We start from the raw sequence: 42,211 nt of genomic DNA on the forward strand, positions 1-42,211 counted from the left end.
CGGACCTCCAGCTTGCCGCCGCGGTGCAGCGCGAAAGCGGGATCCAGGTCGAGCGATTGCAAGGAAACAGGTGTGATGGTCACAGCGACCCCAGTGTCGAAAGGACGAATTCCTTCGGTAGACGCCGTCAAGAGAACGAGAGCCCAGGCTTCGGTAGCCGCCGGAGGCCGTCGTCGTTGACGGTCGTCTCTTGAGGGGGTTACGGGGGTCACCCGTTCCCTGATTGTGCCACACGAAATGACAAGCGCCCCTTCCCGATCGGGTCATATATCGGTCCACACCAAGGTGTTCCCCCAGGCCACCGGGCGTGTAATACTCGGCTTTGCCAGTGATCTCTTACATACTTGGGCGCCCCAGTGGACTTGACGTCTTACGCCGAGCTGGCCGTTCAGCTGGTCAACATGGGCAACGAGCTCAAAGATCCCTTCTCCCTGCGCGCCCTGCTGGAGGAGACGGGCCGCACGGAGGCGGCCGCCCGCCTCACCCGCCGTGACATCGACGCGCTGTGCGAGCTGCGCGACGAGCTCGCGGGGGTCTTCGCGTCCGCCGCCGACGGCGACGACGTCGACGCGGTCGAGCGGCTCAACGGGCTGCTGGTCCGCCATCCGGTGCATCCGCAGATCTCCGGGCACGACGGGCAGCCCTGGCACCTGCACCTGACCGAGGGCGGCCGGGTGGCCGACGCCCTCGCGGTCGGGTCCGTCATGGGCCTGGCCAGCGTCGTGACCCGGCTAGGCGTGGACCGGCTCGGCATCTGCCAGGCGTCGCCGTGCCGCAACGCCTACCTCGACACCTCCTCCAACCGGTCGCGCCGCTACTGCTCGGAGCGGTGCGCCAGCCGGGCCAACGTGGCCGCCTATCGGGCGCGCAAGCGGGGCGCCTGAACCCCGCTTCTGACCCCCGCTTCTGAAATTGGCGCCCGGCCCCTGCACCGGCCCCCCGCGAGGGGCGGCCCTCCGGGGGCGCGGTCAGGCGGCCGGTGCGGGAAAGCGCAGCGCGGGCCGTGGCCAGTAACGCAGCACGACCCTGCCGACGACGTCCTCCTCGGGCACGGCGCCGAAGTCCCAGCTGTCGCGTCGCCCGGGGGCCGACTGGTTGTCGCTCTCCAGCCACCAGCCGTCGCCAGTGAGCCGGAAGGCCCGCTTGACGATCAGCCCGTGCGGCCGCCTGGCGACCACCACGTCGCCCGGGCGGACGGGGACGCCGAGCCGTACCAGCAGTAGGTCTCCCGGCCGCAACACGGGCAGCATCGAGTCGCCGGAGACACACACGGCGGTGAGCACATCCCCCTCCGCACAGTGATTTCGAGACGAGTAAGGTCGGTCGTGGAACAGTGCTGTCACCAGCATTCCTAAGGAAGGATTCCGATGCTCGCACGACTGCTGCGTCCCCGGCACGAGGTGTCCGCCCACTGCGACCTGCCGTGCGGGGTCTACGACCCGGCGCAGGCCCGCATCGAAGCCGAGTCGGTGAAGGCGATTATCAAGAAGTACGCCGACAACGACGACCCGGTCTTCAGGACCCGCGCGCTGATCATCAAGGAACAGCGGGCCGAGCTGGTCAAGCACCACCTGTGGGTGCTGTGGACCGACTACTTCAAGCCCCCGCACCTGGAGCAGTACCCGCAGCTCCACCAGCTCTTCTGGGACGCCACGAAGCTCGCCGGCGCCGCCGGTGCCAAGGGCACCGTCGACCCCGGACTGGCCGACGACCTCCTCGCGAAGATCGACGAGATCGCGAAGATCTTCTGGGAGACCAAGGCCGCCTGAGCCTCGGATCTCGGGCCCCGCACGGCCTCCACGGTCGCGCGGGGCCAGATCATCCCAAGACCTATACAAACTCCATAGTCGGTAGTACGGAATTTACGTGCAGTTACCTCCAAGGAACGCCACAATCAGCGCGTCCAGCCGGGGCAGCACCGCGCGAGTGGCGGTAAGTTGCAGTCAGCGGCACTCAGCCGGCTGAAAGGGCGAGGAGGAACGTGACCGAGGAAACCGAGACGCCTGCGGTGGATCTTGCCGGGATTCGCGATGCTGTGAGTGTCCGGCTGCCCGCCGTGAGCGCCTATTTGTCCGTGCTGCGCACGGCAACCGCCGGGCTCGCCGCACGGCTCGACTTCACCCTCGACCAGATCGAGGACCTGCGCATCGCCGTCGACGAGGCGTGCGCCATGTTGCTGCGGCACGCCGTGCCTGGAACTGACCTCCTCGCGGAGTTCGAACTCACGGGCCAGGAGATGACCGTTCGTGTCGAGGTCAACACGCTCGGCGTCACCTCACCCAACCGGGAGGACTTCGCCTGGATGGTGCTGACCGCGCTGGCCGACGACGTGGACGCCATCTCCGATCACGCCGACCACCTGGCGATCGTGCTGCGTAAGCGCCGAAGCACGGCGAGGCCGTCGTGATGACGGAAAGGACGAGTGCGATGACCTCCGGCGACTCGGCGGTGCCGGACCGCGTACGCGCGCGCACACTCTTCGCCGAGCTGTCGGAGCTCCCGCCGGACGACCCGAGGCGCCAGCGCATCCGCGACGAGCTGGTCGAGCTGCACCTGCCACTGGTGGAGTACCTGGCCCGCCGCTTCCGCAACCGGGGCGAATGGCTCGACGACCTCACGCAGGTCGCCACGATCGGGCTGATCAAGTCGATCGACCGTTTCGACCTCGGACGCGGCGTGGAGTTCTCCACGTACGCCACCCCGACCATCGTCGGCGAGATCAAGCGGCACTTCCGCGACAAGGGCTGGGCGGTCCGCGTGCCGCGCCGGCTGCAGGAGCTGAAGCTCTCGCTCACCAAGGCGATAAGCGAGCTGTCGCAGCGGGAGAGCCGGGCGCCCACGGTCGCCGAGCTCGCCCTCCACCTGGGCATGAGCGAGGAGGAGGTCCTGGAGGGCCTGGAGTCGGCCAACGCCTACTCCACCGTGTCGCTCGACGCGCCGGACTCCGGCGACGACGACGCTCCCGCCGTTTCCGACTCACTCGGCATCGTGGACGAGTCGCTGGAGGGCGTGGAGTATCGCGAGTCGCTCAAGCCGCTGCTCGAGCGCCTGCCTCCGCGTGAGAAGCGAATCCTGCTGCTGCGTTTCTTCGGCAACATGACGCAGTCACAGATCGCCACCGAGCTGGGAATCTCGCAGATGCACGTGTCCCGGCTGCTCGCCCGGACCCTGGCCCAGCTCCGCGAGGGCCTCACCGCCGAGGACTGATCGTCCGGTACGGACGGCACACGCCGATCTGTGACGGACGACCGCGACGCCGCGCTCCCCCCGGCGGCGCCCGGCCGTCGGCCGGTGAGCACTCCGGCGCCTTCTGCTCAGCGCGCGCCGTCCTCGCCCATGAGGGCGCGGGTGGAGGCCGGCGCGAGCAGCACGACCAGGGCGACCGCCGCCGCGGCGATGAGTGGGATGCCGAACGCGTACTGCGCGGACTGGATGAGGCTGATCGCCACCGGAAGCGCGAATATCTGCGTCACCACGGCCGGGCCCCGGCTCCAGCGCAGCACCTGCCACACGCCCCAGGCCACCCAGAGCAGCAGGGCGCCGCCGAGCACGCCGAACCCGGCCACCGCGATGCTGGTGACCAAGTCGGTCGGTTGGCCGATCACGGTCTCGACGCCGACATAACCGCCCAAGACGAGGGCGAGCAGGCCCTCCGCGGCCAGGACGGCGGCGGCCGCGGTCAGTGTGCCGGGGCGGCCGACGGAACTGCTGATCACATCGCCCAACCCTACCCGCAGACATGTGCGCCTCTCCGAGGAGGCGTCACCCGGCGCGAGCGGTAAACCGTTCGTTAACCTTCAGGCATGCGGGCACTCCTCCTCGTCAATCCCAAGGCGACCTCGACGCACCGGCGTACCCGGGACGTGCTGATCCGGGCGCTCGGTGCCGCCGTCGACCTGTCGGTCGAGGAGACCGCCTATCGCGGACACGCGACCGCGCTCGCGGCGACCGCGCACGCCAAGGGCTTCGACGCGGTCGCGGTCCTCGGCGGGGACGGCACGATCAACGAGACCGTCAACGGCCTGCTGGACGCCCGACCCGCCGGAGGCGCGAGCGAGCGGCCCGCGCTCATCGTGATCCCCGGGGGCAGCGCCAACGTCTTCGCCCGCGCCCTCGGACTGCCCAACAACCCGGTCGAGGCGACCGGCGCCGTCCTGGAGGCGCTACGCGAAGGACGCCGCCGGACCATCGGTTTGGGACAGGCGATTTGGCACGACGAGGTTTCGGGCCCGGACCCGGGGGCAGATGCGCCACCAGACCAGCAAAGGTCCAGATATTTCACATTTTGCGCTGGGTTGGGATACGACGCCGAGGTCATCCGGGCCGTGGAGGGCCTGCGGAGCGCGGGGCACCGCGCGCTGCCCGCTCTCTACGTGAACACGACGGTTCGCCACTTTTTCGTGACGGACCGCCGGCGGCCGGCACTCCGGCTGACGCGTCCCGGCCGGCCGACAGAGGATGGGATCTTCATGGCGATCGTGTCCAACACGTCGCCGTGGACGTACGCCGGGACACGTCCGATCAACCCGACGCCGTGGGCCGGGTTCGAGACGGGGCTCGACATGCTGGGACTTCGGAAGATGAGCCTGCCGGTGGTGCTCTCGTTCGTCCGGCAGATCACCGGCGAACACCGGGGATTGCCACGCGGTAAACACCTTGTTCAGATCCATGACGAGGCCGCTTTCACCCTCCACGCCTCCCGCCCGGTCGCCTTTCAACTCGACGGCGACTACCTGGGAGAACACGAGTGGGTGATCTTCCGTGCTATCCCGGACGCGTTACAAGTGTTCGTCTAGCGTGTCACATGTAGTCATAGTGTGACGCATCCGACAGCCACGACGGGCAAAACCTTGTTCCAAACCTCTTGTGTGGTGTTGGAACGGCTGAAAAGCTGAACGCGACGTCGGAACGTAGGACCTTTACGGAGACCACCGCTTCCGTAAGGAGCCCCGGCGATCGCGCGGACGAGCCCGACCCCCCACCTCAGGATTCGGGTGATTGTTCGCATCAGCTAGTGAAAGAGTTCACAAAGTTGACGGCCAGAGGAGCCGCGGAGGCTCCTCTTGACGAAGGAGTGGAACGCATGGACTGGCGCCACCGCGCTGCCTGCCGTGACGTGGACCCCGAACTGTTCTTCCCGATCGGGAACACTGGTCCGGCGCTCATGCAGATCGAAGAGGCCAAGCAGGTATGCCGGCGATGCACGGTCGTCGAGTCCTGTCTCAAATGGGCCCTCGAGTCGGGCCAGGACGCCGGAGTCTGGGGCGGGCTCAGCGAAGACGAGCGTCGCGCCCTCAAGCGCCGTACGGCTCGCGCCCGCGCCCGCGCCGCCGTCTGACTCCCCCGCCGCCCGCGAACGCCTTCGGTGGGTGCCTGTGACGGCATTCACCGAATCGTGGGCCATCGGAGCCCGGCCGGGACGGCCGCACAACCTCCCGCCCATAGGGCCGTCTGTCCACGAACACATCGCGTCCACTATGGCATCCCCCACACTGGTCCCGCACAGCGGGACCCCCTGTGGAGCCTCCCGCGATGCCTGCGGGGTTCGCGCTCCCGACGGGAGACCGAGGCCCCGGCGGGAGATCAGCCCGACTGCATCGGGATGCTGAGGCTGACCTCGGTGCCCCCGCTGTCCCTCCCGGCCACACCCAGGCGGCCCGACAGTTCGCCGACGACCAGCGTACGGACGATCTGAAGACCGAGGCTTCCCGTGACTTCCAGGTCGAAGTCCTCGGGCAGGCCCTTGCCGTCGTCGGCCACCGTGAACTCCAGCCGGTCGGCGTCCCGGGACACGAAGATCTGGACGTTCCCCGAGGAGTGGGCGAACCCGTGCTCGACGGCGTTCTGCAGCAACTCGGTCAGCACCATGGCGATGGGCGTCGCGACCGCGGCGGGCAGCACGCCGAAGCTGCCGAGCCGCTTGATCGCCACCTGCGCGACCGCCACCTCCGCCGTCATCGCGATGACCCGGTCGGCGATGTCGTCGAACTCGACCATCTCCTCCGGCATCTGGGCGAGGATCTCGTGGACGATCGCGATCGAGCCGACCCGCCGTACGGCCTCGTTCAGCGCTTCCTGGCCCTCCGGGTTGTTCAGCCGGCGCGCCTGGAGCCGCAGCAGTGCGGCCACCGTCTGCAGGTTGTTCTTGACCCGGTGATGGATCTCGCGGATCGTGGCGTCCTTGGTGAGCAGTTCCCGCTCGCGCCGCCGCAGCTCGGTCACGTCGCGGATCAGCACCAGCGCGCCGATGCGGCCGCCACCGACGATCAGCGGGATCGCCCGTAGCTGCACGACCGTGCCGCCGTTCTCCACCTCGGTCTCCCGGGGTTCACGCCCGCTCGCGACGATCATCAGATCCTCGTTGATCGGCTCGTCCGAGTAGCACAGGGTGGCGGTCGTCTTCCCAAGGTCCGCGCCCACGAGGTCGGCGTGCAGACCGAGCCTGCGGTAGGCCGACAGCGCGTTGGGCGAGGCGTAGGTGACCCGGCCGGCCTTGTCCAGGCGGAGCAGGCCGTCGCCCACCCGGGGCGACCTGACCAGGATCGGCTCCTCCTCCGCGAAGGGGAACCTGCCCTCGGCCACCATCTGCGCCAGGTCGGACGCGCTCTGCAGGTAGGTCAGCTCCAGGCGGGACGGAGTGCGCGCCGACGACAGGTTGGTCGAGCGCTGGATGATCCCGATGATCGAGCCCTCCCGGCCCCGCCGCACCGGAATCGTCTCCTCGCGCACCGGAACGCCGCTGGACCAGTCGGGGTCGCCCTCCCGGCAGATGCGGTGCTCGGCCCAGGCCACGTCGATCAGCGGCCGCTCACCGGTGGCGATGGACATGCCCACGACGTCGTCGTGGTAGACGGTGGGGCCGGTCGTGGGCCGCATCTGGGCCACCGCCACCCACCTCGTGCCGCCCTGGCCGGGAACCCACAGTATGAGGTCGGCGAACGACAGATCCGCGAGCAGCTGCCAGTCCGAGACCAGCGAGTGGATCCAGTCGACGTCGGCGGAGTCGAGTGCGGTGTGGCGCGACACCAGGTCGCTGAGAGTCGGCACGAGTGCATGATGCGCCGCCGTCCGGGTCGAAAGCGAATCGACCACCGTCACCTGGCAGGATGCACCTCATGACAGGGCCGTTGGACAGACTGCGCGCGGCCGCCGCGGAGCGGGAGTCGGCGGGCCTGCGCCGCGCCCTCCGCCCGCGCACGCCCGACCACGGCGGCCTGCTCGACCTGGCCTCCAACGACTACCTGGGACTCTCGCGGGACGAGCGGCTCGTCGAGGCGGCCGTACGGGCCGCCCGGGAGTGGGGGGCGGGCTCGACGGGCTCGCGTCTGGTCACCGGCTCCACCCGGCTCCACGCCGAGCTGGAGGACCGGCTCGCGGCGTTCACCGGAGCGGCCGGGGCCCTGGTGTTCTCCTCGGGCTACCTCGCCAACCTCGCCGCGGTCGCCGCTCTCGGGCGGGGCGGCCTGATCGTCTCGGACGCGGGCAACCACGCCTCGATCGTGGACGCCTGCCGGCTGTCGCGGGCGCGGGTCGTGGTCACGCCGCACGGGGACGTGGAGGCGGTGGACGAGGCCCTCGCCGAGCGTGCCGAGGAGCACGCCCTCGTGGTCACCGACGCCGTCTTCTCCGTCGACGGCGACCTGGCGCCGCTGCGCGCCCTGCACGAGACGGCCGTACGGCACGGCGCGCTGCTGGTGGTGGACGAGGCGCACGCGCTCGGCGTGGTCGGCGACCACGGCAGGGGCGCGGTGCACGCGGCGGGTCTCGCCGGATATACGGACATTGTGAGAACCATCACGTTGTCGAAGTCCCTGGGTTCCCAAGGCGGCGCCGTCCTCGGAGCCCCCGAGGTGATCGGCACGCTCGTGGACACCGGCCGGTCGTTCATCTTCGACACCGGCCTCGCACCGGCCTGCGCCGGTGCCGCCCTGGCCGCTCTGGAGATCCTGGAAACCACCGCCGACCTGCCCGGACGTGCGCGGCTCAGAGCCGGTGAGCTGGCCGCGCTGGCTCGCGAGCTCGGCCTTCCGACGGCCGATCCGGCGGCCGCCGTGGTGCCGGTCGTGCTCGGCTCGCCCGGGCTCGCCTTGTCGGCGGGAGCCCTGTGTGCGGAACTCGGGGTCCGCGTGGGATGCTTCCGGCCACCATCGGTGCCTCGGGGCCGGTCCTGTTTGCGGTTGACCGCGAGGGCGGATTTGGGGTCCGATGATCTCGCGGTGGTCCGGGGTGCGCTCACCGCTGTGGCCGAGTTGACGATGTTGCCTGAGTTGGGCGATGTGGCCGAATTGAGGGTGGACAGGTGACGGAGCACAGCGAGGACTCTCCCCGGGTTCCGAAGTACTACGACGTGAAGCGCAGTCTTCTGGAGCTCACCAAAAGCCTGCCCGCGGGCAGCGCGCTCCCGCCCGAGCGCACCCTGGCGGTGCGCTTCGAGACCTCCCGGACGACGGTCCGGCAGGCGCTGTCGGAGCTCGTGGTCGAGGGAAGGCTGCTGCGCATCCAGGGCAAGGGCACGTTCGTCGCCCAGCCCAAGGTCGCCCAGGTCCTCCAGCTCACCTCCTATACGGGCGACCTGCGCATGGTCGGCCTGGAGCCGGACACCAAGATCCTCGACATCAGCTACATCACGGCCGACGAGGCGCTCGGGCGGCGGCTGGCCATCAACCCCGGCGGCCGGGTCCTGCGGATCCATCGCCTGCGCCTGGCCAACGGCGAGCCGATGTCCATCGACACCACGCACCTGTCCGCCCGCCGGTTCCCACGCCTGCGGCGCGAGATGGAGGTGCACTCCTCTCTGTACGAGACGCTGCACAACGCCTACAACGTGCGGCTGACCGACGCCGAGGAGGTCATAGAGACCGTGCTCGCCACGCCGTACGACGCGCAGGTGCTGGGCGTGGACGTCGGCCTGCCCATGCTGCTGCTGACCCGGCACGCCTTCGACGCCGACGGCAACCCCGTCGAGTACGCCCAGTCGCTCTACCGCGGCGACCGCTACAAGTTCGTCACCCGCCTCCGCCGCCCCTGACCCTCACCCCCCGTGATCATGTAATTTGTCGCAGCGCCCACATGTGACCTGCGAATTCACCATTTGTGATCTTGCAGAACAACGCTGGCCGCACGCCCGACCGGGCCATACACAGTTCGTGATCACGCAATTGCCTGATCAGGAACGATGAACCGGCAGGCAGGCGGGATTTTCGGCCGATCTGTGCAAGATCACGAAAGGTGTCCGCGCAGGCCAGCGGCACCACATGTAACAAATTACAAGATCACGGGGGGTGTCGGGTGGTTGGGTGAGCGGGGGCGTTCTACTCTGCGGGGCGTGAGCATTCTGGTGGTGACCGGGACGGACACCGGAGTCGGCAAGACGGTGGTGACGGCCGCGCTCGCCGTTCTGGCCAGGGAGCGGGGAGCGACGGTCGCGGCCGTGAAGCCGGCGCAGACCGGGGTGGCGGCCGGGGAGCCCGGAGACCTCGACGAGGTGATCCGCCTGTCGGGGGTGACGACGACCTTCGAGATGACGCGGTATCCCGATCCGCTCTCCCCCGCCGCGGCCGCCCGCGTCTCGGGCATGCCACCGCTGTCGCTCGCGTCTGCGGCGGCGCGCGTCGAGGAGCTGGCCGAGTCGCATCGGCTGGTGCTCGTCGAGGGCGCAGGGGGCCTGCTGGTCCGCTACGACGAGGAGGGCGGCACGCTCGCGGACCTGGCGCGGCGGCTGCGCGCCCCCGTCCTCCTGGTGGCGCGCGCCGCGCTCGGCACGCTCAACCACACGGCGCTGACACTGGAGGCCGTGGCGGGCCGGGGCCTCGACCTGGCGGGCGTGGTGATCGGGTCCTGGCCGGCCGATCCGGGGCTCGCCGAGCGGTCGAACGTACCCGACCTGGAGATGCTCGCCGCCCGGCCGCTGTCGGGCGCGCTGCCGGAGGGCGCGGCCGCGCTCGGCCGAGAGGCGTTCGCCCGTGCCGCCCGCGCCGGACTCGCTCCGGCCCTCGGCGGCATGTTTGACCCGGCCGGATTCCGTTCGACCCTTAGGCTGCCCCTGTGACAGGAGTGCCGCCGAGGACCGACGGGAGTGCCGCGTGAAGACCGACATCCTGGAGATCGCCCGCGTACAGGTCCTGGACGAGGGCAGGGGCCTCGACGCGGCCCAGGCGCTCGAATGCCTGACGCTGCCGCACGAGCGGCTGCCCGACCTGCTCGCGCTGGCGCACGAGGTGCGGATGAAGTGGTGCGGTCCCGAGGTCGAGGTGGAGGGCATCGTCTCGCTCAAGACCGGCGGCTGCCCGGAGGACTGCCACTTCTGCTCGCAGTCCGGCCAGTTCACCTCCCCGGTGCGCGCGGCCTGGCTCGACATCCCCTCGCTGGTCCGTGCGGCCGTCGAGACGGCCGCGACCGGGGCGACGGAGTTCTGCATCGTCGCGGCCGTACGCGGCCCCGACCGGCGGCTGATGGACCAGGTCCGCGAGGGCGTGAAGGCGATCCGCGACGCGGTCGACATCAACGTGGCCTGCTCGCTCGGCATGCTCACCCAGGCGCAGGTGGACGAACTGGCCGAGATGGGGGTCCACCGCTACAACCACAACCTGGAGACCGCCCGGTCGCACTTCTCCCACGTGGTCACCACGCACACCTGGGAGGAGCGCTGGGACACCTGCCTCATGATCCGGGAGGCGGGCATGGAGCTGTGCTGCGGCGGCATCGTCGGCATGGGAGAGACCCTGGAGCAGCGGGCCGAGTTCGCCGCCCAGCTGGGCGAGCTGGAGCCCGACGAGGTGCCGCTCAACTTCCTCAATCCCCGTCCGGGCACGCCGTTCGCCGACCAGCCCCTCGTCGGGGGCGCGGAGGCGCTGAAGACGATCGGCACGTTCCGCCTGGCCCTGCCGCGCACGATCCTGCGGTACGCCGGGGGTCGCGAGCTGACCCTTGGCGACCTCGGCACGAGGGACGGCATGCTGGGCGGCGTCAACGCCGTCATCGTCGGCAACTACCTGACGACCCTGGGCCGCGCGCCCGAGCGCGATCTGGAGCTGCTCGCCGACCTCAAGATGCCCATCAAGGCGCTCTCCCAGACCCTCTGACGCCGTCGGCCGGCGATCGGCTGGAATTCCAGTGCGCGGGGGCGGAGTAGCCCCGGCCACACCGGGCATCAGCGGGAGTGACCGAGGTTCTCCTGTGGCTGGAGGGCATTGGCCGTCCCTCTGTTCCGAAGGGAGTGTTGACGAAGCGCTGCCCGTAGCAGGGCGTGACTTTTGAAACACGACCAAAGTGACCGACTGGTAGGTTTCACCCTATGGAGTCCCCCAAACACGCAGGCGACATCGCCGTCTCCGTCTCCCAGGCCTACGGCGTGAACACGATGTTCACGCTGTCCGGTGGGCACGTCTTCCCCCTGTACGACGGGGCCGTCCATCAGAACATGCGCATCCTGGACGTGCGCCACGAGCAGAGCGCGGTGTTCGCGGCCGAGGCGACGGCCCGGCTGACCCGGCAGCCCGGCCTCGCCGTGCTCACGGCCGGCCCCGGTGTCACGAACGGCGTCTCGGGGGTCGCCACCGCCCACTTCAACGGCTCGCCGGTCGTCGTGCTCGGCGGGCGCGCCCCGCGCTCACGCTGGGGCTCCGGGGCCCTTCAGGAGATCGACCATCCGCCGCTGTTCGAGCCCATCACCAAGCTCGCCTTCACCGGGTCGGGCGCGGACTCCATCGGGCAGGACGTCGAGATGGCCTTCCGCACCGCGCTGGCCCCGCATCGCGGCCCGGTGTTCCTGGACCTCTACATGGACGACGTGTTCTCCCCGTCCCCCGAGTACGTCTCGGAGACGCTGACCCCGTCGCCGCTGGAGCCCGACCCCGAGGCGCTCGCCGGCATCGCGCGGCTGCTCGCCGAGGCCGAGCGCCCGTTGCTGGTGCTCGGCTCGGACGTGTGGATGGAGCGCGCCGAGGAGGCCGCACGGGACTTCGCCGAGGAGTGGCGCCTGCCCGTCGTCCCCAACGGCCAGGGGCGGGGCATCCTGCCCGCCGGGCACGAGCTGCTGGTCACCCGCGCCCGGGGCGCCGCCTTCGGGCAGGCCGACCTCGTCATCGTGGTCGGCACCCCGCTCGACTTCCGCCTCGCGTACGGCTGGTTCGGCGGCAAGGAGGGCGCGCCGCTCGCCAGGGTCGTCCACATCGCCGACGCGCCTTCCCAGCTCGCGACGCACACCGGCCTGTCCGGGTCGGCCGCCGGCGACCTGTCGGTCATCTTCTGGGGGCTGTCGGCGGCCTGCGGGAGCGCCGGGGTGAACCCCAAGGCGTACGAGCCGTGGGTGAGCAGGCTGAGCGAGGCCGCGACGGCGGCGACCGCCGGGGACGCGGCCCTGCTGCGCTCCGACGCCGACCCTATCCACCCGATGCGCATCTACGGCGAGCTGAACAAGGTGCTCGCCGACGACGCGGTCGTCATCGGCGACGGCGGCGACTTCGTCTCCTACGCCGGCAAGTACGTCGAGCCGCGCAGGCCCGGCAACTGGCTCGACCCCGGCCCGTACGGCTGTCTCGGCACCGGGCTCGGCTACGCCATCGCGGCGCGTCTGGCGAGGCCGTCGTCGCAGGTCGTGCTGCTGCTCGGCGACGGCGCGGCGGGCTTTTCGCTGATGGACGTCGACACGCTGGTGCGCCACCGCCTGCCCGTCGTCATGATCTGCGGCAACAACGGCATGTGGGGCCTGGAGAAGCACCCCATGCAGATGTTGTACGGCTACGACGTGGCGGCCGAGCTCCAGCCGCAGTGCCGCTACGACCAGGTCGTCACCGCGCTCGGCGGCGGCGGGGAGCTCGTCACGTCGCCGGGCGAGATCGGCCCGGCGCTGCGCCGCGCCTTCGACTCCGGCGTGCCCTATCTGGTGAACATCGCCACCGACCCGGCGATCGCCTACCCGCGCAACACGACCGGAGTGTGACCCCCGGCGGAGCCCCGCGTACGTCCGTCGCGCGGGGCTCCCATCAGGGCGGCCTCAGGACGTCGCGGGAGAGCGGCTCCCGGCCGCGCTGGGCGACGGGCTGGGCGAGGGGGGCGGGCAGTCCTTCTTCACGGTGAACGTGACCGCCGTGCCCTCCTTGACGAGCGTGTTCGCCGCCGGCTTCTGGCCGACGACCGACCCCTTGCACTCCCCCTCGCCCTCGTAGACGGGTTTCGGGGTGAGACCCAGCATGTTGAGCCGCGCCAGTGCGGAGCTCTCGGCCAGGTTCTTGAGGTCGGGCACCTTGACCAGGCCCTTGGTCGGGCTCGGCGAGGGCGTCGGGGAGGCGGTGGGGCTTGGCGACGGGCTGGGAGTCGGGCTCGGCGTGGGGCTCGGCTTCCTCGTCTTGATCTGGCTCGGCCGCGTCACAGGGACCGCCTGAGACGGCCTCGTGGAGGGCCGCGCGTTGATCCGCGTCGGCGACGGGGTCGGCGGGTCGGCGCTGGCCACCGTCAGGGCCGGCGCGGGCGACGTGGGGGTGCCCGACCCGGCCGAGGCCATGTTGATGCCGAGGACGGCCAGGCCGCCGACGACGGCGAATCCCGCCACCCCGGCCGCGACGGGCATTCCCTTGCCCTTCCTGGACCGCTGCGCCGCGCGCCGCGCCGTACGGGAGCCCTGCGGCGAGGAGGCGACGGTCGCCGGCGGCACGGCCGGGGCGTCGTTCCAGGACTCTCGCGTGACGCGGTAGGTGGCGCCGGTGGCCGGAACGGCCTCCGCCCCACCCTGGTAGGGGCCTGCCTGGGTGGCCGGGCCCGTCGGCGGAGGCGTTGACCCCATGCCCGTGGCGGCCGGGGCCCCGGTGACACCCTGCGGGCCGTATCCCCCTCCGGTCAGGCCCTGCGCGCCGAACCCTGCTCCTGTCAGGCCCTCCGCGCCGTAGCCGGGCGCGGGGTCCGGGACCACGCCGCCGGGCATCCCGGAACCAGGGGCCAGCACCGACTGCCGGGCGGCCTGGCTCATCGCGGCGGCGGACGGCCAGCGGCGTGCCGGGTCCTTCGACATCGCCCGTTCCACGATGGCCCGGACGGCGGGCGGCACGTACGGCGGCAGCGGCGGCGGCTCCTCGCGGATGTGCTTGAGCGCGATCGTCACCGGAGAGTCGCCGTCGAAGGGACGCTGCCCGGCCAGGCACTCGTACGCCACCACGCCCAGCGCGTAGATGTCGACGGCGGGCGTGACCGGAGCGCCCTCGGCCTGCTCCGGCGCGCAGTAGGCGGCGGTGCCGAGCACCATTCCGGCGTCGGTGAGGCGGCTGCCCTGGTCGGCGCGGGCGATCCCGAAGTCGGTCAGCACCAGCGTGCCGTCGGACCGCACCAGCAGGTTGCCCGGCTTGACGTCCCGGTGCACGATCCCCCGCTCGTGCACGGCCTGGAGGGCGGAGGCCGCCTGCGCGATGAGCTCCATCGCGGGCTCGGCGCCGATGCGGCCGAGGCGCATCAGCAGGCGGTCGAGAGGCTCGCCGTCGACGAACCGCATGACCAGGTACGCGGTGGAGCCGTCGCCGGGCACCTCGGTGACCCCGTAGTCGTAGACGTCGACGACACCGGGGTGGTTGACGGTCGCCATCGCCCGGGCCTCGCCCTGGAAGCGGACGGCGAATCCGGGGTCGTCGAGACGACCGGGGAGAAGCACCTTGACGGCGACGGTGCGCGCGAGGACGGTGTCCTCGCCGCGCCATACCTCGCCCATGCCCCCGGCGCCAAGCCGGACGTCCAACCGGTAACGCCCAGCCAGGGTCATACCTTGGGCCACCATTTGCGCCCCGTACCCCCTAAGTGAATCGACCCCCGAAGGTGTCCAACAAAGCAGGTTCGTGTCGCGGGCAGATAACGACAAGTTCACGGAACCCTGTACGCGGAGGGATCCAGGCTCGGGGGATCGAAGGTCGAGCCTACCTGTTACCCGCCCGTACTACCGTGCACCGAGCACCGTGCCGTCCAGTCCCTGGGCGTGACCTGGACGACCATCCGGCGGCGGCAGTGCGGGCAGTAACGCGGTGGCTCCATCGTCCTGGCGGCCAGGCAGGCCGCGTGATCACCGTGCGCGGCCGAACGGCCGCAGTGATCGCAGTAGAGGTCCACAGTGCACCACCCTAACCGCTGCCCGCCTCCGCCGCCTGGAAAGCATCATGGAGTCCCCGCTGCCGTCTAAGACGCTTCAGGGCCTCTTCTGGTTGCCTAGCGGCCTTCACCCGTGCCGGGGAATGACGACCCAATAGGCTGACCCGCATGAGTGTTGCTCCAGGCCTGCGCGCCGAAGTCCTCATCATGGTGGAGCGCGGGGACACGGCGATCCGGGTGGGCAGCGGCGACGTGCCGGTGCTGGGCACGCCGCGGCTGCTGTCGTTCGCCGAGGGAGCCACGGTCAAGGCCGTCCAGCATCACCTGGAGCCGGGGCAGACCACGGTGGGGACCAGGGTGCTCATCGAGCACCGTCTGCCCAGCCCGGTGGGGATGCACGTCGAGATCGGCGTCGAGCTCACGGAGGTGGACGGCAGACGGCTCCTCTTCTCCGTCAGGGCCGTCGACAAGACCGGAGCCCTGGTCGCCACAGGCACGATCGAGCGGATCGTGGTCGACCGCGAGCGGTTCCTGTCCCGCCTGTGAACGTCCTGTCCCGTCGGTGAGGTCCGGCCTCGTCGGTGAACGCCGGCCCGCCCTACTCGACGACGGCGATGAGGTCTCCCTCCTGGACGACGTCGCCCTCCTTCACGTGGAGCTTCGAGATGGTCCCGCCGTCCTCGGCGAGGACGGGGATCTCCATCTTCATCGACTCCAGGATCACAAGGGTGTCGCCCTCCTCGACGACCTCACCCTCGCTCACAACGATCTTCCAGACGTTCGCCACCATCTCGGCGCGCACCTCGGCCACCCGAAAACTCCCCTCACATAGTTCAGCAAATCAGGCGTTTCTCATCCGGGAGACCAGCCCGGTGTCGTAGTCCCCGCTCACGAACTCGGGGTGGTCGAGCAGCTCGGCACAGAACGGCAGGTTGTGCTTCGGGCCTTCGATGCGGAACCCGGCGACGGCCTGCCTGCCCCGCTCCAGCGCCTCCTCGCGGGTGGCGCCGACGACGCAGAGCTTGGCCGTCAGCGGATCGTAGAACGGCGTGACGGTGTTGCCCGCCGCGTATCCCGAATCGACGCGCACTCCCTCGCCCTCCGGCTCCTCCCACACACCGATCTTGCCAGGGCCGGGCAGGAACCTGCGGGGGTCCTCGGCGTAAACGCGGAACTCGATCGCGTGGCCGCTCACCCGCGGCTCGACGGAGTAGACCTCGCCGGCCGCGACCCGGATCTGGTGCTCCACGAGGTCGAGGCCGGTGACCAGCTCGGTGACGGGGTGCTCCACCTGGAGCCGGGTGTTCATCTCCAGGAAGACGAAGTCCTGGGCGTCCGCGTCCACCAGGCACTCGACCGTGCCCGCGCCGCGATAGGACACGGCCTCCCCCGCCCGTACGGCCGCCGCGAGCATCCGCTCGCGCAGCTCCGGGGACACGCCGGGGGACGGGCTCTCCTCCACGACCTTCTGGTGGCGCCGCTGGACCGAGCAGTCGCGCTCGCCCAGGGCGACCACGGTGCCGTCGGCGAGGCCGAGGATCTGCACCTCGACGTGCCTGGCCCGCTCGATGTAGCGCTCAAGCAGGATGGCCGGCTCGCCGCCGAAGCGGGCGGCCGCGCGGCAGGCCTGCTCGAACGCCTTGGTCAGCGACTCGTCGTCGCGCGCCACTCCCATGCCGATGCCGCCGCCCCCGCCGGCCGCCTTCACCATCACGGGGAACCCGATCTCCTCGGCGGCCCGCCGGGCCTGCTCGAGGTCGGAGACCGGCTCCCTGGTCCCGGCGGCGACCGGCACGCCCGCGGCCTCCATCAGGTTGCGGGCGTTGATCTTGTCACCCATCTGCTCGATGGCCTTGGGGTCCGGCCCGATCCAGACGAGCCCGGCCTCGATCACCGCACGGGCGAACGCGGCGTTCTCCGCCAGGAACCCGTATCCGGGGTGGACCGCCCGCGCTCCCGTCGCGCGGGCGGCCTGGAGGACCTTGTCGATGTCGAGGTAGCTCTGGGCCGGGTTCGCGGGGCCGAGGAGCACGGCGTCGTCGGCCTCACGCACGAACGGCAGGTCGGCGTCCGCCTCGGAGTAGACCGCGACGGCGCGAAGCCCCATGCCCCGCACAGTACGAATGATCCGGCGGGCGATTTCACCACGGTTGGCGACGAGAACTGAGTCGAACACGCACCCAACTCTAGGGTGATCCCTCGTTCCGCCGCCCCGCCCGTTCCGACTGAACGCAGGGGCCGAATCTGTAGGGTCGCCACAACAACGAGGGGCCCGGCGTGCCGTCGGAGACGTTCGGATACTACGTCTGCTACAAGCGTGTGACGAGCACGAGTCGATCGACGACGCGCGTCATCGCCTCCACCACTCCGGGGTCGTAGGCCGACCCGCCGTCGAGGCGCAACCGCTCCAGGGCCGCCGCCGCGCGGTCCCTGTCGGTCGATCCGCTCACGAGGTCGTCGTAGGCGTTGGCGGCCTTGATGACGCGGCTGGCCATCGGCGGGGACTCGCCGAGCGTGTCGCACTGCCGGCGGACGATCTCCGCGACGCCGTGGAGGACGCCGGTCTTCCTGATCACCTCGGCGCCCAGCTCGGCGATCCGCCGCGCCTGCGCGGGGTCGGCCAGCACGGTCGCGCCGCCGGGGATCGGGTCGCGCAGCGAGAGCTGGCCGATGTCGTGCATGAGCGCGGCGTACTCCAGCTCCAGCAGCTGCGGCTCCGCCATGCCCAGCTCCCGGCCGATGGCGACCGACAACTGGCTGACGCGGCGGGAGTGGCCCGGCTCGACGTACCCGCCGACCTCGGTGACCCGGCTCAGCGCACGCACGGTCTGCAGGTAGGTCGCCCGGATGCCGGCGTACTTGCGGAACGCCACCTGGGTGACGAGCAGCGGCGCGGCGAACGCGGGCAGCGCGGTCATGTCCATGCTGTGCGAGGCGAGCGCGAGCAGAATGCCCGACGCGCCGACGGCGGCGCCGAGCGGCACGGCCATCCTGATCTCGTCCCGTACGGCGACGCCGAACGCGGTCCTGACCTGGCCGGCTCGGTGCATGGCGGCGATCACCACGTCGGCCGCGAGCATGACCGTGACGAGCACGGCCATCACGCCGAGCGCCGGCCACCAGTTCCCGTGCCGGTCGGCCGTGTCCCGGGCGAGCTCCCCCAGCGGGCCGGTGAGCGGCCGGTAGGCGAAGGCGAGCAGGGACCCGGCGAGCAGCCGCCGGGCCAACGCGTCGAGACGCGGGGGCCGGCCGACCGCCAGGTGCGGCAGCCCTCCCGCGATCATGCCGACCGACATCACCGCCACGACCTGCAGGGCCGAATGCTGCGCCGGCCGTCCGCCCACGTCGAGCAGCAGGGCGTATCCGAGGGAGGCGGCGGTGGAGATCGGGGCGACCTCGCGGTTGCCGGGCATCGTGAGCCGGGCCAGCTCTCCGGCGGCGATGAGCACGCCGAACCCGATGGCGACCCGCGGATCGGTCAGGCCCTCCGCCGCGGTGTGGGCGATCCCCGCCACGGTCAGCATCCCCGCGGCGCAGATGAGCAGGAGCTGGCCCGAGTCGAGTCCCACCGGCCTGGCCGTCAGCCGACGCTCCCTCACCGCTCCGACACCACCTGGATGGGTGTCGTCGGGTCGTCGTGGTCCTTCACGGTGGTCTCCACGGCGGAGTCGTCCGGCGGCACGGGCACCGGCTGCGCCAGGTCCCAGCCGTACCGGTCGAGCGCCTTGACGAACGCGCACACCATGTCGGGGGCGAACTGCGTTCCGGCGTTCTTGCGCAGCTCGGCCACCGCGAACTCGATCGACTTGGCCTTGCGGTAGGAGCGGTCGGAGGTCATGGAGTCGAACGCGTCGGCCACCGCGATGATCCGGGCGAACTCGGGGATCTCCGAGCCGGCCAGGCCCATCGGGTAGCCCTTCCCGTCATGTCGTTCGTGGTGGTGCATGATCCCGGCGAACGCCTCGTCGAGGAAGTCGATGCCCCGCACGATCTCCAGCCCCCGCATCGGGTGGAGCTGGATCGCGGCGTACTCCTCCTCGGTCAGGCGCCCGTCCTTCTGCAGCACCTTGGTCGGCACGCCGAGTTTGCCAACGTCGTGGAGCATCCCCGCGTATCGGATCGCGCGCAGCCGCTCGGTTCCCATCCCGATCTCCTCGGCGATCATTGAGGATGCCGCGGAGACCCGCGTGCAGTGCCCGCGCGTGTAGTAGTCCTTCGTCTCCACCGCCTGGCACAGCGCCGCGATCGTCGCGTCGTACGCCCGCTGCTCGGCGTGGTAGTGCCCCAAGGCCCACCGGGCCACGAACAGCGGCAGCAGCACGAGCAGGGCCGAGATCGACTGCACCGTCGACCACAGGGCCGCGATCAGCAGGCCGAAGGTGGCGAATCCGACGTAGGAGCTCAGGAACTGCACCATCGCGCGGAGCGAGACCTGGTCCTTGTGCACCGCGGAGGCCAGTCGCAGGATGACCGCGGTCAGCGCGAAGTTGACGGCCACGAAGACCACCGTCGCCGCGGCGTACGGCACGAGGATGCCAGGGAAGTCGGCCGGCTCGGGCAGGTCGGCCCGTCCTCCCGCGCTCTCGTAGGCCCATCCGGCCGCGTAGCCGCACAGGGCGTACTGCGCGCCGTTGAAAAGCCGTTTCACCATCGGCAGGCCGGGCCGCACGCTCACGACCGCGGCCAGCCCGACCATGGCCGCGCCTTCCGGGCCGACGAGCACCACGGCGGCCAGCGCGGCGGAGAAGCTCACCGACACCGCCACGTGCGGCACGTTGAGCAGCGTCGGCACCGACTCGCAGAGCAGGAAGAGCAGCGCCAGGACGAGAAGCGCCGACCAGTCCTCCGCCACGAGCCCCTGATGCACGAGGAGACCGCGCGCGATCACGAGACCGGCGGTTCCGACGAGCGCGACGAAGTAGACCCTGGCGGGCCACGGAAGTTCCCGCATGGCGGCCACCTTGAATGCGGATCGGACCCGTGAGCCGGCCCTGTCGGACCGGCCCACGGGCAGTGACTACGTCCAGGAGATCCCCGGGGTGCCGGCCGCGAGACCGACCAGAGCCACCACCGGAGTAAGCAGCGCCAGCGCCACTATGAGCCTGACGACGGTCTTCCCAAGCATTGCGCCGCCTCCACGTCGATGTCGCCACTCAGGCTACAGAAGGGCCGACCGCCGGTCCGGGATGTCGCGACCATCGCAGCCAAACCGTAACCAAGCCATCACACCGCGTGCAATTGCACCGGTTTGTCAGCGCCGTTTCGCGGGGCCGGCCCGGGGATTCGTCGTCGGCCCGCCCAGCCGGTCGCCGCCCCGCCTCCACGCCGGCGCGGGACGGACGCGGGACGGACGCGGACCGGCGAGCCGGGCGCACGCGATCAGACCAGCGCCTGACGGGCCCATGCGACGGTGGCCTCGAGGCCGGTCGGCAGGTCGTGCCGGGGACGCCAGCCCAGGGCCTCGTACGCCGGGGCGGGATCGACGGCCATCGCGGGGAGATCGCCCATGCGCGGGGGCTCGAAGCGCGGCTCGTCCGGCGCTCCGGCCGCCGCGGCGATCAGGGCGTGCAGCTCACGGTCGGTGGTCTGGACGCCCGTGCCGAGGTTGACCCGGCGTCCGTCCCCCTGGGGTCCGCAGGCGCGGGCGAAGCCGTCCACCACGTCCTCCACGAAAACGTAGTCGCGCGTCTGGGAGCCGTCGCCGTACACGACCGTGGGCTTCCCCGCCAGCAGGGCGTCGGTGAAGATGGCGACCACCCCGGCCTCGCCCTCGGGCGACTGGCGCGGCCCGTAGACGTTCGACAGCACGAGCGTGGTGTATTCGAGCCCGTGCAGCGCCCGGTAGGTGGCGAGGTACAGCTCACCGCCGAGCTTGGAGGCGGCGTACGGCGAGCGGGGATCGGTGGGGGCGTCGCCCGGGACCGGAATCACGGCCGGCCTGCCGTAGACGGCGACGGAGGAGGCGTAGACGACCTTGCGGGCCCCGGCGCGGCGGGCGGCCTCCAGGACGTTCACCGTGCCCTCGACGTTGATTTGGGCGTCGGTCACCGGGTCGGCCACGCTCCTGCGCACGCTGATCTGCGCGGCGAGGTGACAGACGACCTCCGGCCGCCAGCGTTCGGCGAGCTCCGCGAGCGCGGGGTCACGCACGTCCATGACATGGAGGGGGACGCCGGGGTTGCGCACGTGGCCGGACGACAGGTCGTCCACCACCGCGACCTCGTGACCGTCCGCCAACAGCCGATCGACGAGGGTCGACCCGATGAAGCCCGCCCCGCCCGTGACCAGTGCCCGCATGTCCCCGCCCTTCCCGGCCTGTACCGGAAGATCCTAACGAGCATTGCCCCGGCACTGCCCGATCAGGCCCCCGCGACGCCGGCACGGCCCGCGGGGCAGGACGCGGCGAGGAGGGGCCGTGCCACCCGGCCGTCGCCCCTCGGAAACCGCCGGACTATTCGGCCATCTCGGCGCGTGCCTGCTCGATCCGGGTGAGCACCTTGCTGCGCAGGTCCTGCGGAACGGGGTCGCATCCGCAGTGTTTGGCCACGAGCCGCTTGACGGCCTCCTCGAGGCCGTACTCCTCCAGGCAGGGAGAGCACTCGTCGAGGTGCTTCCTTATCTCGGCGATGCGGTTGCTGTCCAGCTCACCGTCCAGGTAGGTGTACACCCGGTCGAGCACCTCGCTACACGGGGTGTCGTGGTGGTTCCCGCAGCTCATCGCTCCTCCTCGCCAAGCGTCCCGCCGAGACCCGCACCGCGGGAGTCCGACCGCACGAGGCCGCGCTCCCGCGCGTAGTCCTCGAGCTGGTTGCGCAGCTGCCGGCGACCCCGGTGGAGGCGCGACATCACGGTCCCGATGGGCGTGCCCATGATCTCGGCGATCTCCTTGTACGGGAAGCCCTCAACGTCCGCCAGATAGACGGCGATGCGGAAATCCTCGGGGAGCGTGGCGAGTGCGTCCTTCACGTCGCTGTCGGGAAGGTGCTCAAGCGCCTCGATCTCGGCCGACTTCAGGCCGCTGGACGTGTGCGACTCCGCCCGGGCGAGCTGCCAGTCCTCGATCTCCTCGGTGCCCGCCTGCTTGGGCTCCCGTTGCTTCTTCCGGTAGCTGTTGATGAAGGTGTTGGTGAGGATGCGGTAGAGCCAGGCCTTGAGGTTCGTCCCCTCCTGGAACTGGTGGAAGGAGGCGAACGCCTTGGCGAAGGTCTCCTGCAGGAGGTCCTCCGCATCCGCTGCGTTTCGGGTCATCCGGAGTGCGGCCGAGTACAGTTGGTCGAGAAACGGCATGACGTCGCGCTCGAACCGCTCACTGCGCTGCTCCAGAGTCTCCTCCGCTGTCTTGGAGACCGGACCCACCCCCTTAAGGACACCGTACCCAGCCGAGGATACCGGCCCGGCAAGGTCGAGCCCGTCGAGGCCTTCTGGCAGCACCAACGTCTTCATGCCCAACTGCAACAGGGCAGGCGTAGAGTCTGTTCCCGGTGCAGATTGAGGTGACGAACGACCCGGTGCGGGGAAAAAAGCTAGCACCGGCTTGGTAGCCCGGAAACCGAGTTTCGCTGCCACACGCCCATGCGGGGGCAGCCAGAGTCCAGGAGCCGCTCGTGCTGCCTATACCGGCCAACGAACTCAACGGCCCGGGCACACTCGGGCCGTACTGGACCTTTTATCACGCGGTCGTGGCCGAACAGCTGCGCCAGTGGCTGCCCGGCCGCCCCTCTCTGCTGCTGGACCTGTCCGGCGGACGGGGACGGTGGCCGGCCCAGGCGGCGCGCGCCGGTCACCGGGTGATCGAGGTCATGGACTTCCGCAGGTCGGCTGAGCCGTGGCTGCGCGACGCGTCCGACCGCATACAGAAGGTGCGCGCCGACAACCTCGGCTTCCTGCCCGACGGCTGCGTGGACGGCGTGATCGCCGAGGAGCGCGTGTTGTCGGTCGAGATCATGGCCGAGTCCGTCATCGAGGACGTGGCCCGGGTGCTGCGGCCCGGCGGGCGCGCGCTGCTGTGCGTCGACTCGCTGGTCCTCGGGATGGCGATCCTGGCCGAGCAGAACTACTGGGCGCACCTGTGCCAGACGGGCGAGGTCATGCTCATCCCCTGGCCCGACGGCAGCATCACCCGCTGCTTCACCAGCCAGCAGATCCGCGAGCTGATCACCGGCGCCGGCCTTGAGGTGGAGTGGGTGCGCCCGCGCACCGTGCTGTCTCCCTCCACCGTCGACCACGTGCTGAGCGCGGAGAGCAAGTCACTGTCCTGGCTGGTCCGCACCGAGCTCGAGACCGAGGCCGACGGCGACGACACCGTCGGCATCCACCTGGTGGCCAGCGCCCGCAAGCCGATGTGAACGCCCTCCCGGGCGGGTCACCGGCGGCGCTCGGTCCTCGACTGGCATCCCACGCAGCGGGCCGCCTCGGGGCGGGCCTCCAGCCTGCCCTCGGGCACGAGCGTGCCACAGTCGACGCAGCGGCCGTAACCGCCGTCGTCCAGCCGCCGCAGCGCGGCCAGCACCGCCGTACGCTGCCGGGACGCGGCGTCGAGCATGGCCCTGGTCCGGTCGGCGTCGGTGAGGTCGGCTCCCGCGTCGGGGAGGGATCTGTCGCGCCCGGCGGCCGGATCCCCGCGCAGCACGTTGATCGACCGGTCCAGCTCGGCGAGCATGCTTTCCAGGCGCATACGCGCGGTCGCGGCGTCCACGGATCCGCACCTCCGGGAGTGGGGGAATCACCCGTCCAGGAGCCCCCGGTCTCCTGGACGTTCAGCGGCCGGTCACCTTCCGTGCGACCGCTTTCTCGAACGGATGCCCACTTCGCGCGCCGTTTACACCCCTGACCTGCTCGGCAGCCGTCCCCGGTGCGGGCTCACCGGTCCAGGCTCATTGGGGGGTCGCAGGGGGCTCACTGGCGCGGGGGCAAGCCGATGAGGTGCGTCGCGCCGAGGAAGAAGGCCGCGCGGACGTTGTCGTCGCCGACAAGGTCACGGATCGCCACCGCCGAGCCCCCCGCCTCGCCGTAGCCGACCTTGAGGAACGACGGGTCCGGCTGCTTGGTCACGTCGAGTCCCTTGAGCAGGACCTGCGCACCCCTGCCCGACTTGGACACCGCGTCCCAGAGCTGGGTGTAGACGTCCACGGTCAGCAGGTCGACGAAGCCCTCGCCGATGATCTGGCTGTGCCGGATCCCCTCCGCCGTCTCCCTGAACCGGGGGTGGGCGAGCCGGTGCATCAACTCGTGCACGAGCGTTCTGATCACCCGCCAGCGCCAGTCGGACTTCGTCCCCCACGCGGGGCTCGGGAAGATCGGCTGAACGGAGATGTTGCCCTCGCCTCCGCTGTGCGCCGCGGTCAGCTTGACCATGGCCCCGACCCTCCTGCTCAGGGTCAGGTCCGTCGACAGGCGCTCCTGCAGCAGGGCGCGCAGCGTCTCCCGGTCCTCGGCGCGGGTGGCGTCGTAGTTCGCCTTGACGAGCAGCGCCCCTCGTTGCTTGTCCCAGCCGACCGCCTGCGCCCTGTTCATCATCCAGTTCAGCCGCTGGGCGGGCCCGGCGGGCAGCTCCGCGGTGCTCTGCAGGCGCTCGCTGTAACGGAAGCCGTCGAAGTACGGCCCTTCCTCCCAGGAGTCGGCGTACGGCCGCAGTCCGACGGCGACGAACGTCTGGAGGAAGTCGGCGATTCGCCTGAGGTGATCGAGCGACTCCGGCTCGGACTTCGTACCCGTGGGCGGCGCCCAGTGCCGGAGCTGCTCGTCCACCACCTTCGCCAGCAGATCGGGCAGCTCCTTGAGCACGTTCTCCTGCAGCGGCCCGACCTTCGTCTCTCCCCTGCCGTCCTGGTCGGACCCGGGAGGGTTGTAGATGAGGTTCAGCTTCGCCGTCACCGCCGTGTCGGGCGGGGCGAGCTTCCGGACGACCGCCCCCCTCACCCAGCCGCTCGCCCGCAGCACCTCCCGTTCGAACGCGTCGTTCTCGGCGCCCGGCATGGCCGTACGCAGGGTCGCCCGGCCTACCAGGCGAGACACCGCCGCGGTGTGGTCGAAGTCATCGGGGAGAACGTCCCGGTTGGCGCCGTACAGGTAGAGGGCGTGGGCCAGCCAGAGCTGGTCCTCACCCTGGTACTGCGCGATCTGGGACCACAGGTCGATCTCGAGCCCGGTGAACAGCTGGTGGACGCGGTTGAAGTAGTCGGGGTACTTGTTCGCGGGAAGCGCACGCAGCTTCGTGTAGTCGACCGTCGCCGTCAGCGGCCCGAAGCCGACCGATCTCGGCTCGGCCGGTGTGCCCGTGATGTCGTTCGTCAGGGACATGTAACGCTCCAAATAACTGAGAGTGGCGAGTTACGTACATGTCGTGCAAGCGCCACCGGAGCGTACGTCCGGCCCTGACTCCGATCAACGGGTTGTCCGCCATAGGACAGCGCCAGAGGACCGATGAGGGCGCTCCGCCCGTGGCCGGGCCCGGAACGTCCCGCCGAATCAGCCGGAGGGGCCGTCAGAACAGGCGCGGGACGTCGTCGCCTTCCAGGGGCTCGACGAGCTCGGGGCCGTTGTGGCGGACGCTGTTGACGACGTCCGACACGGCGTACGCCTCCAGCCGGTCCGGGCCGGCCGGGACGAGCAGGCCGGTGGGGTCGGTCACGCGCGGGTCGAGCCACTCCGTCCAGCGGTCGCGCTCGACCATCATCGGCATCCGGTCGTGGATGCGGCCCAGCTTGTCCGTCGCCGTGGTGGTGATCACCGTGCAGGTGCACAGCCACTTCAGCGGGTCGTCGTCCGGTCGGGTGGGGTCCTTCCAGAACTCGTACAGGCCGGCCATCGCCAGCACGCCGCCGTCGGCGGGATGGATGAAGAACGGCTGCTTCTTCCTGCCCTCCAGCGGCATCCACTCGTAGTAGCCGTCCGCCGGGATCAGGCAGCGCCGCGACTTTAGCGCCCTGCGGTAGGACGGCTTCTCCGCCACGGTCTCCACCCTGGCGTTGATCATGCGCGAGCCCACCGACGGGTCCTTGGCCCAGCTCGGCACCAGCCCCCACCGGACCACCCGCAGCTGCCTGACGGGCTCGTCGCCCGGGCTCTCGCCGCCGTCGTCCTTCGGCACGCGGCACATCACCGCGTAGACGTTCTTCGTGGGCGCGACGTTGTAGTCGGGCCGGAGCTCGCCACCGGGCACCTGGTCGGGCACCCCGTCCAGCTCGACCTGGAACTCCTCCAGCAACTCCTGCTTCTTGCGCGCAGACGCGTACCTCCCGCACATGCCCCCAAGACTGCCACTCGCGCGGGCCGCACGCGCTCTCACGACAGTGCGGGCGAGTGCGCGCAGACTAAGCTTGCGCCATGGCCTCTCCGCAGTCCGCGTCCGGCGGCGCCGTGCCGCACGGCATCGATCGAAACGGCGTCGAGAAGAACGCCGCCGCACCGCTCTGGCCCGCCCCGCCGGCCGCCGGGCCGGTCCGCGCGACGGTCCGCCTGCCCGGCTCGAAGTCGGTGACCAACCGCGCGCTGCTGCTCGCCGCGCTGGCCGACGCCCCCGGCACCGTACGGCTCGCGCTGCGCAGCCGCGACGCCGACCTGATGGCGGCCGCGCTGCGCTCGCTCGGCGCCGAGATGGCGCCGTCCAACGAGAGCGCCGACAGCGTGGACTGGGCGGTGACCCCGCATCCCGTACGCGGCGGGGCGTCGGTCGACGTCGGACTGGCCGGGACCGTCATGCGGTTCGTGCCGCCGGTCGCCGCGCTGGCCGACGGACCGGTCTTCTTCGACGGCGACGCGCACGCGCGCAAGCGGCCGATGGGCCCGATCCTGGGCGCGCTGCGGGCGCTCGGCGCGTCGGTGGACAACGACGCCCTGCCGTTCACGATCCGCGGTCCGATTCCGGGCGGCGAGGTCGCCCTCGACGCCTCGGTCTCCTCGCAGATGGTCTCCGGCCTGCTGCTGGCCGCCGCACGCTTCGAGAAGGGCGTGACGGTGCGGCACAGCGGCCCGCCCGTCCCGTCGATGCCGCACATCCAGATGACCGTGCAGATGCTGCGCCAGGCGGGGGTCGAGGTGGACGACTCCGAGCGTGACGTGTGGCGGGTGCAGCCCGGCCCGATCCGGGCCAGGGACGTCACGGTCGAGCCCGACCTGTCCAACGCCGCTCCCTTCCTCGCGGCGGCTCTGGTCACCGGAGGCTCCGTCGTGGTGCCGGACTGGCCGGAGGAGACCACGCAGGGCGGCGACGCGCTTCGCGGGCTGCTCGCCGAGATGGGCGCGCGGGTCGAGCGGGCGCCGGAGGGCCTGCGGGTGACCGGCGAGGGCACGGTGCGCGGCATCGACGCCGACCTGCACGACGTCAGCGAGCTCACCCCCACGATCGCGGCGCTGGCCGCGCTGGCCGACGGACCGTCCCGCATCCGGGGCGTGGCGCACATCCGGGGGCACGAGACCGACCGGATCACCGCCCTCGCCACGGAGGTCAACCGGCTGGGCGGCGACGCCCGGGAGACCGACGACGGCCTGGAGATCCACCCCCGGCCGCTGACCGGCGGCGTCTTCCACTCGTACGCCGACCACCGCATGGCCACGGCGGGCGCGGTCATCGGCCTGGCCGTGCCGGGCGTCGAGGTCGAGGACATCGCGACGACCGCCAAGACGCTGCCCGAGTTCCCTCGCATGTGGGCCGCGATGCTGGGCAGCGAGGAACACCGGGCATGAGCGAGCGGATCAGGAAGCACAGCGCGATTCGCTCATGCGACTCCGAACCGCCGGGCGAGGAGACGACATGAGCGGCCGACCGGTCCTCGTCGCACGATCGGGGCGCGGACACTGAGTAAGCGGCAGTACGACGAGGACGACGTCAGGGTCAGGCCGGGCAAGGGCTCGCGGCCCCGGACGCGGATCAGGCCTGCCCACAGCGAGGCGATCGAGGGCTTCGTGGTGGCCGTCGACCGCGGGCGTTACACATGCCTGGTCGGCGAGGGCGTCCCCCACTCCACGACACCGAAGAAGCGGAGGGGCGAGCGTGCGCTCATCGTGGCGATGAAGGCCCGCGAGCTCGGCCGCAAGGGCATCGTCGTCGGCGACCGCGTGGCGTTGGTCGGAGACGTCACCGGGCAGCCCGACACGCTGGCGCGCATCGTCCGCGTGGAGGAGCGCACCTCGATGCTGCGCCGCAGCGCCGACGACGTGGACGACATCGAGCGCCCCATCGTCGCCAACGCCGACCAGTTGGTCATCGTCACCGCGCTCACCGATCCCCCGCCGCGTCCCCGGATGATCGACCGGATGCTCGTCGCGGCCTACGACGCCGACATCGAGCCGCTGCTGTGCCTCACCAAGGCCGACCTGGCCCCCGCCGACGACCTCGTCGCGCAGTACGAGCCTCTCGGCGTGCCGTACGTGGTCGTGCGCAAGGGCGGCCCGGTCGACGACCTGGGCGAGGCGCTCGCGGACCGGCTCAGCGTGCTGGTCGGGCACTCCGGGGTCGGCAAGTCGACCCTGGTCAACGCGCTGGTGCCACACGCCCACCGGGCCGTGTCCCACGTGAACGCCGTCACCGGCCGCGGCAGGCACACCTCCACCTCCGCGGTCGCCCTGGAACTGCCGGAGGGCGGCTGGATCATCGACACCCCCGGCGTACGCAGCTTCGGGCTCGCCCACATCTCGGTGGAGACCGTGCTCGCCGCCTTCCCCGACCTGGTGGACGCCACCACCGAATGCCCCAAGGGCTGCACCCACCTCGGCGACGACTGCGCCCTCGACCGGTACGTCGCCGAGGGGCACGCGGATCCGGCGCGCCTGGAGTCGCTGCGCCGGCTGCTCGCCAGCCGCGAGGGCTCCCCCGACGAGGACTAGAACGACCGAAGGCTGGAACTGCCAGGGCTGGAACGACGGGGGCTAGAAGGACGCGCTCCGGCTGAAAGCGAGCATTAGGGCGAGCGCTCCGAGCATGCTCCCCATGGCGATCCGCTGGGCTCGCAGCCACGCCGGCCGGTGCGCCAGGAAACCCGCGACGCTTCCCGCGGCCAGCACGATCGACAGGTTCACCGTCGCGGCCACCGCGATCTGGAAAAGGCCGAGGACGACGCCCTGGAAAAGCACGTTCCCCGCCTGGATATCGACGAACTGCGGAATGACAGATATATACAGAATGGCGATCTTCGGGTTGAGCAGATTCGTCATCAGTCCCATGGCGAAGAGCCGGGGCGGCGGGTCGTGCGGCACGTCCCGCACGGTGAACACCGAAGCGCCGCCGGGCCTGATCGCCTTCCAGGCGAGCCAGAGCAGGTAACCCGCTCCGGCCAGCCGTATCGCGGTGAGAACCTGCGGAAACGTGGAGAACAACGCCGCCAGGCCGAGATTCGTCGCCGTCAGATAGACGAGGAAGCCCGCGACGACTCCACTCAAGGAGATGATTCCGGCGCGGCGTCCCTGGCTGATGCTGCGCGAAACGAGATACATCATGTTCGGGCCCGGTGAAAGCACCATTCCGAGTGCCACGGACACGACCCCCAGCACGGCGTTCGGTTCGACCATGATGCCGCCCTTTCCTCTCATGTCGTCAGTGCCGGTCCGGACGGCTTTCTCAGGCTATTGCACCACTCAGAAAGAATGCAATATTCGATATTGCTCTCGGAGCAATATCGTGTTTGAATGCGTTCACCGTGGCACTGCGAACCATGCGCGCGGTGAGGAGGCGGCGGTGGAGGACTACCGGAAGCTGGCCGACGAGGTGGCCGCGGCCATCACCGCCGGGCGGCTCAGGCCGGGAGACCGGCTGCCTCCGCAGCGGGACTTCGCCCGGCGGCGCGGCATCGCCGGCTCCACGGCGGCGCGCGTCTACGCGGAACTGACCCGCCGCGGCCTGACGGTCGGCGAGGTCGGCCGCGGCACCTTCGTCCGCGCCTCCGCCCGGCGTCCCGGAACCGCCCTGGCCGAACCGAGCGGCACCAGGATCGACCTCGAACTCAACTATCCCGTCATCCCCGAGCAGGTCCGCCTGCTCGGGGACGGCATCAGGCCGCTGCTGCGCCCCGATGTGCTGGAGGCGTCCATGCGCCCGGTGGGCGCGGCGGGCACTCCCCACGCCCGCGAGGCCGTCGCGGACCTGCTCGCCCGCGTCGGCTGGCGCCCCGACCCGGCGCGGCTGCTGTTCGCCGGCAACGGGCGCCAGGCGATCGCGGCCGTCATCGCCGCACTGGTCCCGCCCGGTGGGCGGCTGGGAGTCGAGGAGCTCACCTACCCCGTGGTGAAGACGATCGCCGCCCGGCTCGGGGTCGCCCTCGTGCCCCTGCCGATCGACGAGGCGGGCCTGGTGCCCGAGGCGGTGGAGGCCGCCGCCCGCAAGGCTCCGCTGCGAGCGGTCTACCTCCAGCCCACGCTGCACAACCCGTTGTCGCTCACCATGCCGGTCGAGCGCCGCGCCGAGCTCGCGGCCGTGCTCGCGCGGCTGGACGTGCCCGCCGTCGAGGACGGCGTCTGGTCGTTCCTCCGGGACGAGCTGCCCCCGCTGGCCGCCGTGGCGCCCGAGCGCACGATCCTCGTCGACAGCCTCTCCAAGCGGCTCGCCCCCGGGCTGACCGTCGGATTCGCCGTCGTGCCGGAGGCCGTCGCCCCCAAGGTGACCGCGGCGCTGCATTCGGGAGGCTCCGCGCCGCCGCGGTTCGCGCTGGAGGCGGCGGCCCGGCTGTCCGGCGACGGCGTCGTGGAGGCGCTGAGCCGGGGCAAGCGGCGGGACGCCGAGGCCCGGCAGGAGATCGTGACGCGCCACCTGGGCGAGTTCGCCGTCCGCGGCGATCCGCGGTCCTACTACTGCTGGTGGGAGCTGCCGCCTCCGTGGCGGGCCGACACGTTCGTGGCCGCCGCCGCGCGGCACGGCATCGCCGTCACTCCGGCGGCGGCCTTCGCCGTCGGCGACAACCGCACGCCGAACGCCGTCCGCCTCGGCCTGGCCTCACCCCCGGCCACGACGCTGGCACGCGCCCTGGCCACCCTCGCCGGGCTCGCCCGTTCCTCACCGGACGACCTGCTGGCCGAGTGAGGTCACCCCGTGCGGTTGGGACGCAGCGTCCAGGAGACGGTCATCTCCGAGACGACGACGTCGCCGGCGTCGCGGATCTCGACGCCGACGTCGAACTCGGGCCGCTCCCCCGCGTCCAGCCGGGCGACGACCGCCTCCCGCTCGGCCCGCAAGGTGGCGGCGGCGGTGACCTCGCCCATGGCGAGCTTGCGGTAGGCGATCCTCGCCTCGGTCGCCAGCGGCACGGCCCGGGACAGCTGGTCGCCGAAGGCCGACAGCATGGCCGCGCCCGAGGCGGTCTCGGCCAGCGTGAACAGGGCGCCCGCGTGCGGGCCGCCCACGTGGTTGTGCAGGTCTCCCCGGTCGGCCAGGCGGGCGACCGCCGCACCGCCGCCGATCGCGTCGAACGTGATGCCGAGCAGCCGCGCGAACGGGACGCTGTCGAGCATGAAGGCGCCGATGTCCATGGCCGGGATGTTACCGGCAGGTACGGTTCGGGGTGATCCTTCCTCTGATGTCAGCAGGTCGCGGCACGGTACGTTGGGCCTGTGACGGAGTACCGCGACGACTTGCACCTCGCGCATCTGCTGGCGGACGCCGCCGACGACATCACGATGCGCCGTTTCAAGGCCGTGGACCTCAAGGTCGACACCAAGCCCGACCTCACCCCGGTCAGCGACGCCGACCGGGCCGTGGAGGAGGCGATCCGCGGCACGCTGCGCCGTGCCCGGCCCCGCGACGCCGTCGTGGGTGAGGAGTTCGGCATGACCGGCTACGGCATGCGTTCCTGGATCATCGATCCGATCGACGGCACCAAGAACTACGTACGCGGAGTCCCCGTGTGGGCCACGCTGATCGCGCTGATGGAGCACGGCAAGGTCGTCGTGGGCGTGGTCTCGGCGCCGGCGCTCTCCCGCCGCTGGTGGGCCGCCAAGGAGGCCGGCGCGTGGACCGGGCGGAGTATGAGCAAGGCCACGCGCTGCGAGGTGTCCTCGGTCGGCCGCCTCGACGACGCCTCCTTCTCCTTCTCCGACCTGGAGGAGTGGGAGAAGGCCGGACGGCTCGACCCGTTCCTCGACCTCACGAGGGACTGCTGGCGCACCCGCGGCTACGGCGACTTCTGGTCGCACATGATGGTCGCCGAGGGCTCGGCGGACATCTCCGCAGAGCCCGAGTTGTCCCCCTGGGACATGGCGGCGCTCACGATCATCGTGGAGGAGGCCGGCGGCTCCTGCACCGCGCTCGACGGCACCCCGCCCCTCGACGGCGGCAACCTCGTCTGCACCAACGGCCTGCTCCACAACGAGGTCCTCAAGCGCCTGTCCCCGCGCTGAAATTTCGCTCCATGTCCGGATAAATCGTCGAATTTCCGTTGGCGGCGTTATCGATCCGGCGGCATTCGTGCCTTGTCCGTGACAACCGGCTGCCAACCGGCTCGTCGCCGCGCACGTCCAAAAACGGGACGCGTAAGCGGACCGCCTCAGACCACTGCGACGAGCCGGAATTCGATATGAGCGCACCAGCGAAGCCGCGAAGGACAGCCGACGACGAGGGAAAGGAAGAGCGGAAGAACGCACGCAGAATCGCCGTCATCACTGGCGTCTGGGCCTGCGTGGGGACGCTGATCACCGCCGCGTCGGCGGTGACGATCGCCGTGATCAACGCCCCCGACGCCGTGCGGAACGTGGTCGGGGAGAACATCGCCGTGACGCATACGGCGACGGCGACGGTCACCGCCACCGTGACCGCCACGGTGACCGCCGGCGCGGAGGCCACCTCCACCCCCGCCGGCTCCACCCCGGCCGACCCCGGGACGGCCACGCCTCTGGCCAGCAGGGACGCCGTCGGCGTCGCCGGCTGCAGAACGCCGGACGGCTACGGCAACGACTGGGGCGACCGCTCGGTCGCCGTCGCGGGCTCGGACGAACAACTCACCGCCGTCACCTGCCGGGTGAACGAGGCCGGCGCCGTGACGGGCCATCTCGACTACGTGGTTCCCCAGAACGCGACCAGGTTCACGGCGCGCGTCGGAATCGACCGCGTTTCTCCAAACACGTCGGCACAGGTGCGTTTTTCCGTTCTCGACCTGAGCGACCATGTCCTCGCACAGCAGGTGGCGACGTACACGAATGCGCCGGAAATCACGGTCCCGGTATCTGGAATTCAGCGGATCCGCCTCAGAATGACCGTCATCAAGAGCAGCGGGGTCACCTCGGCGAACTACTTCCGGGTCGCGTGGATGAACGCCTCCTATCGGTAAGGGCGGCCCGCCTCGCCTCCTGCGCGCCACCCGCAGAGACCAGGCGCCTTGTCGTCCTGGTGCTCGAAGGGCCGCCTGCCGCGAGATGTACGCCAGGAGCTCGCTGATCCCCGGGACCGGGATCGCTCACACGGGGAGGGCGTCTCCGGGGAAGCCGTGGCACGAGTGAACCTCGCAACGCATCATCCCGGCTCGAACGCAGGGGTCCCCGGCCATGATCTCCGTGGCTTCTTCGACCGGCACGGTCATGATCGCGACGCCGGCCACGGTGTCGGAGGCGACCGGGCACAGGATCGCGATCACCCCCTCGGCGCGCAGCGACACCATGCGTCGCTGGTGTTCGAGTTCGATCGCGTCCGCGCCGTCCATGGTCCGCTCCGGTCCCCACTTAAGGAGCGCCAGGCTGTAGGGCTTCGCGGTCGCGGCCAGAGCCCGAATCTGTTCGTCGGTCACGGTCGCGCTCATGATGTCTCCTTACTTCTCGATGCGCTCGGCCAGCGAGACGATGATTCCTTCGGGCCCGCGGACGTAGGCCATCCGCCACACGCCTTCGTATTCGCCGATGCCTCCCACCAGGCCGTAACCGTCGGCTGCGGCGTGGTCGACCGCGGCGTGGAGGTCGTGCACCTCGAAGGCGACGTTGCGCAGGCCCAGCGCGTTGGCCGGCGCGGGCGAACTGGGGAGGTGGTCCGGCCGCGTGAAGCTTGAGAGCTCCAGCGTCGTACCTCCGCCCGGCGCTCGCAGCATGACGATCTCGGTGCGGGCGCCGGTCATGCCGATCACCGTGTCCAGGAACTCGCCTTCGACGGCCATCTTCCGATCGGCCTCCAGACCGAGGCTGACGAAGAACGCCGTCGCGGCGTCGAGGTCGGCGACGGTGATGCCGACATGGTCGAAGCGTTTGATGAATGTCATCGGATCCCTTTCGAGGTTTCTTTAAGAGACGCTAGAAAGGTAGCACCCGAGGTTTCGTAAGGGAACCCCACTTGCTAGATTGCTGTCATGCAGCGAACGCGGTTCGGGGAGATGGCGTGTTCCATCGCGCGCACCTTGGACGTGATCGGCGAGCCCTGGTCGCCGCTGATCCTGCGCGACGTGTGGGCCGGGGTGCGCCGCTTCGACCACATCCAGGCCGATCTGGGGATCTCCCGCAAGGTGCTCACCGAGCGGCTCAACCACCTGGTCGAACAGGGTGTGCTCGAGCGGCTGCCCTACGACGGCCGCCCCCGCTACGAGTACCACCTCACCGCCAAGGGCACCGATCTCGTAGAGATGCTCATGGTGATGGCCCGGTGGGGTGACCGCTGGCTCGCCGGCGAGGCCGGGCCTCCCGTCCTCTACCGCCACCATGCCTGCGGGCAGATCGGCCAGGTCGAGCCACGCTGCAGCCACTGCGGAGAGCCGATGCACGCCGACGACGTCGACCTCCTCCCAGGCCCGGGCGCGGCCTGACGGCCGATGCTTCGGCCCTCGCCGGTGAGGGTCACAAAGCTCGGTGAGGGTCACAAAGCTCGGTGAGGGTTACAGCGCGAGGACGTCACCCGCGGCGGTGAGGAGGCTGCCGCGGTACGCCTCGCCGAACAGGCAGACGTGGACGGCGAGCGGGTGGAGCTGGTGCAGCGGCACGCGCTCGCGCCAGCCGTCCGCGAGGGGCGCCGCCTCGCGGTAGGCGGCGAGGATCGTGTTGAGGTGCGGCGCCCCGAACAGCGTCAACATCGCGAGGTCGGTCTCCCTGTGGCCGCCGTGGGCGGCCGGATCGACCAGCACGACCCCGTCCGCCGACCACAGCAGGTTCCCGCTCCACAGGTCGCCGTGGATCCGGCTCGGCGGCTCGGCCGGCCCGGCGACCTCCGTCACCCGGCCACACGCCTCCTCGACCAGCTCCACATCGGCGGCCGACAGCGCGCCGCGGTCACGCGCGAGCCGTACGAACGGGAGCACGCGGCGGGACGCGTAGAACGACGGCCAGTCCGGCGCGGGCTCGTTGCTCATCGGCAGCTCGGCGATGTAGCCGGGCCAGGGGGCGCCGAAGTCCGCGGCCCCGGCGGCGTGCAGAGCGGCCAGCTCACGCCCGAACCGTTCGGCGGCCCCGGCCGTCGCGGGCACGGTGTCGATCCACTCCAGCACCAGCGCGCCGCCGTCCGCGGCGACCACCTCGGGGACGGCGACCGCTCCCGGCTCGGCCAGCCAGCGCAGCCCCGCCGCCTCGCTGCCGAAGACGGCGGACGCGTCCGCGCCCTTCTCGGCGGCCCCCTCCTTGATTGCGCCCTTCTTGACGAACACCCTGCGGCCGTCGCCGAGCACGCCCTCGTGCAGCCTCCAGGCGTGTCCGCCGCCGAGATCCCTAGTGATCCTCAAGGTGCTTCGCCACCCCCTCGCAGGCGGTCTCGACCATCCGCAGCACCTCGACGAAACCCTCGCGTCCGCCGTAGTAGGGGTCGGGCACCTCGGCGCCCTCGGGAGCCGCCGGGTCGAACGACCGCAGCAGCCGGACGTCCGCGTCCGACGGGGCGATCCGCCGTACGGCGCGCAGATTGTCCCGGTCCATCACGAGGATGAGGTCACGCTCGGCGAACCACGCCCGGTCGAACTGGCGGGCCCGGTGGGACGAGCCGTCGTAGCCGTGGTCGGCCAGCGTCGCCAGGGCCCGCTCGTCCATCGGCTCCCCCGCGTGCCAGCCGCCGGTGCCGGCGCTGTCCACCTCGACGTCGAGCCCGCGCTCTGCCAGCGTACGGCGCAGCACGACCTCGGCCATCGGCGATCGGCAGATGTTCCCCATGCAGACCAGACATACACGCTTCATGAACTCAATCCTCTCCCATAACGCCCGTGACCTGGCCGTTATCTCTTCTGGGGCCGCGCAAGAGCGACCGGGGGCGTTCACTGCCCGTTCACCTTTACCAGGGGTTTAGGTCACCTTGGCTCCCTACCGTCCCTGATGTTGAGAAGACATGGGGAGGAACAACCGTGAAGTATGCAGGCCGGCTCGCCGCCGCCACCATCGTCGGCGTGCTCTCGCTCGCCGCATGCGGGACCGATGACAACACGAGCACCGCGGAGGGCACCTCCAGTGCCGCCGCTGCCGTGCAGGGCGACGACACCCTGAAGGGCACGATCAACGCCGCCGGCTCCTCGGCCCAGGCGAACGCCATCGCGGAGTGGAAGAAGAACTTCCAGTCGTCGAACCCCGGCGTCAGCATCAACTACAACCCGAGCGGCTCCGGCGCCGGCGTCCAGGCGTTCATCCAGGGCACGGTGGCCTTCGCCGGCTCCGACTCGGCGCTGAACGACGAGAAGGGCGAGCCCGCCCAGGCCGACGCCCGCTGCAAGACCGGCAAGGCGATCAACCTGCCGATGGTGACCGGCCCGGTGGCCGTCGTCTACAACCTGCCTGGCACGGATGGTCTCCAGCTCTCGCCGAAGACCATCGCCGGCATCTTCAACAGCAAGATCACGAAGTGGGACGACCCGGCCATCAAGGCCGACAACCCCGACGCCAAACTTCCCTCGACCGCCATCCAGGCGTTCCACCGCTCGGACGAGTCGGGCACCAGCGACAACTTCACCAAGTTCATGAAGGCCACCGCGGACGCCGACTGGCCGTACGAGCCGGCCAAGGCGTGGCCGGCCGAGGCTCAGGGCCAGGGCGCCAAGGGCTCGGACGGCATCGCGTCCAGCATCAAGAGCACCGAGGGCGCGATCAGCTACGTCGAGCTGTCCTTCGCCGACAACTCGCAGCTACAGAAGGCCAAGGTCGCCAACGGCGCCGGCGAGTACGTCGAGCTCACGCCGGAGAGCGCGGGCAAGACCATCGAGGCCGCGGAGATCGCGGGCACCGGCAACGACCTCAAGCTGAAGATCGACTACGCCACCAAGGCCGCGGGCGCCTACCCGATCGTGCTCGTGACGTACGAGATCACCTGCGAGAAGGGCCTGGCGGCCGAGGACGCGCAGCTGGTCAAGTCGTTCCTGACCTACACCGCCAGCGACGAGGGCCAGCAGACCCTGACCAGCCTCGGCTACGCCCCGCTGCCGGCGAGCCTGCTGACCAAGGTCCGCACCGCGGTCGAGGCGATCGCCTAACCAGATGGCGACACCAACCAGAACCAGGGAGAGCGGGCCGGCCATGCGCCGGTCCGCCTTCCGGCGCAGCCGCGGTGACGGCCCGTTCCGCTTCGCCTCCACCGGGGCCGGTATCGTCCTTCTGGCGATCATGGCCGCGATCGGGGTGTTCCTGGTCGTCAAGGCCGTCCCCGCCCTTCAGGCGAACACGTCCCACTTCCTGACCGAGCTGACCTGGCAGCCGAACGCCACCGAGCCCGTCTTCGGCATCGGGGCGCTCGCCTTCGGCACCGTGCTGAGCTCGCTGCTCGCGCTGGTCATCGCCACCCCCGTGGCGGTCGGGGTCGCGCTGTTCATCTCGCACTACGCGCCCCGGCGGCTCGCCTCCGCCCTGGGCTACGTGGTGGACCTCCTCGCCGCGGTCCCCAGCGTGGTGTACGGCCTGTGGGGCGTCACGTTCCTCGTGCCGTTCATGCTCGGCCCGTCGAAGTTCCTCAACGACTACCTCGGCTGGATCCCGCTGTTCGGCGGTGACACCGTGGTCGGCAGGAGCATGCTCACCGCGTCGCTCGTACTCGCCATCATGATCCTGCCGATCATCGCCGCGATCTCCCGCGAGGTCTTCCTGCAGGCCCCCAAGATGCAGGAAGAGGCCGCGCTCGCGCTCGGCGCGACGCGCTGGGAGATGATCAGGATGTCGGTCCTGCCGTTCGGCCGGCCCGGCGTCATCAGCGCCGCCATGCTCGGCCTCGGCCGCGCGATGGGCGAGACGATCGCGGTCGCGCTCATCTTCCCGGCGACCTTCAACATCTCGTTCAAGATTCTCGGCCCCTACGGCAACAGCATCGCCGCCAACATCGCCAACGGCTTCGGCGAGGCGACCGAGGTAGGGCGAGGCGCGCTGATCGCCTCGGGGCTCATCCTGTTCCTCATCACCCTGCTGGTGAACATGGCGGCCCGCTTCGTCATCGCCCGCCGCAAGGAGTACGCGAGGGCCGCCGCGTGACCGTACAGACCGGAATCCAGCCCATCTCCTCGGCCCGCCGGGCCAAGGACCGCCTCGTCCAGGTGCTCGTCTACCTGGCGTTCGCGCTCGCGGTCATCCCGCTGCTGTCGGTGCTGTGGCTCGTCGTCAAGAACGGCATCGGCCGACTCGACATGGAGTTCCTCACCCACTCCATGCGCAACATCGGGGCGCGCGACGCGGGCGGCGGCGCCTACCACGCCATCATCGGCACGCTCGAACAGGTCCTGCTCGCCTCGCTCATCGCGGTCCCGATCGGCCTGCTCACCGCCGTCTACCTCGTCGAGTACGGCGAAGGCGGACGACTGTCACGCACAATCAGCTTCTTCGTGGACGTCATGACCGGCGTCCCTTCCGTGGTTTCCGGGCTCTTCGTCCTGGCCTTCTGGATCCTCGTGCTCGGCATGCCGTTCTCCGGCTTCGCCGGCGCGCTCGCCCTGTCGATCCTCATGATGCCGGTCGTGGTCAGGTCAGCCGAGGAGATGCTCCGCCTGGTCCCTCGGGAGCTGCGCGAGGCGTCGTACGCGCTGGGCGTGCCCAAGTGGCGCACCATCGTCAAGGTCGTGCTGCCCACGGCCTTCACCGGGATCGTGACCGGCGTCATGCTGGCCGTGGCCCGCGTCGCCGGCGAGACGGCGCCACTGCTGCTGACCGTCTTCGTCACCGACTCCATCAACAACGACCCGTTCAACGGTCCCCAGATGGGGCTTCCGCTGTACGTCTTCGATCAGGCCGGCCGCCCCACGGACACCGCGGTCGACCGAGCCTGGACCGGCGCGCTCACGCTGATCCTGATCGTCATGCTGCTCAACCTGGTCGCACGCCTCATCACCTGGTGGCGTTCGCCCGCGAGGAGGAGGTAAGGAATGGCCAAGCAGATCGAGGTCGCGGGCCTCGACGCCTACTACGGCACGCACAAGGCGATCGAGGGCATCTCGATGACGATCGAGCCCCGGTCGGTCACGGCCTTCATCGGCCCGTCCGGTTGCGGCAAGTCCACATTCCTGCGGACTCTCAACCGGATGCACGAGGTCATCCCCGGCGCCCGGGTCGAGGGCAAGGTCCGCCTCGAAGACCAGGACCTGTACGGCGCGGACGTCGACCCGGTGTCGGTCCGCCGGACCATCGGCATGGTGTTCCAGCGCCCGAACCCGTTCCCCACGATGTCGATCTTCGACAACGTGGCCGCGGGCCTGCGGCTCAACGGCCGGCACTCCCGTTCGCAGCTGGACGGCATCGTCGAGGAGTCGCTCAAGGGCGCCAACCTCTGGAACGAGGTCAAGGACCGGCTCAACAAGCCGGGCGCGGGCCTGTCCGGTGGTCAGCAGCAGCGCCTGTGCATCGCGCGCGCCATCGCCGTACGTCCGCAGGTGCTCCTCATGGACGAGCCGTGCTCGGCGCTCGACCCCATCTCGACGCTGGCGATCGAGGACCTCATCTCCCAGCTCAAGCAGGACTACACGATCGTGATCGTGACGCACAACATGCAGCAGGCTGCCCGGGTCAGCGACAAGACCGCGTTCTTCAATCTGGCCGCGCAGGGGCAGCCCGGCAAGCTCGTCGAGATGGACGAGACGTCGAAGATCTTCACCAATCCGGCTGAGAAGGCGACCGAGGACTACATCACGGGCCGCTTCGGCTGACGACCTCTTCCCGCTGACAGCATTGGAGGGACCCCGGGTGACGGCACCCGCAGTGGAGGGGGACACTCGGACGGCGCCCATGCTCCTGGTGGCCGATCCGGACGCGGGTCTGGTGCGGCAGCTCTCGACGGCCATGCAGGACGCGGGCGTCGACGTGACCGGCGTACCGGACGGCGCCCAGGCGTTGCTGCAGGCCGGGGCGCTCCAGCCCGACGCCGTGCTGATCTGCGCCTCCCTCCCGATCGTCGGCCCTCTCGACTTCGTCCGGGCCGTACGGCTCATGCGACCCGTGCCCGTCCTGCTCGGCATCGACTTCGGGAGCGACGCCGAGCAGGCCCTGCAGGCTCTGGAGGCGGGCGCCACGGCATGCGTGGCCAGGCCCTACCGCGTGCCCGAGCTTCTCCCCCTCGTCCAGGCGGCCTTCCGCCGGCAGGACGGCAATCGGACCGTGCTGACGATCGGCGACGTGGAGCTCGACGTGACGGCATACCAGGTGAAGGTCGGCGGACGCCTCGTGCACCTGCCGCTGCGTGAGTTCGAACTGCTGCACTACCTGATGCGCAACGCGGACAGAACGGTCACCCGCGAGCAGATCATGCGCAACGTCTGGCACTCCAACGACGGGATGTCCACCAACACCAACACCATCGCCGTCCACGTCAAGCGCCTGCGCGCGCGGCTCGGCGACGTGGAGGACACGGTGATCCAGACCGTCCGAGGAGTGGGCTACCGGTTGGTCAGCGGCTGAGAGTCCGCCCGCCCCGCCTGCTCAGGAGAAGGTCCGGCCGCTCCGGAGAAGGTCCGCCTTCTCAAGAGAAGGTCCGGCCGAGATGGGCCAGACCCGCCTCCGCGTACGGCCTGATGCCCGTGTGCAGGCCGTACGCGACGTCCTCCAGCAGCGCGCACCGGGCGTAGAAGAGCATCCGCTCGTGGTCCGCGTCATCGTGGTGGCCCTGATAATGCGCCAGTGTCCGCCCGTAGACCTCGGGTCCGAGGTCCCGGTAGACGAGCGCGAGGTCGTAGGCGGGATCGGCGATGGCCGCATCCGTCCAGTCGACGACCCCCGTCACGGCACTGGTCTCGACGTCCACCAGCAGGTGCTCACTGCCCAGGTCGTTGTGGCAGAACGTCAGTGTCTCGGGGTCGGGGGGCACCTCGGCGGCGAGGAACTCCTCGACCAGCCGGCGCTCCTCCGCGGGGAGACGATCGGCGATCTTCTCGTAGTCTCCCTCGGCCTCCTCCCTCAGATCGCGCAGCGGGAAGGCGTCACGCGGCACCAAATCCTCCATCCGCTTCACTGGCGCCGCGTGAAGCCGGCTCAGGAAATCGCCCAGGGGAGCCGCCAGACGCGCGGGCTCCCTGACCGGGTGAAGGTTCAGCGGACGGCCGGGCAGCTTGCGGTACGCGAGAACACCCGCCTCCGCGTCCACGAAAATCGGCCGCGGCACCGGCAGCGGCGACACCTCGCTCACGACGACGAGCAACGCCGCCTCTCGCCTCACCACTTCGGCACGGGAAGCCGAATCGCCGTGGGGCACGGGATCCCTCTGGCGAGCGGGATCACCGTGTTGAACAGCACCACCATGTTGAGCAGGATCACGGTGGAAAGTCGTGTCGTCACGAGGAGCAGCATCGCGGTGGAGAGCCGTGTCGTTATGGTGACCCGCGCCGCTATGGGGAGCCGAGTCATCGATCTTGCTCTGCCGTATGACCAACTCACCGTTGATCTCGTACGCCGCGTTGTCCTGTCCCTCGCCCAGCCGTTCGACGGATCTGACCTCGTAGCCGGGCAGGTGTCGGGCCAGCAACCGGATGAGTCGCTCGGTCACCCCCGTAACCCTAGCCATGTCACGAGCCATGTCACGGTACGGCGGTGAGGGCTGCGCTATGGCGGTATTGGTCTTGGGGTCGGGACGTCCCGCGTTCGAGGCGGGAGGACTTGCGCTTGGGGTCTCGAGGTCGGATGGGTGTGGGAATGTGGTGGGGTCTGAGTGATGGGTCGGGGCCGCGCAGTTGCGGTCCCGTGGCTTGGGACGGCGGGGTCAGGACGCCGGGGCTGAGACGTCGAGGTTGGGACGTCGAGGTTGGGACGTCACTGCGCCGGCCGGAAGGTCCGGTCCTCGCGAAACCCGCTCCGCTGGGCCTTCGCTGCGGTCCTCCCTCCCGCCCGC

At 70.5% G+C, this 42,211-nt stretch carries 48 protein-coding genes (1 of these 48 running past the window's edge); 24 read left to right on the top strand and 24 right to left on the bottom strand.

Features of this window, described 5'->3' with window-relative positions:
* A protein-coding gene (locus ACGFIB_RS35805; RefSeq protein ID WP_357251162.1) for an NAD(P)-dependent malic enzyme crosses the window boundary here: on the bottom strand, positions 1-62 show its 5' portion. The gene continues 1,102 nt to the left of window position 1, outside the view; only the first 62 of its 1,164 coding nucleotides appear in the window; the start codon lies at positions 60-62; its stop codon lies off the left edge, out of view.
* Positions 63-356: 294 nt separating this feature from the next.
* On the opposite strand from ACGFIB_RS35805, the gene ACGFIB_RS35810 reads away from it, so the two are divergent.
* On the top strand, positions 357-884 hold the full coding sequence (locus ACGFIB_RS35810; RefSeq protein WP_142575665.1) for a CGNR zinc finger domain-containing protein: 528 nt from the start codon (positions 357-359) through the stop codon (positions 882-884).
* An 84-nt stretch (positions 885-968) separates the two neighbouring features.
* On the opposite strand, the gene ACGFIB_RS35815 is transcribed toward ACGFIB_RS35810, so the two are convergent.
* On the bottom strand, positions 969-1,283 hold the full coding sequence (locus tag ACGFIB_RS35815) for a S24 family peptidase (RefSeq protein WP_229689972.1): 315 nt from the start codon (positions 1,281-1,283) through the stop codon (positions 969-971).
* A gap of 84 nt (positions 1,284-1,367) precedes the next feature.
* Between ACGFIB_RS35815 and sodN the strand changes: the two genes are divergently transcribed.
* The 3 genes from sodN to ACGFIB_RS35830 all read left to right on the top strand — a co-directional run bounded on the left by sodN (position 1,368) and on the right by ACGFIB_RS35830 (position 3,207).
* On the top strand, positions 1,368-1,769 hold the full coding sequence (gene sodN / locus ACGFIB_RS35820) for a superoxide dismutase, Ni (RefSeq protein ID WP_142575666.1): 402 nt from the start codon (positions 1,368-1,370) through the stop codon (positions 1,767-1,769).
* A 212-nt stretch (positions 1,770-1,981) separates the two neighbouring features.
* The gene (locus ACGFIB_RS35825) at positions 1,982-2,407 is read left to right on the top strand and encodes an ATP-binding protein (protein ID WP_142575667.1); all 426 of its coding nucleotides are present in this window, start codon (positions 1,982-1,984) and stop codon (positions 2,405-2,407) included.
* Complete coding sequence (locus ACGFIB_RS35830) at positions 2,407-3,207, top strand: RNA polymerase sigma factor SigF (protein WP_142575668.1); 801 nt, start codon at positions 2,407-2,409, stop codon at positions 3,205-3,207. The genes ACGFIB_RS35825 and ACGFIB_RS35830 overlap by 1 nt, the downstream gene beginning before the upstream one ends.
* Positions 3,208-3,314: 107 nt before the next feature.
* Here ACGFIB_RS35830 and ACGFIB_RS35835 read toward each other — a convergent pair whose 3' ends face one another.
* Positions 3,315-3,716, bottom strand: coding sequence for a hypothetical protein (locus ACGFIB_RS35835; RefSeq protein ID WP_229689973.1), 402 nt, complete (start codon positions 3,714-3,716; stop codon positions 3,315-3,317).
* Positions 3,717-3,803: 87 nt separating this feature from the next.
* Here ACGFIB_RS35835 and ACGFIB_RS35840 point away from each other — a divergent pair, with 87 nt between their 5' ends.
* Both ACGFIB_RS35840 and ACGFIB_RS35845 read left to right on the top strand, forming a co-directional pair.
* Positions 3,804-4,796 carry a diacylglycerol/lipid kinase family protein gene (locus ACGFIB_RS35840; protein ID WP_142575669.1) on the top strand — a complete coding sequence of 331 codons (993 nt, stop codon included), beginning with the start codon at positions 3,804-3,806 and terminating at the stop codon, positions 4,794-4,796.
* Positions 4,797-5,083: 287 nt separating this feature from the next.
* The gene (locus tag ACGFIB_RS35845) at positions 5,084-5,338 is read left to right on the top strand and encodes a WhiB family transcriptional regulator (protein ID WP_139580373.1); all 255 of its coding nucleotides are present in this window, start codon (positions 5,084-5,086) and stop codon (positions 5,336-5,338) included.
* Positions 5,339-5,583: 245 nt separating this feature from the next.
* Here ACGFIB_RS35845 and ACGFIB_RS35850 read toward each other — a convergent pair whose 3' ends face one another.
* Positions 5,584-7,047 carry a PAS domain-containing sensor histidine kinase gene (locus tag ACGFIB_RS35850; RefSeq protein WP_142575670.1) on the bottom strand — a complete coding sequence of 488 codons (1,464 nt, stop codon included), beginning with the start codon at positions 7,045-7,047 and terminating at the stop codon, positions 5,584-5,586.
* A gap of 68 nt (positions 7,048-7,115) precedes the next feature.
* Between ACGFIB_RS35850 and ACGFIB_RS35855 the strand changes: the two genes are divergently transcribed.
* Both ACGFIB_RS35855 and ACGFIB_RS35860 read left to right on the top strand, forming a co-directional pair.
* Positions 7,116-8,303: an 8-amino-7-oxononanoate synthase gene (locus ACGFIB_RS35855; protein ID WP_357251156.1), complete on the top strand. Its 1,188-nt coding sequence runs from the start codon at positions 7,116-7,118 to the stop codon at positions 8,301-8,303.
* Positions 8,300-9,028 (top strand): GntR family transcriptional regulator, encoded by a 729-nt coding sequence (locus ACGFIB_RS35860; protein WP_142575672.1) that lies wholly within the window; start codon positions 8,300-8,302, stop codon positions 9,026-9,028. Before ACGFIB_RS35855 ends, ACGFIB_RS35860 begins: the two co-directional genes overlap by 4 nt.
* A 16-nt stretch (positions 9,029-9,044) precedes the next feature.
* Here ACGFIB_RS35860 and ACGFIB_RS35865 read toward each other — a convergent pair whose 3' ends face one another.
* Complete coding sequence (locus ACGFIB_RS35865) at positions 9,045-9,254, bottom strand: hypothetical protein (RefSeq protein WP_393377872.1); 210 nt, start codon at positions 9,252-9,254, stop codon at positions 9,045-9,047.
* A gap of 71 nt (positions 9,255-9,325) precedes the next feature.
* Between ACGFIB_RS35865 and bioD the strand changes: the two genes are divergently transcribed.
* The 3 genes from bioD (at position 9,326) to ACGFIB_RS35880 (ending at position 12,940) form a co-directional block, all read left to right on the top strand.
* Entirely contained in the window at positions 9,326-10,048 is a 723-nt protein-coding gene (gene bioD / locus ACGFIB_RS35870) for a dethiobiotin synthase (RefSeq protein WP_393377875.1), read from the top strand.
* 34 nt (positions 10,049-10,082) lie between these two features.
* Entirely contained in the window at positions 10,083-11,081 is a 999-nt protein-coding gene (bioB, locus tag ACGFIB_RS35875; protein WP_393377877.1) for a biotin synthase BioB, read from the top strand.
* A 212-nt stretch (positions 11,082-11,293) separates the two neighbouring features.
* Positions 11,294-12,940: an acetolactate synthase gene (locus ACGFIB_RS35880; protein WP_393377880.1), complete on the top strand. Its 1,647-nt coding sequence runs from the start codon at positions 11,294-11,296 to the stop codon at positions 12,938-12,940.
* A gap of 54 nt (positions 12,941-12,994) precedes the next feature.
* Here ACGFIB_RS35880 and ACGFIB_RS35885 read toward each other — a convergent pair whose 3' ends face one another.
* Both ACGFIB_RS35885 and bsaP read right to left on the bottom strand, forming a co-directional pair.
* Positions 12,995-14,743: a serine/threonine-protein kinase gene (locus tag ACGFIB_RS35885; protein WP_393377883.1), complete on the bottom strand. Its 1,749-nt coding sequence runs from the start codon at positions 14,741-14,743 to the stop codon at positions 12,995-12,997.
* A 158-nt stretch (positions 14,744-14,901) separates the two neighbouring features.
* Positions 14,902-15,084: a biotin synthase auxiliary protein BsaP gene (bsaP, locus tag ACGFIB_RS36750; protein WP_142575678.1), complete on the bottom strand. Its 183-nt coding sequence runs from the start codon at positions 15,082-15,084 to the stop codon at positions 14,902-14,904.
* A 147-nt stretch (positions 15,085-15,231) separates the two neighbouring features.
* Here bsaP and ACGFIB_RS35890 point away from each other — a divergent pair, with 147 nt between their 5' ends.
* Positions 15,232-15,609: a thioesterase family protein gene (locus ACGFIB_RS35890; protein ID WP_142575679.1), complete on the top strand. Its 378-nt coding sequence runs from the start codon at positions 15,232-15,234 to the stop codon at positions 15,607-15,609.
* A 52-nt stretch (positions 15,610-15,661) separates the two neighbouring features.
* Here ACGFIB_RS35890 and ACGFIB_RS35895 read toward each other — a convergent pair whose 3' ends face one another.
* The 7 genes from ACGFIB_RS35895 to ACGFIB_RS35925 form a co-directional block, all read right to left on the bottom strand.
* Positions 15,662-15,874 (bottom strand): biotin/lipoyl-binding carrier protein, encoded by a 213-nt coding sequence (locus ACGFIB_RS35895; protein WP_142575680.1) that lies wholly within the window; start codon positions 15,872-15,874, stop codon positions 15,662-15,664.
* A gap of 30 nt (positions 15,875-15,904) precedes the next feature.
* Positions 15,905-17,239, bottom strand: coding sequence for an acetyl-CoA carboxylase biotin carboxylase subunit (locus tag ACGFIB_RS35900; protein ID WP_142575681.1), 1,335 nt, complete (start codon positions 17,237-17,239; stop codon positions 15,905-15,907).
* Positions 17,240-17,372: 133 nt separating this feature from the next.
* Positions 17,373-18,662, bottom strand: coding sequence for an HD-GYP domain-containing protein (locus tag ACGFIB_RS35905; RefSeq protein WP_357251133.1), 1,290 nt, complete (start codon positions 18,660-18,662; stop codon positions 17,373-17,375).
* Positions 18,659-20,014 carry an HD-GYP domain-containing protein gene (locus tag ACGFIB_RS35910; protein ID WP_357251130.1) on the bottom strand — a complete coding sequence of 452 codons (1,356 nt, stop codon included), beginning with the start codon at positions 20,012-20,014 and terminating at the stop codon, positions 18,659-18,661. The genes ACGFIB_RS35905 and ACGFIB_RS35910 overlap by 4 nt, the downstream gene beginning before the upstream one ends.
* A gap of 428 nt (positions 20,015-20,442) precedes the next feature.
* Positions 20,443-21,360 carry an NAD-dependent epimerase/dehydratase family protein gene (locus ACGFIB_RS35915; protein WP_357265496.1) on the bottom strand — a complete coding sequence of 306 codons (918 nt, stop codon included), beginning with the start codon at positions 21,358-21,360 and terminating at the stop codon, positions 20,443-20,445.
* Between the two features lie 154 nt (positions 21,361-21,514).
* Positions 21,515-21,781: a mycothiol system anti-sigma-R factor gene (gene rsrA / locus ACGFIB_RS35920; protein WP_357251124.1), complete on the bottom strand. Its 267-nt coding sequence runs from the start codon at positions 21,779-21,781 to the stop codon at positions 21,515-21,517.
* The gene (locus ACGFIB_RS35925) at positions 21,778-22,419 is read right to left on the bottom strand and encodes a sigma-70 family RNA polymerase sigma factor (RefSeq protein ID WP_142575685.1); all 642 of its coding nucleotides are present in this window, start codon (positions 22,417-22,419) and stop codon (positions 21,778-21,780) included. Before ACGFIB_RS35925 ends, rsrA begins: the two co-directional genes overlap by 4 nt.
* Before the next feature lie 248 nt (positions 22,420-22,667).
* Here ACGFIB_RS35925 and ACGFIB_RS35930 point away from each other — a divergent pair, with 248 nt between their 5' ends.
* The gene (locus tag ACGFIB_RS35930; RefSeq protein WP_142575686.1) at positions 22,668-23,408 is read left to right on the top strand and encodes a class I SAM-dependent methyltransferase; all 741 of its coding nucleotides are present in this window, start codon (positions 22,668-22,670) and stop codon (positions 23,406-23,408) included.
* A gap of 17 nt (positions 23,409-23,425) precedes the next feature.
* Here ACGFIB_RS35930 and ACGFIB_RS35935 read toward each other — a convergent pair whose 3' ends face one another.
* From ACGFIB_RS35935 to ACGFIB_RS35945, 3 genes are all read right to left on the bottom strand, one after another.
* Positions 23,426-23,758 (bottom strand): TraR/DksA family transcriptional regulator, encoded by a 333-nt coding sequence (locus ACGFIB_RS35935; protein ID WP_142575687.1) that lies wholly within the window; start codon positions 23,756-23,758, stop codon positions 23,426-23,428.
* Positions 23,759-23,958: 200 nt separating this feature from the next.
* The gene (locus ACGFIB_RS35940) at positions 23,959-25,362 is read right to left on the bottom strand and encodes a hypothetical protein (RefSeq protein WP_393377888.1); all 1,404 of its coding nucleotides are present in this window, start codon (positions 25,360-25,362) and stop codon (positions 23,959-23,961) included.
* Positions 25,363-25,546: 184 nt separating this feature from the next.
* Positions 25,547-26,308, bottom strand: a complete 762-nt coding sequence (locus tag ACGFIB_RS35945) for an SOS response-associated peptidase (protein ID WP_142575689.1) — start codon at positions 26,306-26,308, stop codon at positions 25,547-25,549.
* 80 nt (positions 26,309-26,388) lie between these two features.
* Between ACGFIB_RS35945 and aroA the strand changes: the two genes are divergently transcribed.
* Positions 26,389-27,747 (top strand): 3-phosphoshikimate 1-carboxyvinyltransferase, encoded by a 1,359-nt coding sequence (gene aroA / locus ACGFIB_RS35950; RefSeq protein ID WP_357265492.1) that lies wholly within the window; start codon positions 26,389-26,391, stop codon positions 27,745-27,747.
* 111 nt (positions 27,748-27,858) lie between these two features.
* Positions 27,859-28,887 (top strand): ribosome small subunit-dependent GTPase A, encoded by a 1,029-nt coding sequence (gene rsgA / locus ACGFIB_RS35955; RefSeq protein WP_357251249.1) that lies wholly within the window; start codon positions 27,859-27,861, stop codon positions 28,885-28,887.
* A gap of 42 nt (positions 28,888-28,929) precedes the next feature.
* Here rsgA and ACGFIB_RS35960 read toward each other — a convergent pair whose 3' ends face one another.
* Positions 28,930-29,568, bottom strand: coding sequence for a LysE family translocator (locus ACGFIB_RS35960; RefSeq protein WP_393377892.1), 639 nt, complete (start codon positions 29,566-29,568; stop codon positions 28,930-28,932).
* A 166-nt stretch (positions 29,569-29,734) separates the two neighbouring features.
* Here ACGFIB_RS35960 and ACGFIB_RS35965 point away from each other — a divergent pair, with 166 nt between their 5' ends.
* Positions 29,735-31,072 (top strand): aminotransferase-like domain-containing protein, encoded by a 1,338-nt coding sequence (locus tag ACGFIB_RS35965; protein WP_393377895.1) that lies wholly within the window; start codon positions 29,735-29,737, stop codon positions 31,070-31,072.
* 2 nt (positions 31,073-31,074) lie between these two features.
* Here ACGFIB_RS35965 and ACGFIB_RS35970 read toward each other — a convergent pair whose 3' ends face one another.
* Entirely contained in the window at positions 31,075-31,518 is a 444-nt protein-coding gene (locus tag ACGFIB_RS35970) for a DUF4442 domain-containing protein (RefSeq protein ID WP_393377897.1), read from the bottom strand.
* 81 nt (positions 31,519-31,599) lie between these two features.
* On the opposite strand from ACGFIB_RS35970, the gene hisN reads away from it, so the two are divergent.
* On the top strand, positions 31,600-32,385 hold the full coding sequence (gene hisN, locus ACGFIB_RS35975) for a histidinol-phosphatase (protein ID WP_142575695.1): 786 nt from the start codon (positions 31,600-31,602) through the stop codon (positions 32,383-32,385).
* A gap of 176 nt (positions 32,386-32,561) precedes the next feature.
* Complete coding sequence (locus ACGFIB_RS35980) at positions 32,562-33,311, top strand: NPCBM/NEW2 domain-containing protein (protein ID WP_393377899.1); 750 nt, start codon at positions 32,562-32,564, stop codon at positions 33,309-33,311.
* A 126-nt stretch (positions 33,312-33,437) separates the two neighbouring features.
* On the opposite strand, the gene ACGFIB_RS35985 is transcribed toward ACGFIB_RS35980, so the two are convergent.
* Both ACGFIB_RS35985 and ACGFIB_RS35990 read right to left on the bottom strand, forming a co-directional pair.
* A complete protein-coding gene (locus ACGFIB_RS35985) occupies positions 33,438-33,776 on the bottom strand; it encodes a YciI family protein (RefSeq protein ID WP_393377901.1) in 339 nt (112 codons plus the stop codon).
* A 9-nt stretch (positions 33,777-33,785) separates the two neighbouring features.
* The gene (locus ACGFIB_RS35990; RefSeq protein WP_357251107.1) at positions 33,786-34,226 is read right to left on the bottom strand and encodes a VOC family protein; all 441 of its coding nucleotides are present in this window, start codon (positions 34,224-34,226) and stop codon (positions 33,786-33,788) included.
* Positions 34,227-34,313: 87 nt separating this feature from the next.
* Between ACGFIB_RS35990 and ACGFIB_RS35995 the strand changes: the two genes are divergently transcribed.
* Positions 34,314-34,763 carry a winged helix-turn-helix transcriptional regulator gene (locus ACGFIB_RS35995; protein ID WP_142575699.1) on the top strand — a complete coding sequence of 150 codons (450 nt, stop codon included), beginning with the start codon at positions 34,314-34,316 and terminating at the stop codon, positions 34,761-34,763.
* Positions 34,764-34,832: 69 nt separating this feature from the next.
* On the opposite strand, the gene ACGFIB_RS36000 is transcribed toward ACGFIB_RS35995, so the two are convergent.
* Both ACGFIB_RS36000 and ACGFIB_RS36005 read right to left on the bottom strand, forming a co-directional pair.
* A complete protein-coding gene (locus ACGFIB_RS36000) occupies positions 34,833-35,669 on the bottom strand; it encodes a fructosamine kinase family protein (protein WP_393377905.1) in 837 nt (278 codons plus the stop codon).
* Entirely contained in the window at positions 35,656-36,114 is a 459-nt protein-coding gene (locus tag ACGFIB_RS36005) for a low molecular weight protein-tyrosine-phosphatase (protein ID WP_393377908.1), read from the bottom strand. Before ACGFIB_RS36005 ends, ACGFIB_RS36000 begins: the two co-directional genes overlap by 14 nt.
* 164 nt (positions 36,115-36,278) lie before the next feature.
* Here ACGFIB_RS36005 and pstS point away from each other — a divergent pair, with 164 nt between their 5' ends.
* From pstS to ACGFIB_RS36030, 5 genes are read left to right on the top strand one after another with little or no spacing between them, the layout of a single operon-like run.
* Positions 36,279-37,394, top strand: coding sequence for a phosphate ABC transporter substrate-binding protein PstS (pstS, locus tag ACGFIB_RS36010; protein WP_142575702.1), 1,116 nt, complete (start codon positions 36,279-36,281; stop codon positions 37,392-37,394).
* A gap of 4 nt (positions 37,395-37,398) precedes the next feature.
* Positions 37,399-38,379, top strand: a complete 981-nt coding sequence (gene pstC / locus ACGFIB_RS36015; protein WP_142575703.1) for a phosphate ABC transporter permease subunit PstC — start codon at positions 37,399-37,401, stop codon at positions 38,377-38,379.
* Positions 38,376-39,260, top strand: a complete 885-nt coding sequence (gene pstA / locus ACGFIB_RS36020; RefSeq protein WP_142575704.1) for a phosphate ABC transporter permease PstA — start codon at positions 38,376-38,378, stop codon at positions 39,258-39,260. The genes pstC and pstA overlap by 4 nt, the downstream gene beginning before the upstream one ends.
* Before the next feature lie 3 nt (positions 39,261-39,263).
* Complete coding sequence (gene pstB / locus ACGFIB_RS36025; protein WP_142575705.1) at positions 39,264-40,040, top strand: phosphate ABC transporter ATP-binding protein PstB; 777 nt, start codon at positions 39,264-39,266, stop codon at positions 40,038-40,040.
* 37 nt (positions 40,041-40,077) lie between these two features.
* A complete protein-coding gene (locus tag ACGFIB_RS36030) occupies positions 40,078-40,788 on the top strand; it encodes a response regulator transcription factor (RefSeq protein ID WP_393377911.1) in 711 nt (236 codons plus the stop codon).
* 61 nt (positions 40,789-40,849) lie between these two features.
* Here the strand turns inward: ACGFIB_RS36030 and ACGFIB_RS36035 are convergent, their stop codons facing one another.
* Positions 40,850-41,899: a phosphotransferase family protein gene (locus tag ACGFIB_RS36035; protein WP_393377912.1), complete on the bottom strand. Its 1,050-nt coding sequence runs from the start codon at positions 41,897-41,899 to the stop codon at positions 40,850-40,852.
* Positions 41,900-42,211 lie beyond the last annotated feature (312 nt).

The organism is Microbispora bryophytorum (assembly GCF_043197435.1).
Classification (GTDB): domain Bacteria; phylum Actinomycetota; class Actinomycetes; order Streptosporangiales; family Streptosporangiaceae; genus Microbispora; species Microbispora bryophytorum.

Bases quoted from the DNA above. Each gene is read 5' to 3' on its own strand.
- sodN (WP_142575666.1), top strand. From the start codon at position 1,368: ATGCTCGCACGACTGCTGCGTCCCCGGCACGAGGTGTCCGCCCACTGC.
- ACGFIB_RS35830 (WP_142575668.1), top strand. From the start codon at position 2,407: ATGACGGAAAGGACGAGTGCGATGACCTCCGGCGACTCGGCGGTGCCG.
- ACGFIB_RS35840 (WP_142575669.1), top strand. From the start codon at position 3,804: ATGCGGGCACTCCTCCTCGTCAATCCCAAGGCGACCTCGACGCACCGG.
- ACGFIB_RS35845 (WP_139580373.1), top strand. From the start codon at position 5,084: ATGGACTGGCGCCACCGCGCTGCCTGCCGTGACGTGGACCCCGAACTG.
- ACGFIB_RS35855 (WP_357251156.1), top strand. From the start codon at position 7,116: ATGACAGGGCCGTTGGACAGACTGCGCGCGGCCGCCGCGGAGCGGGAG.
- ACGFIB_RS35880 (WP_393377880.1), top strand. From the start codon at position 11,294: ATGGAGTCCCCCAAACACGCAGGCGACATCGCCGTCTCCGTCTCCCAG.
- ACGFIB_RS35885 (WP_393377883.1), bottom strand. From the start codon at position 14,743: ATGACCCTGGCTGGGCGTTACCGGTTGGACGTCCGGCTTGGCGCCGGG.
- ACGFIB_RS35890 (WP_142575679.1), top strand. From the start codon at position 15,232: ATGAGTGTTGCTCCAGGCCTGCGCGCCGAAGTCCTCATCATGGTGGAG.
- ACGFIB_RS35910 (WP_357251130.1), bottom strand. From the start codon at position 20,014: ATGCGGGAACTTCCGTGGCCCGCCAGGGTCTACTTCGTCGCGCTCGTC.
- ACGFIB_RS35915 (WP_357265496.1), bottom strand. From the start codon at position 21,360: ATGCGGGCACTGGTCACGGGCGGGGCGGGCTTCATCGGGTCGACCCTC.
- rsrA (WP_357251124.1), bottom strand. From the start codon at position 21,781: ATGAGCTGCGGGAACCACCACGACACCCCGTGTAGCGAGGTGCTCGAC.
- ACGFIB_RS35940 (WP_393377888.1), bottom strand. From the start codon at position 25,362: ATGTCCCTGACGAACGACATCACGGGCACACCGGCCGAGCCGAGATCG.
- ACGFIB_RS35945 (WP_142575689.1), bottom strand. From the start codon at position 26,308: ATGTGCGGGAGGTACGCGTCTGCGCGCAAGAAGCAGGAGTTGCTGGAG.
- aroA (WP_357265492.1), top strand. From the start codon at position 26,389: ATGGCCTCTCCGCAGTCCGCGTCCGGCGGCGCCGTGCCGCACGGCATC.
- ACGFIB_RS35960 (WP_393377892.1), bottom strand. From the start codon at position 29,568: ATGGTCGAACCGAACGCCGTGCTGGGGGTCGTGTCCGTGGCACTCGGA.
- ACGFIB_RS35970 (WP_393377897.1), bottom strand. From the start codon at position 31,518: ATGGACATCGGCGCCTTCATGCTCGACAGCGTCCCGTTCGCGCGGCTG.
- ACGFIB_RS35980 (WP_393377899.1), top strand. From the start codon at position 32,562: ATGAGCGCACCAGCGAAGCCGCGAAGGACAGCCGACGACGAGGGAAAG.
- ACGFIB_RS35985 (WP_393377901.1), bottom strand. From the start codon at position 33,776: ATGAGCGCGACCGTGACCGACGAACAGATTCGGGCTCTGGCCGCGACC.
- ACGFIB_RS35990 (WP_357251107.1), bottom strand. From the start codon at position 34,226: ATGACATTCATCAAACGCTTCGACCATGTCGGCATCACCGTCGCCGAC.
- ACGFIB_RS35995 (WP_142575699.1), top strand. From the start codon at position 34,314: ATGCAGCGAACGCGGTTCGGGGAGATGGCGTGTTCCATCGCGCGCACC.
- ACGFIB_RS36005 (WP_393377908.1), bottom strand. From the start codon at position 36,114: ATGAAGCGTGTATGTCTGGTCTGCATGGGGAACATCTGCCGATCGCCG.
- pstC (WP_142575703.1), top strand. From the start codon at position 37,399: ATGGCGACACCAACCAGAACCAGGGAGAGCGGGCCGGCCATGCGCCGG.
- pstB (WP_142575705.1), top strand. From the start codon at position 39,264: ATGGCCAAGCAGATCGAGGTCGCGGGCCTCGACGCCTACTACGGCACG.
- ACGFIB_RS36035 (WP_393377912.1), bottom strand. From the start codon at position 41,899: ATGGCTCGTGACATGGCTAGGGTTACGGGGGTGACCGAGCGACTCATC.